The sequence below is a fragment of the Stenotrophomonas sp. STK16_22 genome (assembly GCF_051984505.1).
In the GTDB taxonomy this organism is placed as follows: Bacteria; Pseudomonadota; Gammaproteobacteria; order Xanthomonadales; family Xanthomonadaceae; genus Stenotrophomonas; species Stenotrophomonas maltophilia_A.
Map to the genome: position 1 here is coordinate 3,120,217 of NZ_CP196972.1, position 56,022 is coordinate 3,176,238.

Here is a 56,022-nt window from a genome sequence, read left to right on the forward strand (position 1 = left end):
TCTGGAAGACCAGTCCCGCGCTCACCCTGGCCAGCCTGGGGCTGCGCCTGATCCGCGCGCTGCTGCCGGTGGCGATGCTCTACGTCGGCAAGCTGATCATCGACAGCGCCCTGCACCTGAGCCAGCACGACGCGGGCTTCCCGCCGCTGGGCGAAGCGCTGTCCAGCGGCGTGCTGAATCCGCTGCTGGGCCTGCTGGCGCTGGAATTCGGCCTGGCCATCGCCTCGGACCTGCTCGGCCGGCTGGTCAGCTACGCCGATGCCCTGCTCTCCGAGCTGTTCGCCAACGTCACCAGCATCCGGCTGATGGAACACGCGGCAACGCTGGATCTGGAGGACTTCGAGGACCCGGACCTGCAGGACAAGCTGGACCGTGCGCGGCGCCAGACCATGGGCCGGATGAACCTGATGAGCCAGCTGTTCGGCCAGGTCCAGGACGCGATCACTGTGGCCAGCCTCGCCGTCGGCCTGCTGGTCTACGCGCCGTGGCTGATCCTGCTGCTGGTGCTGGCACTGGTGCCGGCCTTCATCGGCGAATCGCACTTCAACGCGGCCGGCTACAGCCTCAACTTCCAGTGGACGCCCGAGCGCCGCCAGCTCGACTACCTGCGCCAGCTCGGTGCCAGCGTGGAAACGGCCAAGGAAGTGAAGATCTACAACCTGCACCGCTTCCTGGTGGAACGCTACCGGCGGCTGTCGGTGGCGCTGTTCCAGGCCAACCGTGCACTGGCCCGGCGCCGCGCGTTCTGGGGCACGCTGCTGGCTGCGCTGGGCACGCTGGGGTATTACACCGCCTACGCCTACATTGCCTGGCGCACGGTGCGCGGCGACTTTTCGATCGGCGACCTGACCTTCCTTGCCGGCAGCTTCCTGCGCCTGCGCCAGCTGCTGGAAGGCCTGCTGATCGGCTTCTCGCAGGTGGCCAGCCAGGCGCTGTACCTGGACGACCTGTTCTCGTTCTTCCAGATCGAGCCGGAAATCCATTCGCGCGAAGGTGCGGTGCGCGTGCCGCAGCCGATCCAGCAGGGTTTCGTGTTCGAGAACGTCGGTTTCCGCTATCCCGATGCCGAACAGTGGGCGGTGCGCCACCTCGATTTCCAGCTGCAGGCCGGCGAAGTGCTGGCCCTCGTCGGCGAGAACGGCGCCGGCAAGACCACCCTGGTGAAGCTGCTGGCACGGCTGTACGAACCGGACGAGGGCCGCATCCTGCTCGATGGCCGCGACCTGCGCGACTACGACCTGGACGACCTGCGCGCCAACCTCGGGGTGATCTTCCAGGACTTCGTGCGCTACAACCTCAGCGCCGGCGAGAACATCGGCGTCGGCCAGGTCGAGGCGATGGACGATCAGGCACGCATCGCCGACGCCGCGCGGCGCGGCATGGCCGAGGAAGTGATCGACGACCTGCCCGGCGGCTACGACCAGCTGATCGGGCGCCGCTTCAAGCAGGGCGTGGACCTGTCCGGTGGCCAGTGGCAGAAGATCGCCATTGCCCGCGCGTGGATGCGCAATGCGCAGGTGATGATCCTGGATGAGCCAACGGCAGCGCTGGATGCGCGCAGTGAGTTCGAAGTGTTCCAGCGGTTCAGGGAGCTGGCGGATAATCGTACGGCAGTGCTGATTTCCCACCGTTTCTCTTCTGTACGCATGGCCGATCGCATCCTGGTGCTGGCCGATGGCCGCATCGAGGCCAGCGGCACCCATGCGCAGCTGATGGCCCAGGGAGGACGGTACGCCGAGCTGTTCGAGCTGCAGGCGGCGGGTTACCGCTGAGAACGCCTCTCGTTCCGCCCAATGAGAACCCGTCTCATTTGAGATAGAATCACCCCCGACGACTTCCGATAGATACGCCCATGTCCTCCGCTTTCGGCGCCGAAACGGTGCTTGAGGTCCGTCACTGGACCGATGCCTACTTCAGTTTCACCACTACCCGCGACAGCGGCTTCCGCTTCGAGAACGGCCAGTTCGTGATGATCGGCCTGGAAACCGAGGCACGGCCGCTGCTGCGCGCCTATTCCATCGCCAGCGCCAACTGGGAAGAGCACCTGGAGTTCTTCAGCATCAAGGTGCAGGACGGACCGCTGACCTCGCGCCTGCAGCACATCAAGCCGGGCGACAAGGTGCTGGTCGGCAAGAAGCCCACCGGCACCCTGCTGATCAGCGACCTGCACCCGGGCAGGAACCTGTACCTGCTGGGCACGGGCACCGGCATGGCGCCGTGGCTGTCGGTCATCAAGGACCCGGAGACCTACGAGCGCTTCGAGAAGGTGATCCTCTGCCACGGCGTGCGCTACGAGAAGGATCTGGCCTACCGCGATTACTTCGAGAAGGAACTGCGTGAGCACGAGTTCCTGGGCGAGATGATCGGCGACAAGCTGCTGTACTACCCGGCCGTCACCCGCGAGCCGTTCGCCAACCAGGGCCGCCTGACCCAGCTGATGGAAAGCGGCCAGATGCAGCGCACCCTCGGCCTGCCGGAGCTGAGCCCGGAAAACGACCGCGCGATGATCTGCGGCAGCCCGCAGATGCTGGCCGACCTGCGCAGCGTGCTCGATGCCCGTGGCTTCCAGGTCTCGCCGCGTATCGGCCAGCCGGGCCACTACGTGTTCGAACGCGCCTTCGTCGAGAAATAAGCAAAAAGGGGACGGAGGGGATTAAGTCGTTTGTGCACAAACGACTTAATCCCCTCCGTCCCCTTTTCGGGTTCATCTCACAGCAGCGCTTCAATCTCGCTGCGCAGCTGTTCCGGCTTGGTGGTTGGCGCAAAGCGCGCAGCCACCCGCCCCTGGCGATCGACCAGGAACTTGCTGAAATTCCACTTGATGCGGGCGCTACCCAGCAGGCCGCGCTTCTCGCGTGACAGCCAGGCCCACAACGGATCAGCCCCCTCGCCGTTGACCTCGATCTTCTCCGAAAGCGGGAAGCTGACCGGATAATCCAGCGAACAGAACTGGCGGATCTGCGCGGCGTCCCCCGGCTCCTGCGCGCCGAACTGGTTGCACGGGAAGCCGATCACCACCAGGCCACGCTCGCGATACTCCTGCCACAGCTGTTCCAGCCCGGTGTACTGCGGGGTGAAGCCACAGCGGCTGGCGACATTGACCAGCAACAGCGGGTGACCCCGGTACCCGGCTAGGGCCTGTGGCTGGCCGTCGAGGTCGCGGAAGCTGAAATCGTAGGCAGTGGTCATGGCGGTGAACCGTGGGCGGTGAATGCATGGTACCCGCGCCCGGCCGCGGCAACATGCCTTTTGACACAAGTGCGGGCGCCGCCGGCCGGGTTACTCTCGGGCCCTTGTTTGCCTTACCGGAGTTCCTGCCTTGACCACCCGCCTTGCCCTTGCCGTGGCCATGTCCCTCGGCCTTGCCCTGCCCGCCTTCTCGGCCGGCGCCGCCACCCCGGCCGCCAGCAGCACCGCCCAGCAGGCCAATCCGTTCTTCGCCGAAAGCCCGCTGCCGCTGCACTTCCCGCAGTTCGACAAGATCAAGGACAGCGACTTCGCCCCGGCCTTCGACGCCGGCATGGCGCAGCAGCTGAAGGAAGTGGAGGCGATCGCCAACAACAAGGCCAAGCCGACCTTCGACAACACCATCATCGCCCTGGAAAAGAGCGGTGACATCCTCGACCGTGCGACCACCGTGTTCTTCAGCCTGGTCGGCGCCGATACCAACGACACCCGCAAGAAGCTGCAGGCCGACTACTCGGCGAAGTTCGCCGCGCACAGCGATGCGATCGCGCTGAACGGCAAGCTGTTCGCCCGCATCCAGGCGCTGTACGACACCCGCAGCCAGCTGGGCCTGGACGCCGAAGGCGTGCGTCTGGTCGAGAAGTACTACGACAACTACGTGCGCGCCGGCGCCAAGCTGTCCGAGGCTGACAAGGCCAAGCTGAAGGAGATGAACGCCGAGCTGGCCAACCTGGGCACCAAGTTCAGCCAGAACGTGCAGTCGGAAGTGAACGCTTCGGCGATCAACGTCGACGACGTCAAGGAGCTGGACGGCCTGTCCAAGGAGCAGATCGCTGCCGCCGCCGAAGCCGCCAAGGCCCGTGGCCTGGAAGGCAAGTACGTGATCACCCTGCTCAACACCACCGGCCAGCCGCCGCTGACCAACCTGGCCAACCGCGCTCTGCGCCAGAAGATCTACGAAGCCTCGACCACCCGCGGCAGCCGCGGCGGTGAGTTCGACAACACCGCGCTGGTCTCGCGCATCATGCAACTGCGTGCTGACAAGGCCAAGCTGATGGGCTTCCCGAACTTCGCCGCCTACAACCTGACCAACCAGACCGCCAAGACCCCGGAAGCGGTCAACGCAATGCTGGGCAAGCTGGCTCCGGCCGCCGTGGCCAATGCCAAGCGCGAAGCCGCCGACCTGCAGGCGATGATCGACAAGGAACAGAAGGCCGCGCGCAAGCCGACCTTCCAGCTGGAACCGTGGGACTGGGCCTTCTACAGCGAGAAGGTGCGCCAGGCCAAGTACAACTTCGACGAGTCGCAGCTGAAGCCGTACTTCGAGATGAAGAACGTGCTGGAGAACGGCGTGTTCTACGCCGCCGGCCAGGAATTCGGCCTGACCTTCAAGCAGCGCACCGACCTGCCGGTCTACCACGATGACGTCACCGTCTACGACGTGTTCGACGCCGACGGCAGCCAGCTGGCGATCTTCATCTTCGACCCGTATGCACGCGCCTCCAAGCGCGGTGGTGCGTGGATGAACTCCTACGTCTCGCAGTCCAAGCTGACCGGCTTCAAGCCGGTGGTCGCCAACCACCTGAACATCCCGAAGCCGCCGGCCGGCCAGCCGACCCTGCTGACCTGGGACGAGGTGAACACCACCTTCCACGAGTTCGGCCACGCCCTGCACGGCATGTTCTCCAACGTGAAGTACCCGTACTTCTCGGGCACGTCGGTACCGCGTGACTTCGTCGAGTTCCCCTCGCAGGTCAACGAGATGTGGTCGGACAACCCGGTCATCCTGAAGAACTACGCCAAGCACTACCAGAATGGTTCGGCGATGCCGCAGGCACTGCTGGACAAGGTGCTGGCTGCGGCCAAGTTCAACCAGGGCTTCGCCACCACCGAGTACCTGGGTGCAGCGATGCTGGACCAGCGCTGGCACCAGATCGGCGCCGACCAGGTGCCGGCCGCCAAGGACGTGATGGCCTTCGAGCGCGCCGCGCTGGAGAAGGACGGCATCTACTACGCGCCGGTTCCGCCGCGCTACAAGACCCCGTACTTCAGCCACATCATGGGCGGCTACTCGGCCGGCTACTACGCCTACATCTGGTCGGAAGTGCTCGATGCCAACACCCAGAAGTGGTTCAAGGACAACGGCGGCCTGAGCCGCAAGAATGGCGACCACTTCCGCGCCACCCTGCTGTCCAAGGGCGGCAGCGTCGACGCGATGCAGCTGTTCCGCGATTTCGCCGGCCACGAGCCGCAGATCGAACCGCTGCTGGAAAAGCGTGGCCTGACCGGCGCCGGCAACTGATCGCCCGCGCGGTAGCCTGAAACGAAAACCGCCCGGGAGACCGGGCGGTTTTTTGTTGGGGCATCCACGCATGGCGTGGATCTACTGGAGTGCGTCATGTGTGGATCGATGATGCCGGGGTTCGTGGCGCGGATGGATCGTGCCGACCAACGGTCGGCACCCACCAGTAGATCCACGCCATGCGTGGATGCTCTCCGGTCACCGCCGAAACAGTCGCTCCCACCACCGTCCTTTCGGCGTACCGGGCGTGGCAGCGGCAGTCGATGCGATATCCGGGTGCGCTGCCACGAACTCCGCCAGCTGTGCCGCCGCGGCCTCCGCATACAGCATCGCGCCATCCGGCGCGCAGTTCAGCAGATTGCTCAAGCTGGTCGATGCATTGAGATCCATCGGGTTCGGCTCGACCACCTCGCTGGCCTCCAGCAATCCGCATCCGCTGGCGATCGCGTAATCGACAACACGCCAGAAAACGACCAGGCGTCCATCGGAGAACAGCTCCTCCAGGCGCGCAGCCAGTGCGCTGTCCACTGCATGATCAGCGCGTAACTGCTTCAGCCGGGCATGCGTGATGAACACGCCACCACCATAGTTTTCACGTAGATGGTTGCCGGCGGCAGCATCCGCCCACTGCAACGGCACCAGTTGCCGCCAGTCCGCGAAATAGCGGGCGACCACCGGATCGTCGATGAAAAACGAAAGGGCACTCCCGCGGAGATAGTGATACCGCCGAAGGTGGCCAGCCACGATCGCCAGGTACAAAGCGTGCCCCTTCTCGAAAGGCACTTCTGCGCTGATCGAGCGAGCCTCCTCGATGCGCTCCTGCAGCTGCTCCATGTAGAACGGCTCGATCTGGAACCGCTGCTGCAGCTCGGCGACCAGCGCGCCATCCTCCAGCGCACGGAAATAGATGTCACGGATCTCGGATTCCGCAATCGGATGATAGGTGATGTCCCAACCCATGCTGCGATGCCTTCAGTGAAGCGGTGATGCCGCTGGTCGACAAGTCTAGCGCCCACGTCACCCCAGCCAGGCACAGCGCCGACAACGCTCGCGCATGACGTCAAGCGATGTCGCTTCTTCCACGACCCGCACCATCGGTCGCGCAGGGCAGAAGTGCAGCCTCAACGTGGCGCCACGTACCCACCCGGCACGCCTTCCGGCGACAGCACCAGCTGCCACAGCTGCGCGTGCCGGCAACGGAAGGTGGCCATCGACCCGGCCAGGTAAAAGCGCCACATGCGCCGGAAGTGTTCGTCGTAGCGCGCATCCAGCCGCGGCCACGCCGCTTCCACGTTGCGCCGCCAGGCCTGCAGGGTCAGGTCGTAATCGGTGCCGAAGTTGTGCCAGTCCTCCAGCACGAAGCGGCCCTCGAACGCCTTGGTGATCTGCACCGCCGATGGCAGCATCGAGTTGGGAAAGATGTAGCGCGCGATCCACGGGTCGGTACGATGCCGCGAGATGTTGGTGCCGATGCTGTGCAACAGCAGCAGACCGCGCGGTGACAGGCAACGCCTGGCCACCTCGAAGAAGCTGGCGTAGTTCTTGTCGCCGACGTGCTCGAACATGCCGATCGAGAAGATCGCATCGAACGGTTCGTGCAGTTCGCGGTAGTCCTGCAGGCGGATCTCGATCGGCAGGCCGGCGCACAGTTCGCGGGCGAACTCGGCCTGCTCCTGCGAAATGGTCACGCCGACGCCACTGACACCGTAGCGCTCGGCGGCGAACTTCAGGGCTTCGCCCCAGCCACAGCCGATGTCCAGCACACGCTGCCCCGGGCGCAGGCCCAGCTTGCGGCAGACCAGGTCAAGCTTGGCTTCCTGCGCGGCGTCGAGATCGCCGGCATTGCGCCAGTAGCCACAGCTATAGACCAGGCGCTGGCCCAGCATGGCCTGGTAGAGATCATTGCCGAGGTCGTAGTGGCGGCGGCCCACCTCGTAGCTGCCCTGTCCCACCTGCAGGTTGAACAGGCGCGCCTTCAGTGCATCGGCCACTTCGCGCCAACCGTGCACCCGTTCGTCCAGGTGCGCCTGCATCAGGTGGACAAGGAAGTCGTCCAGGACGTTGGCATCCCACCAACCGTCCATGTAGCTCTCGCCGAGGCCAAGCGAGCCGTGCGCCATGACCCGCGCGAAGAAGCGCGGGTCATGCACCTGGATATCCTGTGGCTGGGTACCGCCGATGCGGACCCCGGCTTCCTGCAGCAGGCCGGCGACCCGCTCCTGCAACCCTGTATCCACGCCACCTCCTCGACTGCGGTCAACCGCGTGCGAACAGCTCCACGTAGTCCTTGGCCACGTGCGGCAACAGCACCGCCGCCGGTACATCGGCGGTCTGGGTGCCGTCCGAGTATGGACCCACCTGGTACGGCGGGAAAACAAAGCGCAGCGCGGTGATCTGCCCCTTGTCGTCGGTCAGCGGCTGGAACTGGCTGAAATTGTCGGCCTGCGGGCCGGTGCCGTCGGCAATCATGCGCGATGCGTTGCGCAGCGATTCCTGCAGCTGGGCCGGATCCATGTCCTCACCGCTGAGGCGGGTGGCCACGCGTTCACGCAGCTGGTCAGCGACGAAATTGCTGATCGCCTTCCAGCCCTTGGCATCGGCCACCAGCTTTTCGGCGCTGAGCATCTGCTGATGCTGCGGCAGCCACACGAATCGGGCCACCAGCGGTTCGCCATGGGCGCCACCGGTGTAGCGGCTGCCATCGGCACTGACCACCACCAGCTGCGGGGTTTCCAGCAGCTTCTCGAAGCTCAGCGACAGCTCGTACGGCATGGTCGGCTTGTCATTGCCCAGCCCGTCCAGCGCCTGTTGCAGGTCGCTGCGCGCACTCGTCGCATAGCTCTGCAGCGCGCGGGCCAGGCCCGGGTAGCGGTCGATGCCGGCCGGGTAGCTGATACCCACCACTTCGCGTTCGTTGTTCTCGATCACGTCGCGCAGGTCCAGCGGCGCTTCCGTGACCGGCGTTTCGCCTGCGGCGGTGGCCTCGGCGGCAGGCGCCGCGTCGGTCGCCGGTGCCGGCTCGCTCTCACGCTGGCAACCGGCCAGCAACAGCACGCTTACCACGCCGGCCAGCACGCTGCCGTGCAGTGGCCGGTTGTTTCCAATCTTCATCGGGATCCCCTGTTCATGTTTGTACATCATCGCCTGCCATGGCTGAAGCGTGACCCGCTGGCGTTCAGCCAACGAGCAGGTCGTGGTACTCCTCATGCCGCTGCAGGAAGGCCTCGGCGTAGGAACACGCCGGCACCACCTTGTACTTCTGCTCACGGGCAAAACGCAGCGCCACACGGGTCAGCTCACCGGCGATGCCTCGGCCGGCAATCGGCTCGGGCACCTCGGTATGCGTGATGACCATGCGCCTGCGTTTGATCTGGTAGTCCAGCACCGCCAGCTGTCCGCGCACACGGGCGGTGAAGCGATGGTTGGCCAGGTCGTGTTCGACCTCGTAGGCCAGACCGGGGGGCGTGACCGAAGCCATGGAACTGTCTCCTGCGGCGACTGCGTGGATGGTGAGCAGCCGGGCGCCATGATCGCGTGAAGCCTGAACAGGGGCAAGTCCGTTCCATTCACGTCAGTTTGCGACCCTCAAGCTGGAGCGCTGGCGGCCGCTATCGCCTGTGAAGGGGTACGGCCAGGCTGGCACGGCCCTTGCGACCGTTGATCATGCGCACCACCGCGGAGGCTCCGATGCACCCCAGCGATTCCCATTCAGATACCGACCGCGCCCTGCTGGAGGGCCTGCTGCAACTGGCCGTGGAGGGGCAGACCCAGGACCAGGATTTCCAGCGCATCGGCGAAGAAGTGTTCGCCCGCCTGCTGGATACCTACGGTCAGCAGCCCACGCTCTGAAACAGCGGGGGCGGATCGCTGCCGATCCGCCCCGCTCCCGTCATCAACCGCCGCCGAGGCGGAAGGTCGGGTTGGAGAGTTCGCGCAGGAAGTGAGTGAAGATGCTCGGCTGCATGGCCAGCATGAAGATCACGCCGAACGCCGCGCCCGCCAGGTGCGCGCTGTGGTTGATGCGGTCACCGCCGCGCTTGTCCATCCAGATGCTGTAGCCGACGTAGAACGCGGCGTAGACGATGGCCGGCGCCGGGATGAAGAACACCAGGATGATCGACCACGGCTTGATCAGGATGAAGGCGAACAGCACCGCCGACACCGCACCGGACGCACCCAGGCTGAGGTAGTTCGGGTTCTTCTGGTTCTTCAGGTAGCTGGGCAGGATCGAGACCAGCAGCGCACCGATGTAGAACGCCGGGTAGGTCAGGTAGCTGCCGGTCAGCTGCACCATCACGCTCTCGATGAATCCCCCGAAGAAGAACAGGGTGATCATGTTGAAGATCAGGTGCGACCAGTCGGCGTGGATGAAGCCATAGGTCACCAGCCGGTCGTACTGGCGGTGACGGTCGACGGCTGGCGGCCACAGGATCAGGCGGTCGGCCAGCTTGCGGTTGTTGAACGCCATCCACGACAGGATGGCGGTGATGGCGATCAACAGCAGATTGACGGGGGTCATGTCAGGCTCAGGCGCTACGGTAGTTGTCGACCATACGATAGCGTTTCGCATACCAACCGAAGGCCAACGCCGCGACGAAGGCGAAACCGGCGAAGAAGAACATCAGGAACGCCGCTTCACTCAGGCCCGTACTGGCGATCTTGTGGGTCACCGCATCGTTGCGCACCGCCGCGTTGGACAGCAGCACCCACAGGTTGCCGATGGTGGTGGTCAGGTTCCAGAAGCTCATCACCACGCCCTTCATCGCCTGCGGCGCCTGGCTGTAGGCGAACTCCAGGCCGGTGGCCGAGACCAGCACCTCACCGAAGGTCAGCAGCGCGTACGGCAGCATCTGCCAGAAGATCGACATGGCGTTGCCGCCGTCCATCACCACCTGGATGCCGCCGACCACGATCCAGGCCAGGCCGCTGAAGGCGATGCCGGCGGTCATGCGGCGCAGCGCGGTCGGCTCGAAGCCGAAGCGGCGCAGGGCCGGGTACAGCACCAGGTTGTTGAACGGAATCAGGATCATCACCAGCAGCGGGTTCAGTGCCTGCATCTGCGAGGCGGTGAACCAGCTCGGCATCTGCATCTGCTGGCCCTGCAGGACCCAGGTCGAGGCCTTCTGGTCGAACAGCGAGAAAAACGGCGTGGTCAGCGCGAAGATCACCAGCACCCGCAGCACCGAGCGCACGCCTTCGACGGCTTCGGCCGGATGCTGGCCACGGGCGCGATCGAGCTGCAGCCAGGTGCCGCCGCCGATACCGGCCAGGATCGATACCAGCGCCAGGCACAGGCAGATGACAATGCCCAACGAGCCAACCAGGCCGAACGAGGCCACTGCCAGCACCAGGCCGAGCACGGCGATCACCAGGCCCGGACGGCCCTGGCCGGCCACGCGCGTGGTCAGTGCGGTACGCACCACGTTGGCGAACGAATGCGGATCCTTCGGCGGCAGCGGCACCAGCACGTAGCGCTTGCGGCCCAGCCAGAACACGAAGGTGGCGATGAACATCAGGATGCCCGGGATGCCGAACGCCCACTGCGGGCCCCAGTTCTTCAGCACCAGCGGGATCAGCAGCGAGGCGAACAGCGAGCCGAAGTTGATGATCCAGTAGAAGGCGTCGAAGACGATCTTGGCCAGGTGCTTGTTGCTCTGGTCGAACTGGTCGCCCATGAACGAGGCCACCAGCGGCTTGATGCCACCGGCACCGAGCGCGATCAGGCCCAGGCCGAGGAAGAAGCCCTCGCGGCTGTTCTCGAACAGCGCCAGGCACAGGTGGCCGGCACAGTAGACCAGGCTGAACCAGAGGATGGTGTGGTACTTGCCGAAGAACCTGTCGGCCAGCCAGCCTCCGAGCAGCGGGAAGAAATACACGCCGATCATGAAGCTGTGCATGATGTCCTTGGCTTCACCGGCACGGCCTTCCGCAGTGATTTCCTGCAGCAGCAGCGAGGTGATCAGGAACTGCACCAGGATGTTGCGCATCCCGTAAAAACTGAACCGCTCGCAGGCCTCATTGCCGATGATGTACGGGATCTGGCGCGGCATCTTTCCCTGGCCGGCGATGGGGGCAACTGCGTCGTGGCTCATCCTGTAAGGCAATCCTGCAAAGCGAAAGGCGCAAGATTACCGGAAGCAGGGCTTGCGAAGCACGCTGCAGGGCTGCATGACAACGGTGCCAATCCATGGCAGGCAGCGACACTCCGTGCCGGAAGTCACGGCACCTGCACGACAAAAGCGTAAACTTATCGTTATGCGCCCCCTCGCCCCCGCCCGTCTCCTGCTCAGTTGCCTGGTGCTGCTGATGGCGTTGCAGGCACAGGCGCGGCCGCAGGCAACGGCCACCGCCGCCAGCGAGAGCGAGCCCCGGCAACTCACCGTGGCCGCGCTGGAACTGCCCAGCCGCGATGACGCGCAATGGAAGTTGCGCCGTGAGCAGGTCGCACAGTTGCTGACCGACCTGCAGCCGGACGTGATCTCGGTGCAGCAGGTGCTGCAGCAGCAGGGCCGCAATCCGGCCTGCTGGCTGGCCAGCCGGCTGCGCTACAGCTGCGACTTCGTTACCGCCGATCCGCCCAGCCAGCCGTTGCGGCATGGCAACGCGATGCTGACCCGGCTGCCGGTCAGCGAGGATGGCGTGACCCTGCTGCACCCACCCGGCACCTTCAGCGCCGCCGGCATGATGCGGCTGAAGCTGGGCGAGGCGCTGGTGAACATCTACGTGGCGCGGCTGCGCCCGGACCCGGACGAGGCGGCCGCCCGTCAGCATCAGACCAGCGATCTGATGACCTGGATCGGGGCCACGGCCGAAGGCATGCCCAGCCTGATCGCCGGCGATTTCTCCGCCAACACAGTGGAACTGGTGCGCAGCACGCCCGGCTTCCAGCCGGCCCGGCGCAATCCCGGCGGCCGCGCCGAGGCGCCTGCGGCCAGTGGCGGTGGCAGTAGTGGCCATGGCCTGGATGTGCTGTTCCAGGTCAAGCACTTCGGCGGCATCCGCCAGCAGCCGATCCTGCTGCCAGCCGACGGCGACCTGCCCGGCCTGCGCCTGGGCGTGATGGCTACGCTGCGGCTGCAGGGTGATACGGCCACGGCCGAATAGGTAGTGCCGGCCGCTGGCCGGCTCCTCGGGTACCACACGATTGCCGGCCAGCGGCCGGCACTACCGAATGACTCCTGCAACAGAAAAGGCCGGGGTCTCCCCCGGCCTTTTCAGTTCATCCCGTTACCGCGATCAGGCGATCGCTTCCTGGTAACGGCGCTCGACTTCGTTCCAGTCGATGACGTTGAAGAACGCGCCGATGTATTCCGGACGACGGTTCTGGTACTTCAGGTAGTACGCGTGTTCCCACACGTCCAGGCCGAGGATGGGGGTGTTGCCTTCCATCAGCGGGCTGTCCTGGTTGCCGGTGCTCTCGACCACGACCTTCTTGTCCGGGGTCACGCTCAGCCACGCCCAGCCGCTGCCGAAACGGGTCAGCGCCGCCTTGGTGAAGGCGTCCTTGAACTTGTCGAAGCCGCCCAGGTCCTTGTCGATGGCCTTGGCCACGTCGCCCACCGGGTTGCCGCCAGCATTCGGAGCCATCACGGTCCAGAACAGCGAGTGGTTGGCATGGCCGCCACCATTGTTGCGCACCGGACCCTGCAGGTTCTCCGGCAGCGACTTGAGCTTCTTCACCAGTTCTTCGACCGGCAGGTCAGCGTACTCGGTGCCTTCCAGCGCCGCGTTGACGTTGTTGATGTAGGTCTGGTGATGCTTGGTGTGATGGATTTCCATCGTCGCCGCATCGATATGCGGTTCCAGCGCGTTGTAGGCGTAGGACAGCTTGGGCAGGGTATAGGCCATGATGCATCTCCTGATTGCGAGGGCACCCGACGGTGTCGGGCGTTGCGCGGTGAATGATGGGGACAGACCGCCAGATTACCAAGGGGGATGTAAAGGAAATTGCGTCCTGCCAGTGAGCATGACGGCAATTGTTACGCAGCAGTGACGCGACGCCATCCTCATGCACCGTGCAGCGCACAGGCGCTACAGTGCCCGCACCACCCTCGCCCGCCCCTGCCCATGCGCAACCCCCGGCTGCTGATCACCGCCATCGCCCTGCTGCTGCTCGGCCTGGTCGCCAACCATTTCATGCAGCGCCCGCCGGCGCCGCAGTTCGCGCCGGACCTGCAGGGTGCGCCTGCCGCGCGCGCGCCGGCCACCATCGCCTCGCCCGGCAAGGACAGCGGACTTCCCGCGTTCCTGCCCGCCGAAGCACGCGCGACCATCGCGCTGATCCAGCGTGGCGGCCCGTTCCCGCACCGCCAGGACGGCAGCACCTTCGGCAACCGCGAGCAACAACTGCCGCAGCGCGCACGCGGCTACTACCGCGAATACACCGTCGACACCCCCGGTGCGCGCACCCGTGGCGCTCGCCGCATCGTCACCGGCGGCGATCCGCCGGAGGCGTGGTACTACACCGACGACCACTACGAATCGTTCCGCAGCTTCACCGTACCGGCCCAGGGAGCGCAGTGATGAGCCACGATGATTTCGGCCTCGGCCTGCATGACATCAACAATGCCGGCGTCTACGCCATCGACAGCGACGACATCGGCGCACTGGCCGCTGCGATGCGCGATGCCGGGCTGAAGGTGATCCGCATCGACCTGGAAGGCGTGGCCGACAAGCGCACCCTGCTGGCCCGGCTGGCCGCGCAACTGGATTTCCCTGCCGGCTTCGGCGGCAACTGGGATGCACTGTCGGACAACCTGCGCGACCTGCAGTGGCTGCCAGCCAACGGCTACGCGCTGTTCCTGGCCGACGTGGACACGTTGCGCGCCTCCACGCAGAAGGATTTCGACACGTTGCTGGACGTAATGGACGAAGCCAGCCGCGACTGGGTTGGCCGAGACGTGCCGTTCTGGGTGTTTCTGTCGCAGAGCGCGTGAGGTCGATGCCCTGGTAGATGCCGACCTTGGTCGGCGCACGTGCTCCGGTAGATGCCGACCTTGGTCGGCGCACGTGCTCCGGTAGATGCCGACCTTGGTCGGCGCTTCTGTGCCAACCAAGGTTGGCACCTACCAAAGCGCGGGCCGGCCAGCAGGTCGGCCGAGACGTGCCGTTCTGGGTGTTTCTGTCGCAGAGCGCGTGAGGTCGATGCCCTGGTAGATGCCGACCTTGGTCGGCGCTTCTGTGCCAACCAAGGTTGGCACCTACCAAAGTGCGAGCCGGCCAGTGGGTTGGCGGAGACGTGCCGTTCTGGGTGTTTCTGTCGCAGAGCGCGTGAGGTCACCACCCAGGTAGAGGCCGCCCCTGGTCGGCGCACGTGCATCCGGTAGATGCCGACCTTGGTCGGCGCTTCTGTGCCAACCAAGGTTGGCACCTACCCAAGCGCGCCAGCATGGCCGTCACATCCCGCGATGGGTCCATCGAAAAGCCCCCTTGTTGTTCAAGGGGGCGCGCCAACGGCGCGGGGACAAGGAAACATGTGTGGACAACGGGAGCCGTTAGCGGCTCCCGTTATCTTCCTGCAGCTCTTTCTTGAACGGGATGTCCGGCGGCGGTCGTGCCACCGCCGGCTGGTCCTGCATGTTGGGGTTGGTCAGGCCACAGCCACCACCGGCCTGCAGGATCGAGATCACGCAGGAGATCTTCGTGCTGGTACCCGGCAATGGAATCTCCATCGCCTTGACGCCCTTGCGCACCCATTCGGCCAGCAGCGATTCCTGCGGCACCCAGTACTTGTCGAACGACGTGGGCGTGTAGTCGTACGGCGGTCGCTTCAGCCAGGTGCCCGATTGCGCGATGCGTTCCTTGCTCCAGCCGTCGTTGGCGCCACCTGGCGCACCGCGCTCGGCACGCCCCTCGCCTTCCTGGCCCGGCACGCGGACGCTGCCATCGGCATTGAACAGGCCACTGCCCTTGCCGCTGGTACTGGCCTGGCGGGCGCCCTTGTCGGCGCCGTCCTGGTTGCGGCTCGATGCCCCCCAGTCATCGCCCTTGGCGGGCGTGGCCCAGTTGCCCGGATTGGGGGCCGGGCGCGCTCCGGCCTGGGCCGGGGTCGTGCTGGATGCAGCAGGCCGCGCGGCGCTGCTGCTCGCCTGCGTCGCGCTGCCATTGGCCGCCGGCGCGGGCGTTGCCACGGGTGCATTGCCACTGGAAGACGAAGGGGCTGCCACCGGTGCCGAGGCTACTTCGCGCTCGCGCACCTGTACGTCACGACCCGCCGGCGCATGCACTGCCGGTTCGCGACCGGCGACGGTCGCCATCCGCACCTGCGGATCGACCACCGCCTGCACTTCACGCTCGCGCACCTGTACGTCGCGCTGCGGCACGCGCACCTGCACATCGGCCGTGCGCATTGGCTGCGACACCGCCGGTGCATCGACCGTACTGACTTCGCGCTCCTGCACCGGGATGTCACGCAGCTGCGGCGTCCGCACCGCGATCTGCGGCGCACGCATCGCGGTTGGGGTTGGCGGCGCCTGCACCGGCTGCACGCTGCGCTCGCGCACCGTGGGCGTGGTGTCACGCGGCACGATGCTGACCTCGGTGCGCGGCACGCTGACCGGCGGCACCACGAAATCCGTGCTGGCCTGCGCCACTTCGGTGGCCTGCACCGGCGACGGTGGCGGGGCCGCAAGCGGGGCCGGCTCGGCTTCGGCCGGCGGCGACGGCGCGCTGGCTGCCGGTGCTGGAGCCGGTGCAGGCGCAGGCGCCGACGCGGCCACAGGACGCGGCTCAGGTGCAGTCGCGGCCCCTGCTGCCTGGCCGGCGGCAACCTGGCCGGCCGGTGCAGCCGCAGCCGCCTCGGCACCCGGCTGATCGCCTCCGCCCTCCTGCGAGGCGCGGCCGACGAATTCCACCTGCATGCGCTCGCCTTCGGCGCCCTCTGCTTCCGGTGCCGTGGTGCGGATCACCGCAACCCACAGCAGCAGCATGAAGAACAGCAGGTGCAGCAGCGCGCTGGCCAACGCCGAGGTCCAGCGCATCCAGCGCTGATCGCGCGGCGCAGCGTCCCAGTCCTGCCAGAACAACCGGCGCAGCGCCTGCCACGGCGACAGCCGGGGTGATTGGCCCGGCGGTCCAGGCAGCGGGCGCGGCAGCAATACCGCAATCACTTCGCGGGCGTGGAACGGCCGCGGCAGCGGGCCCAGCGAGCGCAGCCACAGCGCCCAGCCATAGGGCAGGCGCGTGGACTTCTCGAGGACGGCGCGTGGCTGCTGGCGGGCCAGCAGCAGTTCGATGAGTTGCTCGGCCCGGGTCAGAGGCACGCGTCAGCGGTCAGGCGACGTTGCCGCGCGGGATATACGGCGCGTGGCCGCTGTCATGGTCGGTCGCGTCGCGCACGGCGGTCACGCCCGGCACGCGGCCCATCAGGGTCTTCTCGATGCCCTGCTTGAGCGTCACGTCGGCCATGCCACAGCCCTGGCAGCCACCACCGAAGCGAAGCAGCACCACGCCGTCGGACGAGACTTCCTGCACGGCCACCTTGCCGCCATGCGAGGCCAGCTGCGGATTGACTTCGTTTTCCACCACCCAGTGCACGCGCTCGACCAGCGAAGCGGCATCGCCGGGGGCCTCGCCCTTGATGCGCGGCGCCTTGATGGTCAACTGCTGGGTACCGGCGGTGCCGGCGACGATGTCGATCTCGGCGCCATCGAGCCAGCCGACGCTGCTCGCATCGACGTAGAGGGTGAAGCCATCGCAGTCCACCGCCCACTCGTCACCGAGCAGGTCGGTCGGTTCGGCGAACTCCAGCCGGGCATCGGCGCGCGGGGTGCCGGGCTCGACCGCACTCAAGCGCACGCCCATGCCGGGCACGCCCTCGCGTTCGATCAGCTTGCGGAAATGGGTCTGGGCAGTGTCGGAGATCTGGATCATCAGGCTATTCTAGCCAAGTAAGCGTCAACCGCTCATTCGGTTTATACACCGTCCGGCGCATTGTTCAGTCAACACGAGGTGGAGATTCCCATGGCCGACCTGATTCCACTGGCCCAGGCCCGTTGCGTGCCGCGCAAAGGCAGCGATCACAAGCTTGGCGAAGCCCGCCTGGCCGAACTGCTGCCGCAGATTCCCGGCTGGGAGCTGAGCGAGGGCGGCCAGGCCCTGTCGCGCACCTTCCGCTTCAAGGATTACTACGCCACCATGGCCTTCGTGAACGCGCTGGCCTGGATCGCCCATCGCGAGGACCACCATCCGGACCTGGGCGTGCACTACGATCGCGCGGTCGTGCGCTTCTCCACCCACGATGTGGGCGGCCTGAGCGAGAACGACTTCATCTGTGCGGCGAAGACTTCGGCCCTGACGGAGCAACTGCCATGAACGTACGTTTGCTGAGCCTGTCCCTGATCGCTGCGACCGGCCTGGCCGGCTGTGGCGCGTCCGAACCAGCGGCACCACCACCGCCGCCGCCCACCGAAGTGGCTGCGGTGAAGACACCGCCGCCGCAGTATCCGCTGGAACTGGCCTGCATGGGCGTGGGTGGCACCAGCACCTTCAAGGTGACCATCGGCACCGACGGCAAGCCGAGCGAGGTTGCGCTGCTGACCGGCGCCGGCAACCCGCAGTTGGATGAGCTGGCCAGGACTGCCGTGCAGGGCTGGCAGTTCAATGCCGCCACCCGCAACGGCCAGCCGGTGCCGGCCACGATCCAGGTGCCGGTGAGCTTCAACCCGCCGCAGCCGAAGCCGGACCAGTGCTTCGCCATCGAAGAACGCCTGCGCCGCGGCGGCTGATCGCGCGCGCCCCGACGAGGCCAGCCGACGCCCGCCTCGCCCTCCCCGCCCCGGGCTCATCCGGGGCGGCTGTCTGTTGACCAGGACCGCGTCGGTACATGCTGCAGATTCCCCCCGAAAATGTCTGGATCGCACTGGCGGTCACCCTCGCGGCCGGCCTGGCCACTGCCATCGGCAGCCTGCTGGTGCTGTTCTCGCGCCGCCCCAATCCGCGCCTGCTGGCGTTCGGCCTGGCCTTCGCCGGCGGCGCGATGGTCTATGTGTCGCTGTCGGAGATCCTCAACAAGTCCATTGCCTCGTTCGCACTGGCCTATGGCGAGCGCACCGGCTTCACCTACGGCACTCTGGCCTTCCTGCTGGGCGTGATCGTGATCGTGCTGATCGACCACTTCATCCCCAACCCGCATGACAGCCTGGACAAGCAGGACCCGGCGTTCCGCGAGAACAGCCGCGAGTACCTGAAGCGGGTTGCCCTGCTGACCTCGATCGCGATCACCGCGCACAACTTCCCGGAAGGGTTGGCAACCTTCTTTGCCACGCTGGAGAGTCCGTCGGTCGGCATGCCGCTGGCCTTCGCCATCGCCATCCACAACATTCCCGAGGGCATCGCCATTGCGGTGCCGGTGTACTTCGCCACCCAGAACAAGTTCTACGCGTTCAGTGCCAGCCTTCTGTCCGGCCTGGCCGAACCGGTGGGTGCGGCGCTGGGCTACTGGCTGCTGTCCGGATCACTGTCGCACGCCACCTTCGGCTGGGTGTTCGGGCTGATCGCCGGCGTGATGGTGTTCCTGGCGCTGGATGAACTGCTGCCGGCGGCCAAGCGCTATGCCAAGGGCCACGAGACGGTTTACGGGCTGGTGGCAGGCATGGGCACGCTGGCGATCAGCCTGGTGCTGTTCAAGTGGTGAGGGGTTTGCGGCCAACGGGCTGAGCCCCCTCGCGGCTGGTAGGTCCCGCAGCATCGAGAGGTCACGGGCGGGGGCGGCTTGCAGGGGACGCCGTGAATCCATCCATGGAGGCTTGGCCGCCGCATCCATGCGGCGGACACCCCTGCAAGCCGCCCCCGCCCGTGCCCCGTCATTTTTCTGTGCGTGCCAGCCACGCGATGAAAGAATAAGAAAGCGAAGCCCGCGCTGCGCGCGCGAGTCGAGCGTCGCTCGACTCTACAAAGGCTACGTGCGGATATGGGTCTACGCTGCGGCTGTCTGGTCCGCCTTGTAGCTAGCCGAGCACCGCAGGTCCGGCGAGGGTGAAGAGGCGCGGGTGTCTGAGCGCAGCGAGTTCCGCGCCGCCCCTCGGCGGACCGAGGAGCGCAGGGCACCGGCGCGCAGCGCCGGCTCGCGGATGGCGGCGTGTTTCTTTGGTTACTTTCTTTGCACGAGCAAAGAAAGTGACAAGCCCACTCATCGCAGGGAAGCGACGGCGCCGACCAAGCACCCGGCGCCGCCGAACCGCCGTCAGCGCAGCCGGTCCAGCGCCTCGACCAACTCATCGGCCAGCGGCGCGTTCAGCACGTACGGGCTCTTGCCGTCGTCCAGCGCGAACTCCAGCGAGGCCGCGTGCAGGAACAGACGCTTCAGCCCGATCTGCTCACGAAGCCGCTTGTTGACCGCAGGATCGCCGTATTTGTCGTCTCCGGCCACCGGATGCCCCAGATGCTGGGCATGCACGCGGATCTGGTGGGTACGGCCGGTCTCGATGCGGACTTCGCAGTAGGAATGACCACCGCGACGCTCCAGCACACGGAAGTGGCTGATCGATTCCTTGCCGATCGCATTGACCTGCACATGGCGCTCGCCGCCCTGGCGCAGGCCCACGTGCAGCGGCGCATCGACCGTCATCACGCCGTCGGGCATGCGCCCGGCCAGCAGGGTCAGGTAGCGCTTGCGGATGCCGGCGCCGTGATCTTCACGCAGCAGCGCCTGCAGTTCGCTCAGCGCGGAGCGCTTCTTGGCCACGATCAGCAGGCCCGAGGTGTCTCGATCCAACCGGTGGACCAGCTCGAGGGTCTGGCCCGGGCGCAGGGCCCGCAGGGTCTCGATGGCACCGAAACTGATGCCGCTGCCGCCATGGCTGGCCACGCCAGTGGGCTTGTTCAGGGCCAGCAGGCGGGCATCCTCGAAGACGATGGCCTGCTCCAGACGGCGCATGAACGCCTCCGGCGGACCGGCCTTGTCTCCCTCTTCGGTGAGACGGACCGGCGGCACACGCACCTCATCACCCGCCTCGAGCTTGCGTTCGGCCTTGGCGCGGCCACCATTCACCCGTACCTGGCCGCTGCGCACCAGCTTGTAGACCAGGCTGCGCGGGGCACCCTTCAGCTGGCCGAGCAGGAAGTTGTCCAGGCGCTGGCCGGCACGGTCGGCGGGAACGGTGATCATGCGCACGGAAGGCTTGTCGCCAGCGGGTTTGGTGGGGTCTTGGGCAGTCATCAGGCTGTTTATTCTGTTACACTCGGGGGGCGAGATAAGGGATTGATTTCGTTGGAAGTTACTCAGGGCCAGAAGCCCAGCTTCCGACGAATCCGGCACAGTGCGCGACCACCGCCCGCGGGGCGGCCATGTTAGCGGCTCACCGGCCTTCCCGGCCATCGCCGGATGCCTGACACGCAACCGTGCTGAACATGTCCCGCGTGGCGCTCCAGCCTGGCTGACAGCTGCCTGCGGCCTGTAACACCCCAAAACCCATAAGAGTGAAGCGCTCCCGCGGCCTGCCGTGGTGTCGTAGCGCTGGAAACCCAAGCCGCCCTCCCCGCGCTTGCGCGAATGGGCGGCGAACCGTGTCCAGAGGCGAAACCCCATGGCGTTCCGCGCGGTAGCCGCTTGCGAGGAACGCAACAATGAAGCGAATGCTGATCAACGCCACGCAGGCTGAAGAGCTGCGTGTTGCCATCGTGGATGGCCAGTCGTTGTATGACATCGACATCGAGCAGCCGTCGAAGGAACAGAAGAAGTCCAACATCTACAAGGGCCGGATCTTCCGCATCGAGCCCTCGCTGGAAGCGGCCTTCGTTGAATACGGTGGCGGCCGCCATGGCTTCCTGCCGCTGAAGGAAATCTCCCGCGATTACTTCCAGGCCGGTGTCGACCACAACAAGGCCGGCATCCGCGAACTGCTGAAGGAAGGCCAGGAGATCGTTGTCCAGGTCGACAAGGAAGAGCGTGGCAACAAGGGCGCCGCCCTGACCACGTTCATCTCGCTGGCCGGCCGCTACATGGTGCTGATGCCGAACTCGCCCAGCGCCGGCGGTGTCTCCCGTCGCATCGAGGGCGAAGACCGGGCCGCCCTGAAGGACGCCCTGGACAAGCTGAACATCCCCGACGACATGGGCGTGATCATCCGTACCGCCGGCGTCGGCCGCGATGCGGAAGAGCTGCAGTGGGATCTGGATTACCTGCTCAACGTCTGGCGCGCCATCGCCGAAGCCGCATTGAGCAAGCCGGCCCCGTTCCTGATCTACCAGGAATCGCGCCTGATCGTGCGCGCCCTGCGTGACTACCTGCGCGCCGACATCGGCGAGATCCTGGTGGACACCGAGGAGATGTACGAGCACGCCCGCGAGTTCATGCAGCAGGTGATGCCGCAGACCCTGCGCAAGCTCAAGCATTACAAGGACGACATCCCGCTGTTCAACCGCTTCCAGATCGAATCGCAGATCGAAGGCGCCTACGAGCGCAACGTGCGCCTGCCGTCGGGCGGCTCGATCGTGGTCGACCAGACCGAAGCGCTGACCGCCGTCGACGTGAACTCCTCGCGCGCCACCAAGGGCAGCGACATCGAGGACACCGCCTTCCAGACCAACCTGGAAGCGGCCGAGGAAGTGGCCCGCCAGCTGCGCCTGCGTGACCTGGGCGGCCTGGTGGTGATCGACTTCATCGACATGGCCTCCAACAAGCACCAGCGCGAAGTCGAGAACCGCCTGGCCAACGCGCTGAAGTACGACCGTGCGCGCGTGCAGGTCGGCCGCATCTCGCGCTTCGGCCTGCTGGAAATGAGCCGCCAGCGCCTGCGCCCGAGCCTGGGCGAGTCGAGCCAGATCGTCTGCCCGCGTTGCGACGGCCACGGCCGCATGCGCAGCGTCGAGTCGCTGTCGCTGTCGATCATCCGCGTCGCCGAAGAGCATGCGATGAAGGAGAACACCGGGCAGGTGCTGGTGCAGGCCCCGGTGGAGATCGCCAATTACCTGCTGAACGAAAAGCGCAGCGCCCTGCGTGAGATCGAGCAGCGCCACGAGGCGCCGATCGTGATCGTCGCCGACGAGCAGCTGCACACCCCGCACTACACCGTCACCCGCCTGCGTGAGAACGAGCTGGGTGAAGAGAGCAACAAGCCCAGCTACCAGCGCGGCACCCCGCGCAAGCTGCCGGTGCACGCGCTGACCAAGGGTCAGCTGAACATCCCGCCGCCGGCGGTGACCCAGGTCAAGCACACCTCCCCCGCCCCGGTGCGCGAGGAAGTGGAGCCGGCCGCAGCGGCACCGGCCCCGGTCGTGGCAGCGCCGGTTGCAGCGGCCCCGAGCGGCGGCGTGATCGGTTGGCTCAAGCGCGTGTTCGGTGGCGAACCGGCGCCGGCACCGGCACCGGCGGCTCCGGTCGCCCGCCAGCAGCAGGACGGCGGCCGCAAGGACCGCAACAAGGATCGCAACAAGGACCGCAAGGACCGTCGCGACGACAACCGTGGCAACGGCGGCAACGGCAACGCGCAGCAGCAGAAGGACGGCGGCAACCGCAAGGAGCGCGGTGAGCAGCGCAGCAAGGACGGCCGCAACGGTAACAACGGCAATGCCCAGCAGCAGCCGCAGCAGGGCAAGCAGAAGGAGCCGCAGCAGCAGAACAAGCCGCGCAACGAGCAGCAGGGCCAGAACCCGCAGCAGCCAAAGCTGAAGCAGCCGAAGCAGCCGCGCCCGCAGCAGGACGGTGACAAGCCGGCCGAGAAGCCGCAGCGCAACGCCGCAGAAGCACCGGCCGAAGCCGTGACCGCGGCTGCAGCCGTGGCCGCCACGGCGGTCGCCGCCAATGCGGTGACCGCGCAGGAAGCGACCGCGCCGGTTGCTCCGGTGGCCGCCGCTCCGGCGGAAGCCGCAGCACCGGTCGACACGACTGCCAACACCGCCAGCGAGGCCGAGGTGGTTGCGGTTGCCGGTGAAGAGGCTGCAACCGACGCCAATGGCGAGCAGACCGGCGAAGGCGCGACCCGCCGTCGTCGCGGCCGTCGCGGTGGCCGTCGCCGTCGTCGCGGTGGCGCCGAGAATGCCGCCGGCAGCGACGCCCTGGGCGATGACCAGGACGATGGTGACGACGGTGACGACGCCGACGGCGCCGAGCCGAGCGTCGACAGCACTGCCGGCACTGCGCCGGTCGCTGCTGCGCAGCCGGCCCGTTCGCAGCCGGAGTTCGACTTCGATGACGAAGCCGAACCGGCCGCTGCCGATGCCGCGAAACCGGTCCGTGCTGCCGCCGCTGTTGCCGCCGCACCGGTTGCCGTGGTGAGCAGCGCTGTGGTCGAAGCCGCCGCCCCGGTCGTGGCTGAAGTGCAGGCCCCGGTCGAAGCTGCTGCGAAGACCGAAGCGGTGTCCTCGCCGGTGCAGACCAGCATGCTCGATGCCATCGACGCCGCGACCCCGGCCCAGCCGGTAGCCGCTGCCGCGCCGGTGACCGAAGCAAAGCCGGTCGCGGTTGAAGCCGCCCCGGTGGTTGAAGCCGCTCCGGTGATCGAAGCCAAGCCGGTGGCGGTCGAGGCTGCGCCGGTCGTTGAAGCCAAGCCAGAGATCGTTGAAGCCGCTGCGGCAGTTGAAGCCAAGCCGGTGGCCGTTGAGGCTGCGCCGGTGGTTGAAGCCACGCCGGTCGTCGAGCCCGTCGTGGCCGCCGAACAGCCGGTCGCTCCGGTGGCGGTGGAAGCCGCGCCGATCGAGGCCGCTGCCCCGGTCGCCGAAGCGGTGGTGACGCCGTCGATCGACCTGGTCGCCGATGGCCATGCCGACGCTGCGGCCCAGGCCGCAGAAGCCAAGACCGATGAAGAAGACGAAGAGGCCGCCAAGCGCACGCCGCCGGCGAACTGATCGCTCCTTGATCGCGTGAAAACGAAACGGCGGGGATCAATGATCCCCGCCGTTTTTGTGTGTGCGTTTGGCGCTGGCTTCGCTTTGGTAGAAGCCAACCTTGGTTGGCGCCGTTGATTGAGTGCACGTGGACACGCACGCGCCAACCAAGGTTGGCACCCACCAGGGCACACCCCGCGCACGGTCACTGCTTTGGTGGAGGCCAACCAGCGCACACCCCGCGCACGATCACGGCTTAGGTAGAGGCCAACCTTGGTTGGCGCCGTTGATTCAGTGTACGCAGACACGTTCGTGCCAACCAAGGTTGGCACCTACCAGGGCACACCCCGCACGCGGTCACTGCTTTGGTGGAGGCCAACCAGCGCACAACCCGCGCACGGTCACTGCTTTGGTAGAGGCCAACCTTGGTTGGCGCCGTTGATTCAGTGCACGCAGACACGTTCGTGCCAACCAAGGTTGGCACCTGCCGGAGCCTGCTCCGTCAGGGCTTCGGTGCGAACTGCAACCGGGTCCACACGCCGTAGTGGTCCGAGGCCCAGCGTCCGCTGTCATCGGGCTGGTCGAACAGCAGCTTCGCCTCACGCGCGACCATCTCGTCCTGCTGGAAGAAGATGTGGTCGATCCGCGACGGCGCCTGGTAATAGTGGCGGTTGAGCGTACTGACCCCGGACAGGTCGGTATTGACGTGCACGCTGCCGTAGCTGTCGCCGTAGTGGCTGCGCAGCTCGCTCAGGTCGCCGGCATCCACCAGCGCATTGAAGTCGCCCGCGATCACCACCGGCGCACCGGCCGACGTCGTGGTGATGAAGCGCAGCAGGTCCTCGACCTGGGTGCGACGGATGCGCTGCCCACTCTCATCGCTGCGCTCGTTCAGATGCGTGGCGTAGACGTTCACCGGCGTGCCGTCGACGTCGATGCGCAGGTGAGCCACGGTGCGGTAGTCGTCCAACGGCAGCAGCAGATGATCACCACGGGCGAGGATCGGCCGCCGGGTCAGCAGAGCATTGCCGTAGCGCTTCGGTGCGCCCACCGGATCGGTGGATACGAACACGTACTTGTAGCCGAGTTGGCTGGCCAGCCATTGCGCCTGGTTTCGCACGTTGCGGCGCTGGATCACCTCCTGCAGGGCAACCGCATCCGGCTGCAAGCGCTTGAGCTCGGCCAGGATGGTGCGGCGCCGGCTCGGCCAGTCTTCGCGGTCATGATGCAGGTTGAAGGTGACCATGCTCATGCCCGCTGCGCTGGCAACGTCGGGCGCCGCGTTCGCGGCAGCCGGCTCGGCCGCCATCACCGCGCCCGGCACTGCCAATGCAATTGCCAGCCCCAGGGCACGCACCGACGTGCGCACCCTTGCCCCCTGTTGCTTCATCGTTACTGCCCCTTGCGCTCGGCGCGGCGCACTGCGCTCGGTATGTCGATCTCAACCCGCGCCGGCAGCTGGTGCACGTGCAGTTCCTTGTTGACCCACTCGGCTGCTTCGCCGTTGATACTCGCCTCGCCCGGATCACCGGCGTATGGCCACGGCAACACCACGCCTCCCACCGGTGGCACCAGGCCCGGCTGCACCTCCAGCACCAGCTGCTTGTCGCTGCGCTGCAGCCGGTAGTTCAGCTGGCCCTGCGGCGTACGCAGGCCCTGCACGGCGATGCCCTCACCCTGCAGCCATGACGACGGCACACCGGCGGCCAGCACCAGCGCATCGTCCATGTCGCGGTTGTAGGCAAACATGTCCAGCGCCGAGCGCACGAAGTCCGAAGCCACCCAAGCGTGTGGCAGGTCGCCAACAAAGAACGGCTTCCGCGGCGTACGCGAAACCACCTCGGCCCACTGGTTCCAGGCCTGCGGTGCGCGGTCCTTGAAGAAGAACTCGGTGGCCTGCCAAGCGCGATCGCGCCAGCCCAGGCGCACGAACGCGGCCACGTTGCGCCACTCGTACGGGGTGTAGTCCTTCCACTCGCGCTTGCCGTCGCGACGGGCAACGAACTCGTTCCAGTAACGTTCGAAGGTCGCCTCCAGCGCCTGCTGCGGCAACCTGCCCTGTTCGCCGCCCGGGGCCAGTGCGATGGTCGTCGACGTCGCGTCGAAGTCACCCAGCTCGGCCGAGCCCGGCAGGTAGTCGATGTTGTGCTGCTGCATCGCGGACAGCAGCGAGGCCTGCAGATCATCCCGGAACTGGTCGCGCGACTCGGCGATCTGCATCGCCTCGACCTTGCCCAGCTGGGTCGCCAGCAGGGCCGCGTCCTTGTAGCCGCGCAGTGCCCAGAAGTTGTCCCAGTACGAGTGCATCGGCTTGGCCGAATAGCCTTCGTGGCTGATCGAGGCCGGCATCATGCCGTAGAAGGCCGGGTTGCGTGCGCGGTTCTCCTCGGTGCGCTCGCTGGCGCGCAGCTGCTCCATGTAGCCGTAGGCGCCCTGCACATGCGGCCACATCAGCTCGGTGAAAGTGCTGTCGCCGGTGTAGCGCCCGTACTCGGCGATGCTGTAGATCAACTCGCCATGGCTGTCGTTCTCCGGCACCGGGTCGCTGCCGCGGGCATCGACGCAGCACGGCACCTTGCCGTTCTCGAACTGATACGGCGCATACCAGTTGATGTAGTCGCGCACCGCATCACTGCGGCCCATGCGCAGCAGGCCCTCGGAAATCATCGCGCCATCGCGGATCCAGCTGCGCGCATACGAACGCGTGCCCGGCTGCAGGCGTGGGCCGACGCGCGAGATCAGCATGTGCGCGACCGCGGTGCGCAGGGTATCCACCAGCGCCTGGCCCGCAGCCGGCACCTGCAGCGAGACCACGCCCAGCTTCTGCCGCCACTGCCCGGCCACCTGCGCCTGCGCCTTGGCCACGTCCAGCGCCTGCGGTGCCCAGCCACCGGTCTGTGGCAGCACCACCGCCACTTCACGGCTCTGCCCGGGCTCCAGCTTGATCGTGTACATCAGCGCACCCGACGCCATGCCGGTGCTGTCCTTCACCGCTGTGGTCGCCGGGTACGTGCCGCTTTCCAGATGCATCGCATCAAGCTTGCCGTCGAACGTACTGGCAAAGCGCGCGTCCGGCACCTGCAGCGGGTAGATGCGCGGCTCACCGTTGACCCGCACCAGCTGCTCACCCACGTCCAGTGCATCGATGCGGCTGAAACCACCGACGGTGTTGAGGAACTGGGTGGGCGGGTTGACCTGCCACGGGCGGATCGCCAGCGCCAGGGTGTACTCGTGCGCGACCTTGTCCGGATTGCTCAGCCGGTAGCGGCCGATCAGCTGCGCGCGCTCCGGCGTACCCTGCACGAAGCTGGTCACTGCCAGGCCGACCTTCTCATGCACCCAGTCGACGTTGGCGATCGGCAGGTAGTGATCCTGCAGCGACTGGGTGATGGCCACCTTCGACCAGTCCAGCAGCTTGCCATCGAGGCGGATGAACGGCTCGATGCTGAAGCTGCCCTTGGCCGGCTCCAGTGCGCCATCCTCGCTGATCAATGCCTGTTCCTGGCCACCATCAAGGCCGAGCAGGGTCCAGTACGGCTGCTCGCCCACATAGGCACGAGGCAGCGAGCCGCGTGGCAGGTCGGCGGCGACCGAGGACAGGAATGCGTTCGGGGTGGAAGCAAAGGCCAGCGGCTTGAGCGCGATGTCGCGGATGCCGTAGCGCCAGTTCGGGCCGTCCTGCAGATCGAAGCGCACGTAGCGCGCATCGGTGTCCGGCAGCGCCAGCCAGTCGCGGCCACCGGCACCACTGGTGACTTCGCGCACGGTGCGCCAGTCGCGGCCATCCTCGGAGGTGCGCACGGTGTAGCGGCGGGCTTCCAGGTTCGGCAGCCAGTCGATCACCGCACCACCGATCTCGCGGCTCTTGTGCAGGTCCAGGCTGATCGTCTGTTGCTTGACGCCACCGCTGATCCAGAACGTATCGCTCTTGCCGTCGATCATGCGGTCCTGCAGCGCGGTGGCGGTATCAGCGATAACCGACGGCACCAGCGCCGAGTCATCCTGGGCTGGCAGGCCCTGCAGGGTCAGCTTGTCGAAGCACACTGTGCCGCGGCCGCCGACCTTGCTGTAGATCGTGAACTCGACCGAGGCGCTGCGTGCCATCTCCTTTTCGGGCGACGGCCCCCACGCCTTGTCGATCTGGCGACGGCGATACTCGACCGGCGTCCACGCCTTGGGGAAACTGTAGCCGGGACGATTGACCCACCAGACGTTGTCGCCGCTGGCATCGATCAGCTTGAACTGCAGGTCGTTGCCCGGTGAATCACCGCGCAGCTGGAAACCGAAACGGTAATTGACCGGGTATTCGATGTTCAGCGCGCGGCGGATGCCGACGTAACCGGAGACATCGTGGAAGTCATAGTCCAGGCACAGCGCGCGGCCACCACCGGCGCCGCTGACCGGCCGCAGCGAACCGCTGACCTGGTCGGACAGCACCAGCTTCCAGGCTGCGATGTCGTCGAAGTCGTCCAGCACCTTCGGTGCCGGCAGCGCCGGTGGTGCGGCGATCGCCAGGGAAGTCCACAACAGGCCCAGTCCAACGGCGATCGCTCGCTTCATCCCTTGACGCTCCCCAGCAACAGACCTTGGATGTAGTACCGCTGCAGCACCAGGAACAGCGCCAGCACCGGGACCACGGTGACCACCGCGCCAGCCATCATCATTTCCACGTCCATGATGTGCTCGCGCGAGAGGGTGGCCAGCGCCACCGGCAAAGTGTAGTGCTCCTGATCGGTCAACACGATCAACGGCCACATGAAATCGTTCCATGCGCCCATGAAGGTGAAGATCGCCAGGGTCACCAGCACCGGCTTGAGCATCGGCAGCACGATCTGGAAGAAGATCCGCAGCTCCCCTGCCCCGTCGATGCGGGCCGCTTCCAGCAGTTCGTCAGGAATGGAACGCGCGTACTGGCGCACCAGGAAGATGCCGAACACGCTGGCCAGCGCCGGCACGATCACGCCGCCGAAACTGTTGACCAGACCGAGCTGCTTCATCAGCAGGAACAGCGGCAGCATCGCCACCTGGGCCGGAATCACCAGCGCCGCCATCAGCACCTGGAACATGCGCTCGCGGCCGACGAAGTTCAGCTTGGCGAAGGCATAGCCGGCCATGGTGTTGAGCAGCAGCGAACCCAGGGTGATGCCGACCGACACCAGCAGGCTGTTGGCGAAGTTGCCGCCCATGCCGGTGCGCGCGAACAACTCATGGTAGTTGCGCGTGGTGATGCTGGACGGCAGCAGCGGCGGCGGGAAATGGGTCGCCTCGCCCTGTGGCATGAACGAAACCGAGAGCATCCACAGCAGCGGTGCCAGGCTGACCAGGGCCAGCACCAGCAACGCACCATTGATCAACCACGGGTACCAGCGCGACTGGCCGATTTCACGACTCATACCAACTGCCTCTTGCGGCCGAAACGCAGCATCACGGTGGTCACCGCCAGGATGATCAGGAACAGCAGGAACGCCACTGCAGAGGCGCGTCCCAGGTTCCACCACTTGAAGCCTTCCTCGAACATGAAATACAGCACGCTGACGGTGCTCTGCAGTGGGTCGCCGCGGGTCATCACGTACGGTTCGGCGAACAGCTGGAAGTAGCCGGACACGGTGATCACGCCGACCACCAGCAGCACCGGGCCGAGCATCGGCAGGGTGATGTGCAGGAACTGCTTCCAGCGCGAGGCACCGTCGATGCGGGCGGCCTCGTACAGGTCATGCGGGATGGCCTGCAGGCCGGCCAGGAAGATCACCATGTTGTAGCCGAAGTTCTTCCACACTGCGAACAGCATGATGGTCGGCATCGCCCAGTTGGGATCACCCAGCCAGTCGATCGGGCTGATGCCCAGGTGGCCCAGGCCGTAGTTCACCAGGCCGTAGCTGGTATGGAACAGGTAGCGCCAGATCACCGCCACTGCCACCAGTGTGGTCACCACCGGCGCGAACAGCGCGGTGCGGAACAGCGCCTTGAAACGCGCGGCAGGTGCATTCAGCAGCATCGCTGCGCCCAGCGACACGCCGATCGACAACGGCACGCCGATCAACACGAAGTAGGTGGTGTTCCACAGCGACTTCCAGAACATCGGCGTCTGCAGCAGATCGATGTAGTTGCCGAGGCCGACGAAGCGCAGGTTGCTGCTGTCGGCCAAGGCATACAGGTCGAAATCGGTCACGCTCAGCGCCAGCGCCGAGGCGACCGGCAGGCCGAAGAACATGCCCAGCACGATCAGCGAGGGACCGGCGAAAACCCAGCCGGCAAGCGAGGTACGTTTCATTGCGCGCTCCCGGCGGCCACGGCACTGCTCGATTGCGGCGACGGCACGCGCTGCTGCAGGCGTTCTTGTTCATGCATCCAGCGACGCTTGGCCAGCACCTTGTCCACGCGCTGGTCCAGCTCTTCCACGGCCTTGTCCTGCGCCAGGCCACCACGCACCACCTTCTCGGTGACGATGCGCATTTCCTGCACGATGCGCTCCCACTCAAGCACCTTCGGCGTCGGCTTGACCCGCTCCAGCTGGTCACGGAACGCAGCGGCCAGCGGATCGTTGGCCAGCGACGGCGCGTTCCAGGTACTGCGGCGCGGCGGCAGGTCGCCGATGATCGAATGGAAGCGCGCCTGGATTTCGGGTCGCGACAGGAACTCGATCAGCTTCCACGACGCCTCCTTCTGCTGCGACTTGCGGAAGATCACCAGGCTGGTACCACCGGCAATACCGGCGCCCGGGCCGTCCGGACCCGGCAGCGCGGCCGTACCCCACTGCCCTTCCAGTTCCTTCGGCTGCAGCTTCTTGAACTCGCGGATGTTCCAGGGGCCGGAAATGTAGAACACGTTGAAGCCACGGAAGAACTCATCCCAGACGTTGGAAATCTGCGTCTCGGACATCTTCGGCGCCCAGCCCTGCTCGAACATGTTGGCGTAGAAGCCCAGCGTGCGACGGAAGCCCGGGCTGGCGAAATTGCCACGGGTGTCGTCGTCGCGCAGCAGCGGATCGGGCTGCTGCAGCGCCAGCGACAGCTGCTGCTCGAACTCGTTGATCGGCATCAGCACCGCATAGCGGTTCGGGCCCTGCATGCGCTTGATCGCCGCCATCTGCTCGTCCCACTCCTGCCAGGTGCGCGGCGGGTGGTCGTAGCCGGCCTTGGCCAGCAGGTCCTTGCGGTAGTAGATCAGGCGGGTGTCGACGTACCACGGCACGCCTACCAGTTCGCCGTGGATCACATTGGTATCCCAGATGCCCTGGAAATAGTCCTTCGGGTCGACCACGGACGAACGCTGCACGAACGGCTGCAGCGGCGTCAGCGCGTCCAGTTCGGCGAACTCCGGCACCCAGGTGTTGCCCAGCTGGCACACGTCCGGCAGGCCGTCCGCGGCGAACGCGGTCAGCAGCTTCTCGTGCGCGGCGGTCCACGGAATGTTCTGCACATCCACCTTGATGCCCGGATTCTCGGCCTCGAATTCATGGATCAGCTCGCTGACCACCTCCGCCTCGCGGCCCATTGCCCAGAAGCGCACGGTGGTGGTGCCCGGTTCGGTACGGGCGCAGCCGGCCACGGCCAATACGGCCAGGGCAGGCAGCGCCCAGCGGCGCAGGCGGTCGATCCAGTTCGGCATCGGGTTACTTGCCCTGGCCTGTATTGCGGTTGGCATTGTTCTTCTGTTCCTGCGCGGCAGCCGCGCGTGATTCGGCGATACCCACCGCGCGTGCCGCCGCGGCCTTTTCGTCTTTCTGCAGTTCCAGCGGCTGGAACGAACCTTCCGGTGCCAGCCAGCCACCGCTGAACCCGGCCCGTTCCAGGCCCTTGCGGATGTACGGGTTCTTCTTCATCACTTCCCAGACGAAGTCATCGCGGTAGTTGGCGATCATGGTCAGGATCGGGCCCTGGTCGATGGCGATGTAATCGCTCGCGACCCAGCCGCGATCCGGCACCAGGCGGCCGGTCTTGATCGGGATGTCGTAGTTGAAGCTGGGGTTGAACGAATCGAGGAAACCGTAGCTGGAATAGATGTAGTCGCCGTAGCGCTTGTGCATTTCCAGCGTGGCCGGGATCACCTGCTCGGGCGCGAACACCACCGAGGCGATCGCGGCGGTGGGGGCAATGGTGCCGTCATCGAAGTTCTCGCGCAGGCCGGCGCCGCGCGAGGAGTAGTGGCGGAACTGGCGCTGCTCGCCGCGGTACTCCTGGGTGGTGTTCTGCGGGCCGTCGCTGGCGGTCAGGCCCCATACGTTCTCGCCATAGTCCTTCCACTGCATCGGGTTGGCGATGGCGTACTCGCGCTGGGCCAGGGCAGCCGAGCGGCTGTTGAGGAAGTAGGTGCTGCCGCGCTCGCGCATGTACGCGTCCTGGATGTCGCGGAAGTCGATCCAGACATGGCTGTACTGGTGGCCGAACAGCGGGCCGAACGACAGGTATTCCTGGCCCTGGTAGACGCCCCAGTCGTTGTCGTAGGTGCGCGTCCACACTGTCCACGCATCCGGGCTGACCGGGTGCGTCGGCGAACCCAGGGCAAGGATGTAGACCATCATCGCCTCGTTGTAGCCCATCCAGTCGTGGTCGATGAAGCCGCTCTCCGGGAACCAGCCCATCGAGATCAGCGGCGCACGCTGCTGCAGCCACGGCCAGTCGACCTTCTTGTACAACGTGTCGGCGATCTGGCGGATCTCCTTCTCTCGCGGATCGTCACCGTCGTAGTACGACTGCGCGAACAGCACGCCCATCATCAGCAGCGCGGTATCCACCGAGGACAGTTCAACCCAGCTGTCGTAGCGACGCCCTTCCTGCATGTCCAGGAAGTGGTAGTAGAAACCCTTGTAGCCGGCCTTGCCGGTGCGCTGCGGGCCCATCGGCACGTCGCGGAAGAACTTCAGCGTGGTCAGGGTGCGGTCGATCGCCTGGTTGCGGCTGACCCAGCCGTTCTCGATGCCGATCGGATAGGCGGTCAGCGCGAAGCCGACCGAGGCGATGCTGGCGAACGGTCGCGACGGATAGCGGTCCGGGGTCAGGCCGTTGATCTCGTTGGTGGTATCCCAGAAGAACTGGAAGGTACGCCGCTCGATGTCATCGAACAGCGGCGGCAGCACCGGCTTCATCGGCCGCGGCGGTGCGTCGGCCTCGATCAGGATCACCGGCGGCCGCGGCTTGGCAGGTTCCTGCTGGGCCGGCTGGCAGGCGGCCACGGCCAGGCTCAACGCTGCGGCGGACAACAGATGGCGTGCCTGCATGGCGCGATTTCTCCGGTGGTCTGATCGATGGGAAAGCATACCGTCCAATGATCTGAAATCGTTTACAAGATGCGTTCTGAAAAAACCACGAAAAACGTGGTTTGACACCGCGATCATTGCCCATGCCGCTGCCGCCTGGCCGGCAGCGGCATGGGCAATGGACCGGCACGGGGCCGGCCATTGCCTTTTTTCTTCCTGCCGATGCCGCCGGCGGAGCGGCGGCATCGGGGTATTGCTTCAGGCGGATCCCCTTAGAAGCGGAAGCCCACTTCGGCCTTCACCTGACGCGGGGTACCGATCACATCGCCGGTCTCGTTGTAGCTCACCAGCAGCTTGCCATCGCTCTTCACGTAGTTCAGGTTCGAGAAGTTGTCGAAGTTGAGCACGTTGATGATGTCGATACGCGCATACAGCTCGGTATCGCCGGCCAGCTTGAAGGTCTTGGTCGCCTGCAGGTCCAGCGAGCGGTAGCCGAAGATCTTGCCACCGAGCAGGAAGCGGCCATTGCCACCCGGAGTACCCGCGGCCGGAGTCGGCAGGCAGTTGGCAGTGCCAGCCTGCGCGATGCAGGACCAGTCATTGCCCGGGGTAGGCGTGGCCAGGGTCAGCTTGCCACCAAAGGTGATGCCCCAGAAGCCGTCATACGAGCCGGTGACCACCAGGCGATGGCGCGGCGCGCCGTTGGACTTGATGGTCGGGTACTCACCGATGGTGCCGCGATCGAACGAGTAATGCTCGTTGATGTTTCGGTTGTGACGCGCGTTGGTCCAGGTATAGGCGATCGAGGTGCCCCAACCGCTTTCCTTGCTGTACGGCTTCTGCGCCGACAGCAGCACCTGGGTGGAACGGGTCTTGATGCCCTGCTGGCCGATGATCAGGCTGCCGAAGCCCGGAATGTTGCAGTTCCACGGCTGGCCGTAGGTCGGCTCCTTGGCACCACACAGCATCTGGTTATCGAAGAAGTTGCCGTTGTTGAAGCGGTTGCCCAGGGTGAAGGCGAACCCATCATAGGTCAGCGTGCGAGAAATCGTCGCGTCGGTCAGCCACTCACCGAACTGGTTGCTCATGCCCAGGCTGAACTGGTCGGCGTACGGCACCTTCATGTTGTTGTTCAGCAGATCGACTTCCATGCCTTCATTGCTGGTGGAACCCAGCAGTGCCTGCACGTTCTCGATGCCGTTCATCAGGTTCGGGTTCCAGTCAAAGCACGGAGTCTGGCCGTACATGCAGTTGCCGGTGGCCGGGTTGCGGAAGTAAACGGTCGGCTGCGGCAGCGCCAGCTTGGTGGTTTCCAGTGCCAGGTTGTCGAACAGGTCGCGGTCATAGGAACGGCCGGCGCCACCATGGAACACGTGCCGTTCGTCGGCATTGACGTCATACGAGAAGCCCAGGCGCGGCTGCCAGGCGTTCTTGAAGTTCTTGCGGTTGTGGCCGGTGCTGATGTAGTCGTTGACGTTCAGCCCGCTGAGCGCCAGCGTCTGCGCATAGGTCTGGGACACGCCCGCCGGCGCGTTCGGATCCTGCGAGAACAGGGCCTTCACGACCTCCGGCGGGGTCACGAAATCGGTGTAGACCGGGTTCTTTTCGTAGTCCCAGCGCAGGCCGATATTCAGCTGCAGGTGGTCATTGACCTGCCAGTCGTCCTGGATGAACAAGCCGATCTGCTTGACCTTGGCGCGCACTTCGGACTGCACGCCGGTGACGCCGGTGCTGGCCTTGGTGAACTGCGCCTTATACGGCGTGCTCGAGGGGAACGCCGGGTTGTCGATGGTGTAGGAGAACTGAGGGTTGATCTGCGCCGCGTCGGAAGCGTACAGGTCGATCTGCTTGTACTTGGCGCCCATCTTGATGGTGTGGTCGCCCGCCCACTGCAGGCCGTCCAGGGTCAGGTTGTCCTCGATCGCCCAGCCCTTCTGGCCCTTCACCTGCGAGGCGAAGGCATCAGCCGCGCCAACCTGGACGAGCGTCTTCTCCTGCGGGCGGTTGGCGTCCGAGTCGCCGAAATCCGGTGCGGTGTAGATGATGCCGTTGCCCATGGTCAACGGCAGCGGATTGTTGAAGGCCTCCTCGTGGGTCACCATCAACTCGTTGTAGAAACGCTCACCGCTGTGGTTCCAGCGCAGCGCATAACGGCGGTCGGTGTTGTCCACGACCTTGCCGTGTACCTTCGCGGTCTGGCCACTGAACTGCTGCTGGGTTTCGTCGCGGTCCTGGAAGGTCAGTTCGATGCGATCGTTGTCAGTCGGCTCGAAGTCGATCTTGGCGAAGATCAGGTCCTGCTGGAACGGCTGGCTGGCCGGGCCGAGACCTGCGAGACCATCGGCGGGCAGATTGGCGGCCGACGGAGTGACGGCACCGTCCGGCGCGATGGTCACCGGCAGATCGAAGCGCTTGGCTTCATAGGTGACGAAGAAATGGGCCTTGTCCTTGATGATCGGGCCACCCAGCGCGAAGCCGTATTCCTTCTCGGCCGAGTCTTCCTTGCTCTTGCCCGGCTGGCGTTCGGCCGGGGTCATCGCACGCATGCTTTCGTTGGTATAACGGTAGAAGGTCTCACCCTTGAACTCGTTGGTACCCGACTTGGTCGCAGCCGTGATCGCGGCGCTGGACACCTGGCCATACTCGGCCTTGTAGTTGCCGGTGATGACCTTGTACTCACCGATGGCCAGCTGCGGGAACGGGTTGCCCGCGCTGCCGGACTGGCCGGAGATGCCGCCACCCTTCACGTAGCTCTTCTGGCCCACACCATCGATATAGACGTTGGTGCCGTCGGAGTTGGTGGCACCGCCACGCAGCGAGGTGTTGCCCTTGGCATCGCGGGTGAAGATCATGCCCGGCACCGCGTCGGCGAACTCCAGGAAGTTGCGCGAGACCTGCGGCGTGGTCTGGATCTGCTGCAGGCTGACGGTCTTGCCGACTTCGGACGTGCGCACTTCCTGCAGCAGGGTCGGTGCGACAACGTTGACGGTGTCCAGGTTGGTGGCCGCGGTCGAACCCGGGGTGCTGCTGGCGGCACCGGCGAAGTTCAGGGTAGCAGTCGAGGCCACGGTGACGGTGACCTTCTGCGACTGGCCGTTGGCGACCACGTCATAGGTGCCCGGGTCCAGGCCCATCAGCGAGTAGCTGCCATCGGCACGGACGGTGCCGCGACGGACGGTGCCGGTGGCCAGGTTGGTGGCGGTCACTTCGGCGCCGGCCTGGGCGCCGGAAACCTGGCCGCGCAGGCTGGCATTGGCCGACTGCGCCATGACGTTCGGAGCGGCGGCCAGCATCAGGCAGCTGACCAGTGCGGTGCTCAGCAGCCGGCGTGCCGGCGTGCGGAAGGTGGTATGCATCATCAACTCAATCTCCGGGTGGCGGTGACCGCTCGCGCGGTCCCTGCGATCAATCAAAAAAGAAGGAACGCCTCTGGCTTCAATGGCCCGATGGCGGAGTGGTGGAATCGCGAACTATCAAGCGGGGAACCAGGGTCTGCTTGTCCCCTGTCCCGTCCGTGGAGGTGCCGTCCATCAACTGCAGCAGGCGCGTCATGGCCCGGTCGCCGAGCTCGGCGATGCTGACCTGCATGGTGGTCAGCGACGGGTGGACGAAACGCGCCAGTGGAATGTCATCGAAACCCGCCAGGGCGACATCTGTCGGAACACGGACACCGGCCTGCGTGAATGCATACAGGCATCCCAAGGCCATCATGTCGTTGGCGGCGAACACGGCATCAGGCAGCGCTCCGGCTGCCAGCAACTCCTGACCGGCGCGATGGCCGGAAGCTTCGTCGAAATCACCGGGCAGCTCGATGCCCTCGGCGCCACCGCCAAAAGCCGCCAGCGCGTCACGGAAGCCGCGCAGGCGCTCGCGCGCGTCGAAGTTGAGATCCGGGCCAGAAATGAAAGCGATACGACGGTGGCCGGCGTCAAGCAGATGGCGGGTCATCGCCATCGCACCGGCATGGTCGTCGATGCTCAGCACCGGGTGGTCCTGCCCGGGCAGATAGGTGTTGATCAACACCGTCGGCAACGACTGCGGCAGGTTGTCGGTCAGGAAACCGGGGCTCTCGGCATAGGGCGAGAGCACCAGCAGGCCGTCGACGCGGCCGCGCATGGCGCGCAGGGCCGCGCCCTGCTGCTCCTGGTCACCGTGGTAGCTGGACACCAGCAGGTGCTGGCGACGGCTACGGGCGACATTGTCGATGCCACGCATCAGTTCGGAGAAGAATTCGCCGTACAGGTCAGGCAGTACCACGCCCACCGTATTGGTGCGGCGGCTGCTCAGGCTGCGGGCGGCGGCGTGCGGGGTGTAACGCAGCCGTGCGGCCACCTCCAGCACAAGCTGGCGGACCGGTTCGGCGACATTTTCATGCCCGTTGAGCGCGCGGGAAACCGTGGCCACGGAGACCCGGGCTTCGCGAGCGACGTCTTTGATTGTGATAGCTGCCTTGTTCACGAAGCCGCCCTCCACGGCTTGGACCTACCAGCATTGGCGCGGAATGTAAGCGTTTCCATCTGGGCTTGTAAACAGTCCGTTAGGCGAATGTCCCGAAATGGACATGGAAATCTGTCTGCAGCGAGCCCCCGCAGGGACCCGCCAGGACAGCGTGGGACAAGGGCTCAGCCCTGTTCTGACGGGGTCTGCGCGCGGATGGACAACGCGTGGATATCGGTCTCCATCATCGTCCCCAGCGCGGCGTACACCGCGCGATGCCGGGCCAGCGGGCCCAGTCCGGCGAAGCGTTCACTGACCACATGTACGTTGAAATGGCCGCGGCCATCGCGCGCACCGGCATGGCCGGCGTGGCGATGACTGTCGTCCTCGATCTCGAGCACGCTTGGCGCCAGCGCATGCTGCAGCGCATCACGCATTCGCGAGATCCGTTCCGCGTTCACGGCAACACCTTCCGGAACGGTCGCACCTGCACGCGGGTGTAGACGCCGGCGGCCACGTACGGGTCGGCGTCGGCCCAGGCCTGGGCCTGCAGCAGCGACTCGAACTGCGCGATCACCACCGAGCCGCTGAAACCGGCCGGGCCGGGGTCTTCACTGTCCACCGCCGGGCAGGGGCCGGCCAGCAGCAGGCGTCCCTCGTCGCGCAGCGCGTGCAACCGCGCCAGGTGTTCCGGCCGCGCCTGCAGCCGCTGCGCCAGCACATCCTGGCCGTCATACCCTTCGATCACATACCACACCGGCATTTCCTCGCTTGCGTTGTCGGGTCCGCAGATTCTAGCCAATGCGGCCCCTGCCCCGGCCCGGCTGGACACTGGCGCAACAAAGGCTTACCCTAGACTCCATTGCACGTGGCTGGATGCAGCAGCCCGTCGGTTTTTGCGGCCAACGCAGCCCCCGACGACCGTCCCGCTGCTTCAAACCGGACCACCTGGCCGGGCCACGTAGACGACCTCCCCGTAGTTCCGTCGCTGCCGTTTCCTGCGGCGCGTCCTGCTGTTTGATATGTGTGGAATCGCGCCGATCCCGGCGTGTCTGGTGCCCTGGGGCTCCGTGGCGTTGGCCCGGCGAACCCGGTGCCGCGACTGGTCCGTTGCAATCCTGATGTCCATTAGATGACTTCCGAACTCGCGCTCGACGCGAACCCGCCAACCCGGCCGCCCGCCCCCCAGCAGCAGGAAATGCCGCTGGCCGTGGTGCATGGGCAACCGGTCCTGCAGATTCCGCAGGACCTGTACATTCCGCCGGACGCGCTGGAAGTCATCCTGGATGCCTTCGAAGGCCCGCTGGACCTGCTGCTGTACCTGATCCGCCGCCAGAACCTGGATGTCCTGGACATTCCCGTCGCCGAGATCACCCGGCAGTATGTGGAATACATCACCGTGATGCGCGAGCTGCGCTTCGAGCTGGCCGCCGAGTACCTGGTGATGGCCGCGATCCTGGCCGAGGTGAAGTCGCGCATGCTGCTGCCGCGCCCGGTCAGCGAGGAAGGCGATGAAGCCGACCCGCGCGCCGAGCTGGTGCGCCGGCTGCAGGAATACGAACGTTTCAAGCAGGCCGCCGAGGACATCGACGCCCTGCCCCGCCAGGACCGCGACACCAGCCTGGCCCATGCCTTCATGCCCGAACGCGCTACGGTGAAACTGCCGCCGCCGGTGGACCTGAAGGAGATGCTGCTGGCGCTGCACGACGTGCTCAAGCGCGCCGAGCTGTTCAGCGGCCACGCCATCAAGCGTGAGGCACTGAGCGTGCGGCAACGCATGGGCGAAGTGCTGGGACGCCTGGAAGATGGCAAGTTCTATCGTTTTGAAGGCTTGTTCACGGCCGAAGAAGGCAAGCTGGGCGTGCTGGTCACGTTCCTGGCGGTGCTGGAACTGGCCAAGGAACAGCTGCTGGACATCGTCCAGGAAGAACCGCTGGCGCCGATCTACGTGAAATCGCTGGCCGCCGGCAACACCAACGCCCCGCTGCAGTTCAGCAGCGAGTTCGACGACAACGACGCCGCCAATGCAGACGAGTGAGCGCTGACTGCCGATGGATCAATTGCTGATCAACCGCATTGTCGAAGGTGCGCTGCTGGCCTCCAGCCAGCCGCTCACCCTGGCCCAGCTGAAGGACCTGTTCCCGGAAGAGGAACCGGCACCGCCGGGCAGCATCGAACGCGCACTGGAACGTCTGCGCGAAGCCTGCGAAGGCCGCGGCGTGGAACTGGTCGAGGTCGCCTCCGGCTTCCGCTACCAGGTCACCGGCGAAGTGCATGGCTGGATCAGCCGGCTGTGGACCGAACGCAAGACCCGTTACACCCGCGCCACCCTGGAAACCCTGGCGCTGATCGCCTACCGGCAGCCGATCACCCGTGGCGAGATCGAGCAGGTGCGCGGCGTGGCGGTCAGCAGCAACATCATCCAGGCGCTGGAAGAACGCGAGTGGATCCGCGTGGTCGGCCACCGCGACGTACCCGGCAAGCCGGCGCTGTTCGGCACCACCAAGGGCTTTCTGGATTATTTCGGCCTGAAGCGATTGGATGAGCTGCCGCCACTGTCGGAACTGAAGGACCTGGGCGAGCTGGAACCCCAGCTGTCCCTGGACCGCGATGCACCGGCAGCGGCAAGCGCCGACGGTCCTGACCTATCGGCCGGCGACGAAAGCGCTGCCGCGAACGATGATGCCGGCCTGGCCGGCAGTGACACCCCCGATTCCGCCGACGCAGCCCCTGCGCCGGCTTCCGATGAGCAAGCACCTTCGCCCCTCGATGATGGGCACCCCGATTCCGCGCCGGGCGAGCGCGCGGTGCCAGTGAACGAACGCGAAGACAACGCCGTCGCGATGACGACCGTGGCTGTTGACCAAGCCGATTCCGAACCAGAGGCCGACCTCGAAACCGTCGGCCGGAGCAAAACTGATGAGTGACACCCCTCGCAAGCTGTCGTTGAACAAGCTCTCGCTCAAGCGCGAAGCCACCTCCGAACAGTTCAAGTTGGAAGAACGCCTGCACAAGGTGCTGGCACAGGCCGGCCTTGGCTCGCGCCGCGCGCTGGAACAGCGCATTGCCGAAGGCCTGGTCAAGGTCAACGGTGAAGTCGCGCAGACCGGCATGTCGGTCAAGAGCGGCGACAAGATCGAACTGGATGGCCGTGGCTTCGTCGCCACCGCCCTGGCCGAGCCGTCGCGCGTGCTGGTCTACAACAAGCCGGAAGGCGAAGTGACCACCCGCGATGATCCGGAAGGCCGCCCGACCGTGTTCGAGTCGCTGCCGCCGCTGAAGGGCGCGCGCTGGATCGCGATCGGCCGCCTCGACATCAACACCACCGGCCTGCTGCTGGCCACCACCGACGGTGAACTGGCCAACGCCATGATGCACCCGTCGTTCGAGGTCGAACGCGAGTACGTGGTGCGCGTGCGTGCACCGGAAGGCGAGGAAAAGGTCTCCGACGCCATCGTCGACCGCCTCACCCGTGGCGTGGCACTGGAAGACGGCCCGGCCAAGTTCGACGAGATCGAACGCATCGGCGGCACCGATTCGCACGACTGGTTCCGCGTCGTGGTGAAGGAAGGCCGCAACCGCGAAGTGCGTCGCCTGTGGGAGTCGCAGGGCTGCCAGGTCAGCCGCCTGAAGCGCACCCGCTACGGCAAGGTGAGCCTGCCGCGCGAACTGGCCCGCGGCCATTCGGTGGAACTGGGCACCGCCCAGGTGGAAGCCCTGCGTGCGCAGCTGAAGCTGGAAGAAGGCGCACCGTCGGCACTGACCCTGCAGCCGGTGATCGGCCAGCGCCGTGCCGCCAAGACCACCGTGCGCGTGCGCGAAGGTGGCCGCGGCAATGCCTACGTCAACGGCCACAACACCGCCGACGAAGGCCGCGAGCTGCGTCGTTTCGACAACGTCCGCGAAGACCGCGGCCGTGGTCGCGGCGGCAAGGGTGGCGGCTTCAAGGGCGGCCTGACGGTCAGCGGTGAAGCGGCAGCCAAGCAGTCGCAGAAGCCGTTCAAGCAGCGCGCCCAGAAGAACGATCGTTCGCTGCCGGAAGGCAACCCGGCCGCATTCCGCACCTGGTACGTGCCGGATGGCGTGAGCACCGGCCCGAGCGGCCACCGCAATGCGGGTCCGGGCGCACGTGGCCCGGGTGCCCGTGGTCCGGGCGCAGGCGGCCAGGGCCGTCCGTACAGCAAGCCGAAGGGTCCGGGCGCTGGCGCCGGTGGCGGCCAGGGCCGTGGCGGTTTTGGTGGTGAAGGCCGTGGCGGCGCAGGCGGCCAAGGTCGTCCGGCCGGCGCGGGCAACCGCTCGCAGGGCCAGGGCAACAAGCACCCGTACGGCCATCCGGGCAATGCCCCGAGCTTCCCGTCCGACCACGCCACCCCGGGCTTCAACCCGTATGGCAGCCCGAAGCCGGCGCAGGGCGCCCGTCCGGGCGGTCGCGGTCCGGGCGGTGGCAACAACCGTGGCCCGGGCGGTAACCGTGGTCCCGGTGGTCCGGGTGGCAACCGAGGCCCGGGCGGCCCCGGCGGCAACCGCGGTCCGGGCGGCCCGCGCCGCAGCGGCCCGCGCGGCGGCTGATCAGCGATCCGACTGAAATGAAAAATCCCGGCTCCGGCCGGGGTTTTTCTTTAAAAAGGGGACGGAGGGGATTAAGTCGTTTTTGCCACGGCGTGTGTCGACGGGGCGAAAGCGACTTAATCCCCTCCGTCCCCTTTTGCGTGGCGCTGGAACGCGGCGGGTGTGGTGCCGGTCATGCTGCGGAAGAAGGCGATGAACGGGCTCTCGGCGGAAAAGCCGGTGTCCTGGGCCACGTGCGCGACGCGATGGCCCAGCAGCAGCAACTCCATGGCCCGCATCAGGCGCCATTGCTGGCGCCAGGCCTGATAGCTCATGCCGGTATCACGCTGCATTAGCCGGCCAACGGTACGCACGCTCAGGTCCGCACGCGCGGCCAATTCGCCCAGTTCGGGCGGCAACTGTTCGGCCAGCGGCAGACAACGTGCGATCCGCGGATCACGCGGCAGAGGCAGGTCCATCGGCGCCACCGGTGCAGCGACGATTTCCAGCACGCACAACGCCAGTTGATGGTGTGCGCGCGGCGACTGCCAGTCATGGTCGAACGGTGCCTGCGCGATCGGCTCCAGCAAGGCCTGCAGCAGCGGCCCCACGCCGATGATCGCCGGCTGCCGGGGCAGCTGGGCCGACAGCGTGGCGTCGAAGTACAACGAACGGTAGTCGACCGCCTGGCGCATCTGCGCGCGATGGCGCAGCCCGCCCGGAATCCACGCGGCGCGCGCGGGCGGCAGCAGGCTGATGCGATCACCGTAGGTCAGGCGCGTGCAGCCCTGCCGGGTATACAGCAGCTGCGCGCGTGCATGCTGGTGCCAACCCGAGTCGTGATCCGCCAGTGAGGCTGCGATCCCCAGCACCGGAGCGCTCCAGGCATCGGCGTCGAAGTGCGCGTGCGGCTGCAACCAGGCCATGTCTGATTTCATACATTCAATGACAGGATAGACAGAGTGCGCCATTGCGGACGCGACCACAATGCGCGGCCCTGTTCCTGGAGCGCCCGCATGTCGCGCCGCCTGTTGTTGCTCACCATTGCACTGCTGATGTTCCCGCAGTTGGCACAGACCCTGTACAGCCCGGCCCTGGCCGATCTGGCCGAACGCTTCGCCCTGCCGCCGAGTGCCGCCAGCCAGGCCATGAGCCTGTACCTGTTCGGCTTCGCTGCAGGCGTGCTGCTGTGGGGGCGTCTGGCCGATCGTATCGGTCGTCGCCCTGCCCTGCTATGCGGCCTGGCCGTGTTCGCACTGGCCGCCTGCGGCGGCCTGCTGGCCAGCACCTTCGGCCAGGTCCTGCTGGCACAGGCACTGGCCGCACTGGGTGCGGCGGCGGCCTCGGTGGTAACCCAGACCGTACTACGCGACCATCTGCAGGGGCCAGCGTTGGCCCAGGCATTCTCTTGGATCGGCATGGCCTTGGCCCTGAGCCCGGCCATCGGTCTTGCACTGGGCACGCTGCTGGTCGCCGCCAATGGCTATGTCGGCGTACAGTCCGGCCTGCTGCTGATAGCTGTCCTGCTGGCAGTCGCATGCCTGGCTGGCCTGCGCGAAAGCCGCCCTGCACATATCCCGCACACGCCCATGCTGCCGCTGCTGCGGGAACTGCTGCACGATCGCTGGATCTGGTCACACGCGTTGCTGGTGATGGCCTTCAACGTGGCGATGTACAGCTGGTATGCACTCGGCCCCTTCGTGTTTGCGCGCCTGCACTGGCCAGCCACCTGGTTCGGCGCCAGCGGCGCGGTGCTGGCATTGGGCTCGGCACTGGGCGCGTGGGGCAATGGCCGCCTGCTGCGTGCAGGCGTTGCCGCAACCACGCGCATCCGCATCGCCGCAGGACTGGTCCTGACGGGAGGCCTGCTGGCCACGCTGCTGGATGATCACCCTGCCCTGGTCGCGGCGATGGTGCCGGTGGTGACGGGCTTCGGCCTTGCCATTCCCAATGTGCTCGGCCAGGCTCTGCGCGGCTATCCGCATTGTCTCGGCAGCGCAGGCGCGCTGTTCGGCCTGCTCTACTACCTGTTGATCGGCGCGGCAATGGCGTTGGTCGGTGCAGTGCAGCTGCTGGCACCGACCCTCATCGTGTGTGGCCTGCTGGCCTTGTGGCTGCAGCGGGATCGGTCAGTCGACGGCGGAAGGCCTGGCTGCCGATCGTAACGATGAAGGACTCGCTCCTGCTGCCACGCGGGCAGCAGGGGCCCCGAGGTCCCTGCCCCGGGGCCTGGATCAGCAAACAGCGGGTTACTGCACGTTGATCACTTCGTCCATTGGCGCGAGGAAGTTGCCAGGACTGTTGCGCGACGCCGAGATCACATAGGTCCCGGGTGTTGCGATGGTCGCGGTGCAATGGCGGATGGGCGTGGTGTTGCCACCGTCGTAATTGTCATTGGTACGGCACAGGAACTGACCATTGGCATAGACCGAGAAATTACTCGTTCCATCCACCTGGCCGCCGCCTGTGATGTAGATTTCCGACGGCGAGCCAGCCACACGCGGCAGGGTGCCGATCTCGAATCTGGCCGTCACCGGATGCGGCAACAGGCTAGGACACGGCACAACGAGTCCGCTGTCAGACAGGCAGACCTCGGCGTGGGCGATGGCGGGCGTGGCGATGAGGGCCACGAGCAGCACGGACGTTCTGAACTCCATTCCAGCGTCTCCAATGATCCCAGCAGAATCGCTGGGACGTCCCTGTTAGGCATTGCGGGGTTACTGCAGGGTCAAGGAAACGTAAATGCACTGCGCGCCCACAGCGTCGGATAGCTGCAGGACCCGCTCTGGGCGGTGCGTTGCACCGCCTCCACTGCGGTTGGCCCCTATCCCTGCCCGATGACTTCATGTCGATGCAGGATGCTCACCGCCGCGCGGCACTTTTCCGGCGCGGATCGACGCTCACACCGCATGTTAGGAATTGCTGCAAACACAAGGCATTGTGCGCCACGCCCGGAATTCACATCAGGGCGCTGGCTATCGTGCGCGCTCTCCCACACCAGGCAGATGCCCATGATCACCATTACCGCCGAACAGGCACGCGCCAACGCCGATGCCGCCAAGCGCCCGATCGAACAGTTCTACCGCGACCTCGACAACTCGATCCAGATCGGCTCGGAGAATGGCCGCCGCTATCTCGTGTTCGGCTTCAGCCAGGTGATGGCCAGCGAGCAGCTCGTCGAAGACGTGACCGCACAACTGCTCAAGAATGGTTTCGGTGTCGAACGGTTGTTGAGCGATTCCGAACAGCACTACATCCGCATCAGCTGGGGATCTGCCGAGCCGTCGCGCCTCAGCGCCGGCTGAGGGTGAACGCGGTGCCGTCCACGCCCAGGTCCCAGCCCTTGCCGGTACCGGACAGGGCCAGCGAGATATCACCCTTGGTCATCACCTGCGCGTTGCTGGACTTCACCGCACCGGCATGCGCGCCGACCGAGGCGTAAGTACCCAGCAGTTCGTTGACGCTGACCGCGCCGGTGAAGCTGCCACGCCCGTTGGTGATCTTCGACTTGCCCACGGTCAGGCCGCCGCCCTTCATCTGGATGCGCACCGGCATGCTGGCGCCGTTGCTGCAGGTGACCGTGCCATTGCCGGAGGCGGTCTTGTAGATCAGCGACCAGCCGGAGAGGTTGTAGCGCAGCTCGCAGTCGAGGTTGCCGGCGGCGTGCGCGGCCGGGGCCAGCGATGCGGCCGACAGGGCCAGCAGCAGGGCGAAGGACGTGTTCATGGCAGGACTTCCAGTTCGGTCGGAATGGCGGCGAATCTAGCAGCGCGCGCGTGCACGTTGAATGCAGGCGCGCGCGCTGGTGCGGCGGCGTTCAGGCCGTCGCTCAGGCCTGCTCGTCCAGGTGGAAGGCATCAGCATCGAGCATCGCCGGGAAGCGTGCGCGGTGTGCAGCCAGCGCCTCGGCCGAGATGGTGGTGGTGACCACCTGTTCGCGCTCGCGGATTTCCACCTGCGGCTGGCCGAGGAAATCCAGCACCGCGCTGTCACCGGCGTAATGCAGCTGGTTGCCATCGACGCCGACACGGTTCACCGCGGCAACGAAGCACAGGTTCTCGATCGCACGTGCACGCAGCAGTGTCTTCCACGCATAGGCACGTGCCGACGGCCAGTTGGCGACGAAGATCTGCAGATCGAAATCCAGCTGCTGTGGACGTTCAACGTTGTAGCGGTTGCGGCAGAACACCGGGAAACGCAGGTCGTAGCAGACCTGCGGATTGATCCGCCAGCCCTTCCATTCCACGCTCAGGCGCTCGCGGCCGGCCGCATAGCGCTCGTGCTCGCCGCCATAGCGGAACAGGTGGCGCTTGTCGTAGTACTGCAGCTCGCCGTCGGGCGTGGCGAACAGCAGCCGGTTGTAGACGCCTTCGCCATCACGCAGCTGCACGCTGCCGATCACCGCCGCGTCCAGCGCCTTGGCCTGTTCGCGCACCCAGGCCACGGTCGGACCATCCATGCCTTCGGCCTGGGCGATGGCTTCATTGGAGAAGCCACTGGTGAAGGTCTCCGGCAGGACCACCAGATCGGTGGTGCCCGCCAGCGGTGCCAGCAGCGCGCCGTAGTACTCACGGTTGCCCGCCGGGTCATGCCAGCGGGTGTCGCCCTGGACGAGGGAAATGCGCAGGTCCTGCATGTTCACGCCTCCGCTCAGAGCAGGCGCAGGCGTTCGATCGCCGCGTCCATCGTTGCTTCATTCTTGGCGAAGCACAGGCGCACCAGGCGCTGGCCGGCCGGCGGATTTTCGTAGAACGGCGACAGCGGAATGGCAGTGACGCCCTTCTCGATGGTCAGCCACTTCACGAACTCATGGTCCGGCAGGTCGCTGATGGCCGAGTAGTCGACCAGCTGGAAGTAACCGCCCGGCACCGGCAGCGCCTTCAGCCGGGTGCTGGCCAGCTGTTCGCGGAAACGATCGCGCTTGGCCTGGTAGAACGCACCCAGCTCCAGGTGGTGTTCGGGCTCATCGCGGATCATCGCGGCGAAGCCGTACTGCGCAGGGCCGAAGCTGGTGAAGGTGTTGTACTGGTGCACCTTGCGGAACTCGGCGGTCAGCGCCGGCGGGGCGATCGCATAGCCGATCTTCCAGCCAGTGCAGTGGTAGGTCTTGCCGAAGCTGGAGATCACGAACGCGCGTTCGCGCAGTTCCGGGTAGCGCAGCGCCGATTCATGGCGGCGACCGTCATAGATGATGTGCTCGTACACCTCATCGGAGATCAGGTAGATCTGCGTGCCACGCAGCAGCTCGGCCAGTGCCTGCATGTCCTGCGCCGACAGCATCGCACCGGACGGATTGTGCGGGGTGTTGACGATCAGCATGCGGGTACGCGGGGTGATCGCCGCACGCACGCGGTCCCAGTCGACGGCGAAGGTCTGCGGATCCAGCGACACATGCACGGCCTTGGCGCCGGCCAGATCGATCGCCGGTTCATAGCAGTCATACGCCGGGTCGAGCACGATCACTTCCTCGCCCGCACGCACCACGGCATGGATGGCGTTGAAGATGGCCTCGGTGCCGCCGCTGGTGACGGTGATTTCGCTGTCCGCGTCGACCTGCGCGCCGTAGCAGTCCAGCGCCTTCTGCGCGATGGCCTGGCGCAGCGGCGCCACACCGGTCATCGGCGGGTACTGGTTCAGCCCGGCGGCCATCGCCCTGGCGGTTTCATCGATCAGGCGCTGCGGTGCGGAAAAGTCCGGGAACCCCTGACCGAGGTTGACCGCGCCGTGTTCGGCGGCGAGCTGGGACATCACGGTGAAGATCGTGGTACCGACCTTGGGCAGCTTGGTGGTGGGTTGCATCGGCCTGGGGATATGGGGAGACAGGCCCCTGAGTTTACGCAATCCCTGCTTCGGTAGTGCCGGCCGCTGGCCGGCAACCCCAGGCAATCTGCGACGCTGGGTCGCACCTGCCGGCCAGCGGCCGGTACTACCCTGTGAATTCACCGCTACAATTGCCGCCGCACTCCGGCATGAAGACCTTTGCCCCTTGAACACCCCTGCATTGCTGGCCGCCAGCGGCCTGAGCTTTTCCCGCAATGACGAGCCGGTGTTCGGCCCGCTGGACTTCCATGTGGACGCCGGCGAAGCCCTGCTGGTGCAGGGCGGCAATGGCGCCGGCAAAACCACCCTGCTGCGCGTGCTGGCGGGCCTGGCCCGGCCTGGTGCCGGGCAGGTGCAGATCGATGGCAGGCCGGCCGGCAATGCCGAGCGCGCGCGTTACGTCGCCTACCTCAGCCACCTGCCCGCATTGAAGCCCGATCTGGACACGCTGGAGAACCTGCACTTCCTGTGCGGCCTGCACGGACGGCGTGCGCGGCAGATGCCCGGCAACGCGCTGGCCATCGTCGGCTTGGCCGGTTATGAGGACACTCTCGTTCGGCATCTGTCCGCCGGGCAGAAGCGGCGGCTGGCACTGGCACGCATCTGGCTGTCACCGGCGCCGTTGTGGCTGCTCGACGAACCCTATGCCAACCTCGACCTGGAGGGCATCACCCTGGTCAACCGGATGATTTCCGCGCATCTGCGTGCCGGCGGCGCTGCACTGGTCACCACCCACGGCGCCTATGCCGCACCGCCGGTGCGTACCCGCCAGCTCGACCTGGGCGGTGCTGCATGATCGCGCCAGGAACCGAACCGGGCCTGTGGCAGACCGCAGCGGCCCTGCTCAAGCGCGACCTGCGCCTGCTCTGGCGCCGCCGCGGCGATGCGCTGCAGCCGCTGCTGTTCGCGGTGCTGGTGGTGGTGCTGTTCGCGCTCGCCCAGGGCCGCGAACCGCAACTACTGGCCGCCACCGCCGGCGCGGTGCTGTGGCTGGCCGTGCTGCTGGCCGGCCAGCTGTCACTGGATTCACTGTTCCGCTCCGATGCCGAAGACGGCTCGCTGGAGCAATTGCTGCTGGCGCCGGTGCCGCTGGCCTGGCTGGTGCTGGTGCGCGTGCTGCTGCACTGGGCCACCACTGCGCTGCCGCTGATCGTGGTCAGCCCGTTGCTGGCCGAAATGCTGCATCTGCCGCATGACCAGCTGCCGATGTTGCTGGCATCGTTGCTGCTGGGAACACCGTTGCTGAGCCTGATCGGTGGCGTGGTCGCTGCACTGACCGTAGGCATCCGGCGCTCTGGTATTCTCGTGGCGTTGCTGTCGTTGCCGCTGTACGTGCCGGTGCTGGTGTTCGGTGCAGGCAGCCTGGCAGCGGCGGGACGCGGACAGGATCCGGTCGGTGCGCTGCTGATGCTGGGCGCCGGCCTGCTGGTCGCGCTGGTGCTGGCTCCGTTGGCCACCGCCGCTGCAATACGTATTTCTCTGAGTTGACCGAGCTGAGAGCCAATCCACCCCTGCTGGATAGCCGCCACGCATGAATCCGATTGTCCGCTGGTTCCACCAACTCGGTTCGCCCCCCACGTTCGACCGATTCGCTGCCCGCTGGTCGCGGGTGTTCTACCTCGCGGCGGTGCCGGTGCTGCTGGTCGGCATGTGGCAGGCGCTGCTGGTGGTGCCGCCGGAAGCCAAGCAGCTGGACAGCTTCCGCATCCTCTACATCCACGTGCCCAGCGCCTGGATGAGCCTGTTCGTGTTCGCGCTGATGGCGCTGTATGCCGCCATCGCCCTGATCTGGCGGATCAAGGTCTGCGAGATCCTGGCCATGGCCTGCGCACCGATGGGTGCCGGTTTCACCCTGATCACCCTGCTCACTGGCAGCATCTGGGGCAAGGGCACCTGGGGCACCTGGTGGGACTGGGACCCGCGCATGACCAGCGAGCTGGTGCTGCTGTTCCTGTACCTGGGCGTGATCGGCCTGTACCACGCCATCGAGGACCGCCGCAGCGCTGCACGCGCGGCCGGCCTGCTGGCCATCGTCGGTGTCAGCCTGCTGCCGGTGATCCGCTATTCGGTGGACTGGTGGGGCGGCCTGCACCAGCGCCAGTCGATCAACGTGTTCGGTGAATCGGCGATCAGCAGCGCGATGATCGCGCCACTGTGGTGGATGGTGATCGGCACCAAGTTCTGGTTCGCTGGTTCGGTGCTGGCCAAGGCCCGCGCCGACAATCTCGACCGCGAGGCAGGCAAGGCCTGGGTCGGTGGTCGCGTCGATGCCGCACGTGCGGCCGGGGAGGCCCAATCATGACCCACCTGCCCTATGTGATCGGCGCCTACGCCGTGTTCGTGCTGGTACTCGGCGCCGATGCCATCGGTTCGTGGCTGCGCCTGCGCGTGGCACGCCGGTTGGCGCTGGCACGCCAGCAGCGGCAGCAGACCCGCGCCGTCAAACAGGACGCTGCGGCGCCGCTGTCGACGGAGCTGGAACGATGACGCCGGTACAACGTCGCCGCCTGGTCTGGGTGCTGCTGGCCCTGCTCGCCTCCGGGCTGGCCACCGCGCTGGTGGCGATGGCGCTGGAACGCAACATCGCCTACCTGTACACGCCTTCGGAAGTGCTGCGCGGCGATGTCGATGCGCAGTCGCGGTTCCGCCTGGGCGGCATGGTGGTGAAGGGCTCCTTCAACCGCCCGGTCGGTTCGCTGGAAGCACGTTTTGAAGTGACCGACGGCGATGCCCAGCTGGCGGTGACCACGTCGCGGATCCTGCCGGACATGTTCGCCGAAGGCACCGCAGTGGTCGCCAGTGGCCGCCTGCAGGACGATGTGTTCGTCGCCGACGAGGTGCTGGCCAAGCACGATGAGAAGTACGTGCCCAAGGAAGTGGCCGACAAGATGGGCGACGCCCATCGCAAGCATGACGTGCCGGTGACGGCACCCGAGGTGCGCTGAGTGCTGCCCGAACTGGGTCAGATCCTGTTGTTGTGCGCGTTGCTGGCCTCGCTGCTGCAGGCCGGCCTGCCGTTGGTCGGCGCGCATCGCGGCAACACGGCATGGATGGCGGTGGCACGGCCAGCCGCCTTCGCACAGCTGCTGCTGCTTGCCGGCGCCTTCGCGGTGCTCACCGCTGCGTTCGTGCAGCAGGACTTCTCGGTGCGCTACGTGGCCGAGAACTCCAATTCGCTGCTGCCGATGATCTACCGCTACTCGGCGGTGTGGGGCGCGCACGAGGGCTCACTGCTGATGTGGGCACTGGTGCTGGCGCTGTGGACCGGCGCGGTGGCGCTGTTCTCGCGGCACCTGCCGGCACCGGTGCAGGCGCGTGTACTGGCGGTGATGGGCATCGTCAGCGTCGGATTCCTCGCCTTCCTGATCTTCACCTCCAACCCGTTCCTGCGCCTGAATCCGGCCCCGCTGGAAGGCCGTGATCTCAACCCGCTGCTGCAGGACCCGGGCCTGATCATCCATCCGCCGATGCTGTACATCGGTTATGTGGGCTTTGCTGTGCCGTTCGCGTTCGCGGTGGCGGCACTGCTGGAAGGCCGCGTCGACGCGCGCTGGCTGCGCTGGACGCGGCCGTGGACCAACGTCGCCTGGGGCTTCCTGACCCTGGGCATCGCGCTGGGCAGCTGGTGGGCGTATTACGAGCTGGGCTGGGGCGGCTGGTGGTTCTGGGACCCGGTGGAAAATGCCAGCTTCATGCCGTGGCTGGTCGGTGCGGCACTGATCCATTCGCAGGCGGTCACTGAGAAGCGCGGCACTTTCGGCAGCTGGACCCTGCTGCTGGCGATCGCGGCCTTCGCGCTGTCGCTGCTCGGCACCTTCCTGGTGCGCTCCGGTGTGCTGACCAGCGTGCATTCGTTCGCTGCAGATCCGTCGCGCGGCCTGTTCATCCTGGTGTTCCTGTCGGTGCTGGTCGGCGGCAGCCTGCTGCTGTACGCGCTGCGCGCCAGCCAGCTCAGCGTGGACGCCGACGATCCGCGCCGTGGCTTCACCGCCACCTCGCGCGAGACCCTGCTGCTGGCCAACAACCTGCTGCTGGCCACCGCCTGCGCGATGGTGCTGCTCGGCACACTGTATCCGTTGCTGGCCGATGCACTGTCGCTGGGCAAGATCTCGGTCGGCCCGCCCTACTTCGGCAGCCTGTTCCTGCTGCTGATGGCACCGATGATCCTGCTGCTGCCGTTCGGCCCGCTGGTGAAGTGGCAACGCGACCAGCCCTCGCGCGCGTTCGCGCTGCTGGCACCGTGGCTGGGGCTGGCGGTGCTGCTGGGTGCGCTGGCCTGGTGGCAGGCGCCGCAGAACGGCTGGAAGGCCGGTCTCGGTGTCGCTGCCGCGGTCTGGGTCGGCTTCGGTACCGCACGTTTCGTCTGGCAGCGACTGCGCGGCAATGGCCGCTTCACCGCCGAAATGCTCGGCATGATCGTCGCCCATGCCGGCATCGCCGTGTTCCTGGCCGGTGCGCTGCTGGTGGAAGCCCTCAACGTACAGCGTGAAGTGGCGCTGGCACCGGGCCAACAGGTGGTGGTCGGCCGCCACGAGGTGCGCTTCGAGGGCGTGGACCATCGTGAAGGACCGAACTTCATCGCCGACCGCGGCCACCTGCGCGTGTTCCGCAACGGCCGCGAGCTGGCCCTGCTGCATCCGGAAAAGCGCCAGTACGCCAGCGGCGGCCAGGTGATGACCGAGGCCGGCATCGATGCACGCCTCGATGGTGATGTCTACGTGGCATTGGGCGAGCCGCTGGGCAACAATGCATGGGCGGTCCGGGTGCACATCAAGCCGTTCGTGCGCTGGATCTGGCTGGGCGCGCTGTTGATGGCCCTGGGCGGATTCATCACCGCCGCCGACCGCCGCTTCCGTCGTCCGTAGGAGTTTCCATGTCCGAGTCCCCCGCCCCGCGCCCCTCCCGCCCGCTGCCGCCGGTAGCCATCGTGATCGGCGTGCTGTTCTTCTTCGGCCTGCTCGGGCTGATGATCTACGGGGTGATGAAATCGGGTGACCCGCAGCGCGACGTGCTGCCATCTGCGCTGATCGACAAGCCGGCGCCGGCGTTCGCGCTGCCGGTGCTGCACGACCCGGAAATGATCGTGCACAGCGACGATCTGCGCGGCGCGCCTTACTTGTTGAACGTGTGGGGCAGCTGGTGCGCGGCCTGCCGCGAGGAACACCCGGTGCTGACCCGTTTCGCCGAGAGCAAGCGCGTGCGCGTGATCGGCTACAACTGGAAGGATGAACCGACCGATGCCCTGCATTGGCTGGAACAGCTGGGCAACCCGTTCATGGTCGTGCTCAGCGACGTGGAAGGCCGCACCGCGATCGACTGGGGCGTGACCGCCGCACCGGAGACCTTCCTGGTCGATGGCAGCGGTGTCGTGCGCTGGAAGTACAGCGGTGCGATGACCCAGCGCGTGGTCGACGAGAAGCTGATCCCGGCACTGGAGAAGATCGAGAAGGCCCAGGGCAATGCCGGCAGCACGCTGCACACGGCGCCCTGAGCCCATGCGCTGGCTGCTGGCATTGCTGCTTCTGATGCTGCCCCTGGCCGTGCTGGCACAGCAGCCGTTGCATGATCCGCAGCCACTGCAGTTCCGCGATGGCGCCGAAGAACGCCGCTTCCACGACCTGGCCGCGCAGCTGCGCTGCGTGCAGTGCCAGAACCAGTCGTTGGCCGACTCGAACGCGCAGATCGCGCAGGACCTGCGCCGCGAGGTGCTGCAGCTGATGCAGCAGGGCCGCGACGACGCACAGATCAAGCAGTTCCTGGTCGCGCGCTACGGTGAGTTCGTGCTCTATCAACCGCCTCTGCAGCCGGGCACCTGGCTGCTGTGGGGCGGTCCGCTGCTGGTGCTTGGCGCCGGCGCGCTGGTGGTACTGGGCATCGTCCGCCGCCGTGGCCGCACGGTTGCTGCCGCCCCCGCCAGCAAGACCGATGAAGGAGACGGATGGTGAGCCATTGGCTGCCGATGCTGGCTGGACTGGTGGCCGCACTGATGGCGGCGCTGGTGCTGTGGCCGCTGCGCCACCACGGTCGCCGCGGTTTCGTGGTGGGCGTGCTCGCGCTGGGCGTGGCCGGAGCCTGCCTGTATCTGCTGGTTGGTGATCCGCGTGCCGCACAGGTACAACCAACCCCGTCGGTAGCCACCCTGCGCGATGGCGTGCAGGCCCTGCAGGATGCACTGAAGCGAGACCCGCAGCGAGCCGATGGCTGGGCGTTGCTGGGCCGGTCGCAGGCCGAGCTGGGCAACGCCGCCGCCGCAGCGGATGCCTTCGCACGTGCTGCCGCTCTCGCCCCGGAAGACCCCGGCGTGCTGGTGGAAGCGGCGCAGGCACGTGCGCAGGCCGATGCCGGCAAGCAGTTCGATGACACCGCGATGGCCTGGTTGCAGCAGGCTCGTGCGCTGGCGCCCGATGCAGAGCGCGCCAGCTGGCTGCTGGGCATCGCCCTGCGCCAGCGCGGAAAGAATGCCGAGGCTGCCGACATCTGGGGCGGCCTGCTGCCACGGCTTGAGCCCGGCGCCGCGCAGGCGCTGCAGGCGCAGATCGCCATCGCCCGCGAAGCCGCCGGCCAGGCGCCCGATGCTGCCGCTGCGGCGCCACCGGCGCTGCTGCAGGTGCGCGTGCAACTGCCTGCGCTGAACAACGCCGAGTGGCCCACCAGCACCCAGGTATTCGTGCTGGCCCGCGCCGTGGGTGGACCGCCGATGCCGGTGGCCGCACGCAAGCTGCCTCTGGCCGGTTTCCCGGCCACGGTCGGGCTGGGCGACGGAGACAGTCCGATGCCAACCGCACCGCTGTCGGCCCATCGCGAAGTGGAAGTGCAGGCACGCATCTCGCGCACCGGCAGCGCCAACCGCAGCGAGGATGACCTGCAGAGCGTACCGGTGAAGGTGAGCCTGCCCCACGACGGTGTTGTGGAGCTGCGCTTCCCGTAACGCGCCGCGGTAGTGCCGGCCGCTGGCCGGCAACCCCACAGCCGCATCACGATTCATGAGGTTGCCGGCCAGCGGCCGGCACTACCGGGTGCATCGCCGATGGAAACCAGTGTGTCGCCAGCTCCACATGCGGCCCCGCTAGAATGACTGCATGACCGAATTCATCCCGCCCGGCACCCGCTTCCACGCCCTGCCCTCGCCGTTCCCGTTCAAGCGCGGTGGCGCCCTGCACGGCGCACGCGTGGCCTACGAAACCTGGGGAACGCTGGCCGCCAACGCCAGCAACGCGATCCTGATCGTGACCGGCCTGTCGCCGGACGCGCATGCAGCGGCCAACGAGGCCAACCCGGCACCGGGCTGGTGGGAAGGCATGGTCGGCCCCGGCAAGCCGATCGATACCGACCGCTGGTTCGTGGTCTGCGTGAATTCGCTGGGCAGCTGCAAGGGCTCGACCGGTCCCGCCTCGCTCAACCCGGCCACGGGCCAACCGTATCGCCTCGACTTCCCCGAGCTGTCGATCGAAGACGGCGCACGCGCCGCGATCGAAGTCGTGCGTGCACTGGGCATCGAACAGCTGGCCTGCGTGGTCGGCAATTCGATGGGCGGCATGACTGCACTGGCCGTTCTGATGCTGCATCCGGGCATTGCGCGCAGCCACGTCAACATTTCCGGCAGTGCGCAGGCACTGCCGTTCTCGATCGCGATCCGTTCGCTGCAGCGCGAGGCGATCCGTCTCGATCCGCGCTGGAATGGCGGTCACTACGACGATGCCGAGTATCCCGAGTCCGGCATGCGCATGGCGCGCAAGCTGGGCGTGATCACCTACCGTTCGGCACTGGAATG

52 protein-coding genes (2 of these 52 cut by a window edge) are annotated in these 56,022 nt (G+C 66.4%); 26 read left to right on the forward strand and 26 right to left on the reverse strand.

Annotation, left to right across the window (positions count from 1 at the left end; all coding sequences use genetic code 11):
- Nucleotides 1-1,772, forward strand: the 3' portion of a protein-coding gene (locus tag ACSYAO_RS14630) for an ABC transporter ATP-binding protein (RefSeq protein WP_149909193.1). It extends 100 nt beyond the left edge of the window; only the last 1,772 of its 1,872 coding nucleotides appear in the window; the start codon falls outside the window, past its left edge; its stop codon occupies nt 1,770-1,772.
- Nucleotides 1,773-1,852: 80 nt separating this feature from the next.
- A complete protein-coding gene (locus ACSYAO_RS14635) occupies nt 1,853-2,632 on the forward strand; it encodes a ferredoxin--NADP reductase (protein WP_005410300.1) in 780 nt (259 codons plus the stop codon).
- Nucleotides 2,633-2,709: 77 nt separating this feature from the next.
- Here ACSYAO_RS14635 and ACSYAO_RS14640 read toward each other — a convergent pair whose 3' ends face one another.
- Nucleotides 2,710-3,189, reverse strand: a complete 480-nt coding sequence (locus tag ACSYAO_RS14640) for a glutathione peroxidase (RefSeq protein WP_149909192.1) — start codon at nt 3,187-3,189, stop codon at nt 2,710-2,712.
- Between the two features lie 130 nt (nt 3,190-3,319).
- On the opposite strand from ACSYAO_RS14640, the gene ACSYAO_RS14645 reads away from it, so the two are divergent.
- Nucleotides 3,320-5,488 carry a M3 family metallopeptidase gene (locus ACSYAO_RS14645; RefSeq protein ID WP_149909191.1) on the forward strand — a complete coding sequence of 723 codons (2,169 nt, stop codon included), beginning with the start codon at nt 3,320-3,322 and terminating at the stop codon, nt 5,486-5,488.
- A gap of 198 nt (nt 5,489-5,686) precedes the next feature.
- Here ACSYAO_RS14645 and ACSYAO_RS14650 read toward each other — a convergent pair whose 3' ends face one another.
- The 4 genes from ACSYAO_RS14650 to ACSYAO_RS14665 form a co-directional block, all read right to left on the reverse strand.
- Complete coding sequence (locus tag ACSYAO_RS14650; RefSeq protein ID WP_049462195.1) at nt 5,687-6,448, reverse strand: hypothetical protein; 762 nt, start codon at nt 6,446-6,448, stop codon at nt 5,687-5,689.
- Between the two features lie 161 nt (nt 6,449-6,609).
- Nucleotides 6,610-7,725: a cyclopropane fatty acyl phospholipid synthase gene (cfa, locus tag ACSYAO_RS14655; RefSeq protein ID WP_149909190.1), complete on the reverse strand. Its 1,116-nt coding sequence runs from the start codon at nt 7,723-7,725 to the stop codon at nt 6,610-6,612.
- A 19-nt stretch (nt 7,726-7,744) separates the two neighbouring features.
- The gene (locus ACSYAO_RS14660; protein WP_049462196.1) at nt 7,745-8,626 is read right to left on the reverse strand and encodes a DUF3298 and DUF4163 domain-containing protein; all 882 of its coding nucleotides are present in this window, start codon (nt 8,624-8,626) and stop codon (nt 7,745-7,747) included.
- 37 nt (nt 8,627-8,663) lie between these two features.
- A complete protein-coding gene (locus ACSYAO_RS14665) occupies nt 8,664-8,966 on the reverse strand; it encodes a GNAT family N-acetyltransferase (RefSeq protein ID WP_006455911.1) in 303 nt (100 codons plus the stop codon).
- Between the two features lie 185 nt (nt 8,967-9,151).
- Between ACSYAO_RS14665 and ACSYAO_RS14670 the strand changes: the two genes are divergently transcribed.
- Nucleotides 9,152-9,337 carry a hypothetical protein gene (locus ACSYAO_RS14670; protein ID WP_049421514.1) on the forward strand — a complete coding sequence of 62 codons (186 nt, stop codon included), beginning with the start codon at nt 9,152-9,154 and terminating at the stop codon, nt 9,335-9,337.
- Between the two features lie 43 nt (nt 9,338-9,380).
- Here ACSYAO_RS14670 and ACSYAO_RS14675 read toward each other — a convergent pair whose 3' ends face one another.
- Complete coding sequence (locus ACSYAO_RS14675; protein ID WP_032129656.1) at nt 9,381-10,007, reverse strand: rhomboid family intramembrane serine protease; 627 nt, start codon at nt 10,005-10,007, stop codon at nt 9,381-9,383.
- A gap of 7 nt (nt 10,008-10,014) precedes the next feature.
- Nucleotides 10,015-11,580, reverse strand: coding sequence for a POT-type proton-dependent oligopeptide transporter (locus tag ACSYAO_RS14680; protein WP_032129657.1), 1,566 nt, complete (start codon nt 11,578-11,580; stop codon nt 10,015-10,017).
- A 163-nt stretch (nt 11,581-11,743) separates the two neighbouring features.
- Here ACSYAO_RS14680 and ACSYAO_RS14685 point away from each other — a divergent pair, with 163 nt between their 5' ends.
- Nucleotides 11,744-12,592, forward strand: coding sequence for an endonuclease/exonuclease/phosphatase family protein (locus tag ACSYAO_RS14685; protein ID WP_149909189.1), 849 nt, complete (start codon nt 11,744-11,746; stop codon nt 12,590-12,592).
- A gap of 132 nt (nt 12,593-12,724) precedes the next feature.
- Here the strand turns inward: ACSYAO_RS14685 and ACSYAO_RS14690 are convergent, their stop codons facing one another.
- Nucleotides 12,725-13,336: a superoxide dismutase gene (locus ACSYAO_RS14690; RefSeq protein ID WP_149909188.1), complete on the reverse strand. Its 612-nt coding sequence runs from the start codon at nt 13,334-13,336 to the stop codon at nt 12,725-12,727.
- Nucleotides 13,337-13,555: 219 nt separating this feature from the next.
- On the opposite strand from ACSYAO_RS14690, the gene ACSYAO_RS14695 reads away from it, so the two are divergent.
- Both ACSYAO_RS14695 and ACSYAO_RS14700 read left to right on the forward strand, forming a co-directional pair.
- Nucleotides 13,556-14,011 (forward strand): ribonuclease domain-containing protein, encoded by a 456-nt coding sequence (locus ACSYAO_RS14695; RefSeq protein ID WP_149909187.1) that lies wholly within the window; start codon nt 13,556-13,558, stop codon nt 14,009-14,011.
- Nucleotides 14,011-14,424, forward strand: coding sequence for a barstar family protein (locus ACSYAO_RS14700; protein WP_032129660.1), 414 nt, complete (start codon nt 14,011-14,013; stop codon nt 14,422-14,424). The genes ACSYAO_RS14695 and ACSYAO_RS14700 overlap by 1 nt, the downstream gene beginning before the upstream one ends.
- Before the next feature lie 558 nt (nt 14,425-14,982).
- Here ACSYAO_RS14700 and ACSYAO_RS14705 read toward each other — a convergent pair.
- Together ACSYAO_RS14705 and ACSYAO_RS14710 are read right to left on the reverse strand one after the other, a co-directional pair.
- Nucleotides 14,983-16,749, reverse strand: a complete 1,767-nt coding sequence (locus ACSYAO_RS14705; protein ID WP_149909186.1) for a hypothetical protein — start codon at nt 16,747-16,749, stop codon at nt 14,983-14,985.
- A 10-nt stretch (nt 16,750-16,759) separates the two neighbouring features.
- A complete protein-coding gene (locus ACSYAO_RS14710; RefSeq protein WP_032129662.1) occupies nt 16,760-17,359 on the reverse strand; it encodes an NfuA family Fe-S biogenesis protein in 600 nt (199 codons plus the stop codon).
- A gap of 90 nt (nt 17,360-17,449) precedes the next feature.
- On the opposite strand from ACSYAO_RS14710, the gene ACSYAO_RS14715 reads away from it, so the two are divergent.
- The 3 genes from ACSYAO_RS14715 (at nt 17,450) to zupT (ending at nt 19,121) form a co-directional block, all read left to right on the forward strand.
- Nucleotides 17,450-17,800 carry a 4a-hydroxytetrahydrobiopterin dehydratase gene (locus tag ACSYAO_RS14715; RefSeq protein WP_006456031.1) on the forward strand — a complete coding sequence of 117 codons (351 nt, stop codon included), beginning with the start codon at nt 17,450-17,452 and terminating at the stop codon, nt 17,798-17,800.
- On the forward strand, nt 17,797-18,213 hold the full coding sequence (locus tag ACSYAO_RS14720; protein ID WP_032129663.1) for an energy transducer TonB: 417 nt from the start codon (nt 17,797-17,799) through the stop codon (nt 18,211-18,213). Before ACSYAO_RS14715 ends, ACSYAO_RS14720 begins: the two co-directional genes overlap by 4 nt.
- Nucleotides 18,214-18,311: 98 nt before the next feature.
- A complete protein-coding gene (zupT, locus tag ACSYAO_RS14725; protein WP_006456115.1) occupies nt 18,312-19,121 on the forward strand; it encodes a zinc transporter ZupT in 810 nt (269 codons plus the stop codon).
- A 549-nt stretch (nt 19,122-19,670) separates the two neighbouring features.
- Here the strand turns inward: zupT and ACSYAO_RS14730 are convergent.
- Nucleotides 19,671-20,645: an RluA family pseudouridine synthase gene (locus ACSYAO_RS14730; protein WP_049401092.1), complete on the reverse strand. Its 975-nt coding sequence runs from the start codon at nt 20,643-20,645 to the stop codon at nt 19,671-19,673.
- A 407-nt stretch (nt 20,646-21,052) separates the two neighbouring features.
- Here ACSYAO_RS14730 and rne point away from each other — a divergent pair, with 407 nt between their 5' ends.
- Complete coding sequence (gene rne, locus ACSYAO_RS14735) at nt 21,053-24,271, forward strand: ribonuclease E (protein WP_149909185.1); 3,219 nt, start codon at nt 21,053-21,055, stop codon at nt 24,269-24,271.
- Between the two features lie 481 nt (nt 24,272-24,752).
- Here the strand turns inward: rne and ACSYAO_RS14740 are convergent, their stop codons facing one another.
- The 10 genes from ACSYAO_RS14740 to ACSYAO_RS14785 all read right to left on the reverse strand — a co-directional run bounded on the left by ACSYAO_RS14740 (nt 24,753) and on the right by ACSYAO_RS14785 (nt 38,640).
- Nucleotides 24,753-25,640: an endonuclease/exonuclease/phosphatase family protein gene (locus ACSYAO_RS14740; RefSeq protein ID WP_149909184.1), complete on the reverse strand. Its 888-nt coding sequence runs from the start codon at nt 25,638-25,640 to the stop codon at nt 24,753-24,755.
- A gap of 2 nt (nt 25,641-25,642) precedes the next feature.
- Nucleotides 25,643-28,810 (reverse strand): discoidin domain-containing protein, encoded by a 3,168-nt coding sequence (locus ACSYAO_RS14745; RefSeq protein ID WP_149909183.1) that lies wholly within the window; start codon nt 28,808-28,810, stop codon nt 25,643-25,645.
- Complete coding sequence (locus tag ACSYAO_RS14750; protein ID WP_440565834.1) at nt 28,807-29,643, reverse strand: carbohydrate ABC transporter permease; 837 nt, start codon at nt 29,641-29,643, stop codon at nt 28,807-28,809. Before ACSYAO_RS14750 ends, ACSYAO_RS14745 begins: the two co-directional genes overlap by 4 nt.
- Nucleotides 29,640-30,521 carry a carbohydrate ABC transporter permease gene (locus ACSYAO_RS14755; protein WP_032129770.1) on the reverse strand — a complete coding sequence of 294 codons (882 nt, stop codon included), beginning with the start codon at nt 30,519-30,521 and terminating at the stop codon, nt 29,640-29,642. Before ACSYAO_RS14755 ends, ACSYAO_RS14750 begins: the two co-directional genes overlap by 4 nt.
- Entirely contained in the window at nt 30,518-31,858 is a 1,341-nt protein-coding gene (locus tag ACSYAO_RS14760) for a sugar ABC transporter substrate-binding protein (RefSeq protein WP_149909182.1), read from the reverse strand. Before ACSYAO_RS14760 ends, ACSYAO_RS14755 begins: the two co-directional genes overlap by 4 nt.
- A gap of 4 nt (nt 31,859-31,862) precedes the next feature.
- Complete coding sequence (locus ACSYAO_RS14765; protein ID WP_032129772.1) at nt 31,863-33,467, reverse strand: glucoamylase family protein; 1,605 nt, start codon at nt 33,465-33,467, stop codon at nt 31,863-31,865.
- A 251-nt stretch (nt 33,468-33,718) separates the two neighbouring features.
- Nucleotides 33,719-36,805 (reverse strand): TonB-dependent receptor, encoded by a 3,087-nt coding sequence (locus ACSYAO_RS14770; protein ID WP_049401101.1) that lies wholly within the window; start codon nt 36,803-36,805, stop codon nt 33,719-33,721.
- A 76-nt stretch (nt 36,806-36,881) separates the two neighbouring features.
- Nucleotides 36,882-37,919 carry a LacI family DNA-binding transcriptional regulator gene (locus ACSYAO_RS14775; RefSeq protein ID WP_032129774.1) on the reverse strand — a complete coding sequence of 346 codons (1,038 nt, stop codon included), beginning with the start codon at nt 37,917-37,919 and terminating at the stop codon, nt 36,882-36,884.
- Between the two features lie 149 nt (nt 37,920-38,068).
- Nucleotides 38,069-38,344, reverse strand: a complete 276-nt coding sequence (locus tag ACSYAO_RS14780) for a BolA family protein (RefSeq protein ID WP_434060509.1) — start codon at nt 38,342-38,344, stop codon at nt 38,069-38,071.
- On the reverse strand, nt 38,341-38,640 hold the full coding sequence (locus ACSYAO_RS14785; protein WP_032129789.1) for a YciI family protein: 300 nt from the start codon (nt 38,638-38,640) through the stop codon (nt 38,341-38,343). The genes ACSYAO_RS14780 and ACSYAO_RS14785 overlap by 4 nt, the downstream gene beginning before the upstream one ends.
- A gap of 375 nt (nt 38,641-39,015) precedes the next feature.
- Here ACSYAO_RS14785 and ACSYAO_RS14790 point away from each other — a divergent pair, with 375 nt between their 5' ends.
- From ACSYAO_RS14790 to ACSYAO_RS14800, 3 genes are read left to right on the forward strand one after another with little or no spacing between them, the layout of a single operon-like run.
- Entirely contained in the window at nt 39,016-39,921 is a 906-nt protein-coding gene (locus tag ACSYAO_RS14790) for a segregation and condensation protein A (RefSeq protein ID WP_006456456.1), read from the forward strand.
- Nucleotides 39,922-39,934: 13 nt separating this feature from the next.
- Nucleotides 39,935-40,810: an SMC-Scp complex subunit ScpB gene (gene scpB, locus ACSYAO_RS14795; protein ID WP_049423988.1), complete on the forward strand. Its 876-nt coding sequence runs from the start codon at nt 39,935-39,937 to the stop codon at nt 40,808-40,810.
- On the forward strand, nt 40,803-42,452 hold the full coding sequence (locus tag ACSYAO_RS14800) for a pseudouridine synthase (protein WP_049460769.1): 1,650 nt from the start codon (nt 40,803-40,805) through the stop codon (nt 42,450-42,452). Before scpB ends, ACSYAO_RS14800 begins: the two co-directional genes overlap by 8 nt.
- 116 nt (nt 42,453-42,568) lie before the next feature.
- On the opposite strand, the gene ACSYAO_RS14805 is transcribed toward ACSYAO_RS14800, so the two are convergent.
- Nucleotides 42,569-43,357: an AraC family transcriptional regulator gene (locus ACSYAO_RS14805; protein ID WP_049460767.1), complete on the reverse strand. Its 789-nt coding sequence runs from the start codon at nt 43,355-43,357 to the stop codon at nt 42,569-42,571.
- A gap of 90 nt (nt 43,358-43,447) precedes the next feature.
- Here ACSYAO_RS14805 and ACSYAO_RS14810 point away from each other — a divergent pair, with 90 nt between their 5' ends.
- A complete protein-coding gene (locus ACSYAO_RS14810; protein WP_049460766.1) occupies nt 43,448-44,596 on the forward strand; it encodes an MFS transporter in 1,149 nt (382 codons plus the stop codon).
- An 84-nt stretch (nt 44,597-44,680) separates the two neighbouring features.
- On the opposite strand, the gene ACSYAO_RS14815 is transcribed toward ACSYAO_RS14810, so the two are convergent.
- On the reverse strand, nt 44,681-45,088 hold the full coding sequence (locus ACSYAO_RS14815) for a hypothetical protein (protein ID WP_010486702.1): 408 nt from the start codon (nt 45,086-45,088) through the stop codon (nt 44,681-44,683).
- Between the two features lie 354 nt (nt 45,089-45,442).
- Here ACSYAO_RS14815 and ACSYAO_RS14820 point away from each other — a divergent pair, with 354 nt between their 5' ends.
- On the forward strand, nt 45,443-45,736 hold the full coding sequence (locus ACSYAO_RS14820; RefSeq protein WP_032129780.1) for a hypothetical protein: 294 nt from the start codon (nt 45,443-45,445) through the stop codon (nt 45,734-45,736).
- On the opposite strand, the gene ACSYAO_RS14825 is transcribed toward ACSYAO_RS14820, so the two are convergent.
- The 3 genes from ACSYAO_RS14825 to ACSYAO_RS14835 all read right to left on the reverse strand — a co-directional run bounded on the left by ACSYAO_RS14825 (nt 45,723) and on the right by ACSYAO_RS14835 (nt 48,230).
- Nucleotides 45,723-46,157 carry a hypothetical protein gene (locus ACSYAO_RS14825; protein ID WP_032129781.1) on the reverse strand — a complete coding sequence of 145 codons (435 nt, stop codon included), beginning with the start codon at nt 46,155-46,157 and terminating at the stop codon, nt 45,723-45,725. The genes ACSYAO_RS14820 and ACSYAO_RS14825 overlap by 14 nt on opposite strands.
- A gap of 103 nt (nt 46,158-46,260) precedes the next feature.
- Nucleotides 46,261-47,067 (reverse strand): amidohydrolase, encoded by an 807-nt coding sequence (locus ACSYAO_RS14830; RefSeq protein WP_149909181.1) that lies wholly within the window; start codon nt 47,065-47,067, stop codon nt 46,261-46,263.
- Nucleotides 47,068-47,081: 14 nt separating this feature from the next.
- A complete protein-coding gene (locus ACSYAO_RS14835) occupies nt 47,082-48,230 on the reverse strand; it encodes a pyridoxal phosphate-dependent aminotransferase (RefSeq protein ID WP_032129783.1) in 1,149 nt (382 codons plus the stop codon).
- Between the two features lie 187 nt (nt 48,231-48,417).
- Here ACSYAO_RS14835 and ccmA point away from each other — a divergent pair, with 187 nt between their 5' ends.
- The 10 genes from ccmA to metX all read left to right on the forward strand — a co-directional run.
- Nucleotides 48,418-49,047 carry a heme ABC exporter ATP-binding protein CcmA gene (gene ccmA, locus ACSYAO_RS14840; protein ID WP_019336398.1) on the forward strand — a complete coding sequence of 210 codons (630 nt, stop codon included), beginning with the start codon at nt 48,418-48,420 and terminating at the stop codon, nt 49,045-49,047.
- Nucleotides 49,044-49,739 carry a heme exporter protein CcmB gene (gene ccmB / locus ACSYAO_RS14845; RefSeq protein ID WP_149909180.1) on the forward strand — a complete coding sequence of 232 codons (696 nt, stop codon included), beginning with the start codon at nt 49,044-49,046 and terminating at the stop codon, nt 49,737-49,739. The genes ccmA and ccmB overlap by 4 nt, the downstream gene beginning before the upstream one ends.
- A gap of 43 nt (nt 49,740-49,782) precedes the next feature.
- A complete protein-coding gene (gene ccmC / locus ACSYAO_RS14850; protein WP_049460760.1) occupies nt 49,783-50,553 on the forward strand; it encodes a heme ABC transporter permease CcmC in 771 nt (256 codons plus the stop codon).
- The gene (locus tag ACSYAO_RS14855) at nt 50,550-50,738 is read left to right on the forward strand and encodes a heme exporter protein CcmD (RefSeq protein WP_032129786.1); all 189 of its coding nucleotides are present in this window, start codon (nt 50,550-50,552) and stop codon (nt 50,736-50,738) included. Before ccmC ends, ACSYAO_RS14855 begins: the two co-directional genes overlap by 4 nt.
- Nucleotides 50,735-51,196 carry a cytochrome c maturation protein CcmE gene (gene ccmE / locus ACSYAO_RS14860; RefSeq protein ID WP_032129787.1) on the forward strand — a complete coding sequence of 154 codons (462 nt, stop codon included), beginning with the start codon at nt 50,735-50,737 and terminating at the stop codon, nt 51,194-51,196. Before ACSYAO_RS14855 ends, ccmE begins: the two co-directional genes overlap by 4 nt.
- A complete protein-coding gene (locus tag ACSYAO_RS14865) occupies nt 51,197-53,116 on the forward strand; it encodes a heme lyase CcmF/NrfE family subunit (protein WP_071229731.1) in 1,920 nt (639 codons plus the stop codon).
- An 8-nt stretch (nt 53,117-53,124) separates the two neighbouring features.
- Nucleotides 53,125-53,742: a DsbE family thiol:disulfide interchange protein gene (locus ACSYAO_RS14870; RefSeq protein WP_071229730.1), complete on the forward strand. Its 618-nt coding sequence runs from the start codon at nt 53,125-53,127 to the stop codon at nt 53,740-53,742.
- Nucleotides 53,743-53,746: 4 nt separating this feature from the next.
- Nucleotides 53,747-54,196 (forward strand): cytochrome c-type biogenesis protein, encoded by a 450-nt coding sequence (locus tag ACSYAO_RS14875; RefSeq protein WP_032129419.1) that lies wholly within the window; start codon nt 53,747-53,749, stop codon nt 54,194-54,196.
- Nucleotides 54,190-55,179: a tetratricopeptide repeat protein gene (locus ACSYAO_RS14880; protein ID WP_149909179.1), complete on the forward strand. Its 990-nt coding sequence runs from the start codon at nt 54,190-54,192 to the stop codon at nt 55,177-55,179. The genes ACSYAO_RS14875 and ACSYAO_RS14880 overlap by 7 nt, the downstream gene beginning before the upstream one ends.
- A gap of 151 nt (nt 55,180-55,330) precedes the next feature.
- Nucleotides 55,331-56,022 carry the 5' portion of a homoserine O-acetyltransferase MetX gene (metX, locus tag ACSYAO_RS14885; protein ID WP_049401130.1) on the forward strand. The gene runs 421 nt beyond the window's last position, so only the first 692 of its 1,113 coding nucleotides appear in the window; it begins with the start codon at nt 55,331-55,333; its stop codon lies off the right edge, out of view.

Bases quoted from the DNA above. Each gene is read 5' to 3' on its own strand.
- ACSYAO_RS14635 (WP_005410300.1), top strand. From the start codon at position 1,853: ATGTCCTCCGCTTTCGGCGCCGAAACGGTGCTTGAGGTCCGTCACTGG.
- ACSYAO_RS14640 (WP_149909192.1), bottom strand. From the start codon at position 3,189: ATGACCACTGCCTACGATTTCAGCTTCCGCGACCTCGACGGCCAGCCA.
- ACSYAO_RS14650 (WP_049462195.1), bottom strand. From the start codon at position 6,448: ATGGGTTGGGACATCACCTATCATCCGATTGCGGAATCCGAGATCCGT.
- ACSYAO_RS14660 (WP_049462196.1), bottom strand. From the start codon at position 8,626: ATGTACAAACATGAACAGGGGATCCCGATGAAGATTGGAAACAACCGG.
- ACSYAO_RS14665 (WP_006455911.1), bottom strand. From the start codon at position 8,966: ATGGCTTCGGTCACGCCCCCCGGTCTGGCCTACGAGGTCGAACACGAC.
- ACSYAO_RS14670 (WP_049421514.1), top strand. From the start codon at position 9,152: ATGCGCACCACCGCGGAGGCTCCGATGCACCCCAGCGATTCCCATTCA.
- ACSYAO_RS14675 (WP_032129656.1), bottom strand. From the start codon at position 10,007: ATGACCCCCGTCAATCTGCTGTTGATCGCCATCACCGCCATCCTGTCG.
- ACSYAO_RS14680 (WP_032129657.1), bottom strand. From the start codon at position 11,580: ATGAGCCACGACGCAGTTGCCCCCATCGCCGGCCAGGGAAAGATGCCG.
- ACSYAO_RS14685 (WP_149909189.1), top strand. From the start codon at position 11,744: ATGCGCCCCCTCGCCCCCGCCCGTCTCCTGCTCAGTTGCCTGGTGCTG.
- ACSYAO_RS14690 (WP_149909188.1), bottom strand. From the start codon at position 13,336: ATGGCCTATACCCTGCCCAAGCTGTCCTACGCCTACAACGCGCTGGAA.
- ACSYAO_RS14695 (WP_149909187.1), top strand. From the start codon at position 13,556: ATGCGCAACCCCCGGCTGCTGATCACCGCCATCGCCCTGCTGCTGCTC.
- ACSYAO_RS14700 (WP_032129660.1), top strand. From the start codon at position 14,011: ATGAGCCACGATGATTTCGGCCTCGGCCTGCATGACATCAACAATGCC.
- ACSYAO_RS14710 (WP_032129662.1), bottom strand. From the start codon at position 17,359: ATGATCCAGATCTCCGACACTGCCCAGACCCATTTCCGCAAGCTGATC.
- ACSYAO_RS14715 (WP_006456031.1), top strand. From the start codon at position 17,450: ATGGCCGACCTGATTCCACTGGCCCAGGCCCGTTGCGTGCCGCGCAAA.
- ACSYAO_RS14720 (WP_032129663.1), top strand. From the start codon at position 17,797: ATGAACGTACGTTTGCTGAGCCTGTCCCTGATCGCTGCGACCGGCCTG.
- zupT (WP_006456115.1), top strand. From the start codon at position 18,312: ATGCTGCAGATTCCCCCCGAAAATGTCTGGATCGCACTGGCGGTCACC.
- ACSYAO_RS14730 (WP_049401092.1), bottom strand. From the start codon at position 20,645: ATGACTGCCCAAGACCCCACCAAACCCGCTGGCGACAAGCCTTCCGTG.
- rne (WP_149909185.1), top strand. From the start codon at position 21,053: ATGAAGCGAATGCTGATCAACGCCACGCAGGCTGAAGAGCTGCGTGTT.
- ACSYAO_RS14740 (WP_149909184.1), bottom strand. From the start codon at position 25,640: ATGAAGCAACAGGGGGCAAGGGTGCGCACGTCGGTGCGTGCCCTGGGG.
- ACSYAO_RS14745 (WP_149909183.1), bottom strand. From the start codon at position 28,810: ATGAAGCGAGCGATCGCCGTTGGACTGGGCCTGTTGTGGACTTCCCTG.
- ACSYAO_RS14750 (WP_440565834.1), bottom strand. From the start codon at position 29,643: ATGAGTCGTGAAATCGGCCAGTCGCGCTGGTACCCGTGGTTGATCAAT.
- ACSYAO_RS14755 (WP_032129770.1), bottom strand. From the start codon at position 30,521: ATGAAACGTACCTCGCTTGCCGGCTGGGTTTTCGCCGGTCCCTCGCTG.
- ACSYAO_RS14760 (WP_149909182.1), bottom strand. From the start codon at position 31,858: ATGCCGAACTGGATCGACCGCCTGCGCCGCTGGGCGCTGCCTGCCCTG.
- ACSYAO_RS14765 (WP_032129772.1), bottom strand. From the start codon at position 33,467: ATGCAGGCACGCCATCTGTTGTCCGCCGCAGCGTTGAGCCTGGCCGTG.
- ACSYAO_RS14770 (WP_049401101.1), bottom strand. From the start codon at position 36,805: ATGATGCATACCACCTTCCGCACGCCGGCACGCCGGCTGCTGAGCACC.
- ACSYAO_RS14790 (WP_006456456.1), top strand. From the start codon at position 39,016: ATGACTTCCGAACTCGCGCTCGACGCGAACCCGCCAACCCGGCCGCCC.
- scpB (WP_049423988.1), top strand. From the start codon at position 39,935: ATGGATCAATTGCTGATCAACCGCATTGTCGAAGGTGCGCTGCTGGCC.
- ACSYAO_RS14800 (WP_049460769.1), top strand. From the start codon at position 40,803: ATGAGTGACACCCCTCGCAAGCTGTCGTTGAACAAGCTCTCGCTCAAG.
- ACSYAO_RS14805 (WP_049460767.1), bottom strand. From the start codon at position 43,357: ATGGCCTGGTTGCAGCCGCACGCGCACTTCGACGCCGATGCCTGGAGC.
- ACSYAO_RS14810 (WP_049460766.1), top strand. From the start codon at position 43,448: ATGTCGCGCCGCCTGTTGTTGCTCACCATTGCACTGCTGATGTTCCCG.
- ACSYAO_RS14815 (WP_010486702.1), bottom strand. From the start codon at position 45,088: ATGGAGTTCAGAACGTCCGTGCTGCTCGTGGCCCTCATCGCCACGCCC.
- ACSYAO_RS14820 (WP_032129780.1), top strand. From the start codon at position 45,443: ATGATCACCATTACCGCCGAACAGGCACGCGCCAACGCCGATGCCGCC.
- ACSYAO_RS14825 (WP_032129781.1), bottom strand. From the start codon at position 46,157: ATGAACACGTCCTTCGCCCTGCTGCTGGCCCTGTCGGCCGCATCGCTG.
- ACSYAO_RS14830 (WP_149909181.1), bottom strand. From the start codon at position 47,067: ATGCAGGACCTGCGCATTTCCCTCGTCCAGGGCGACACCCGCTGGCAT.
- ACSYAO_RS14835 (WP_032129783.1), bottom strand. From the start codon at position 48,230: ATGCAACCCACCACCAAGCTGCCCAAGGTCGGTACCACGATCTTCACC.
- ccmB (WP_149909180.1), top strand. From the start codon at position 49,044: ATGATCGCGCCAGGAACCGAACCGGGCCTGTGGCAGACCGCAGCGGCC.
- ccmC (WP_049460760.1), top strand. From the start codon at position 49,783: ATGAATCCGATTGTCCGCTGGTTCCACCAACTCGGTTCGCCCCCCACG.
- ACSYAO_RS14855 (WP_032129786.1), top strand. From the start codon at position 50,550: ATGACCCACCTGCCCTATGTGATCGGCGCCTACGCCGTGTTCGTGCTG.
- ccmE (WP_032129787.1), top strand. From the start codon at position 50,735: ATGACGCCGGTACAACGTCGCCGCCTGGTCTGGGTGCTGCTGGCCCTG.
- ACSYAO_RS14870 (WP_071229730.1), top strand. From the start codon at position 53,125: ATGTCCGAGTCCCCCGCCCCGCGCCCCTCCCGCCCGCTGCCGCCGGTA.
- ACSYAO_RS14875 (WP_032129419.1), top strand. From the start codon at position 53,747: ATGCGCTGGCTGCTGGCATTGCTGCTTCTGATGCTGCCCCTGGCCGTG.
- ACSYAO_RS14880 (WP_149909179.1), top strand. From the start codon at position 54,190: ATGGTGAGCCATTGGCTGCCGATGCTGGCTGGACTGGTGGCCGCACTG.